This window comes from Enterobacter sp. BRE11, from assembly GCF_031844285.1.
Taxonomy (GTDB): domain Bacteria; phylum Pseudomonadota; class Gammaproteobacteria; order Enterobacterales; family Enterobacteriaceae; genus Pantoea.
This window is the reverse complement of record NZ_JAUZUX010000003.1, coordinates 1-57,529: the sequence shown is the minus strand read 5'-3', so window position 1 is coordinate 57,529 and position 57,529 is coordinate 1. Positions and strand designations below refer to the sequence as shown.

52 protein-coding genes and 1 pseudogene (1 of these 53 cut by a window edge) are annotated in these 57,529 nt (G+C 59.5%); 33 read left to right on the top strand and 20 right to left on the bottom strand.

Translation table 11 applies throughout. From position 1 onward, the window contains the following. The 4 genes from gluQRS to thpR form a co-directional block, all read right to left on the bottom strand. Window positions 1-816 carry the 5' portion of a tRNA glutamyl-Q(34) synthetase GluQRS gene (gene gluQRS / locus Q9R34_RS04100; RefSeq protein ID WP_485892494.1) on the bottom strand. It extends 114 nt beyond the left edge of the window, so the window shows 816 of its 930 coding nt (coding positions 1-816); its start codon is at window positions 814-816; its stop codon lies beyond the left edge, outside the window. A gap of 70 nt (window positions 817-886) precedes the next feature. Beyond that, window positions 887-1,342: an RNA polymerase-binding protein DksA gene (gene dksA, locus Q9R34_RS04095; RefSeq protein ID WP_033749555.1), complete on the bottom strand. Its 456-nt coding sequence runs from the start codon at window positions 1,340-1,342 to the stop codon at window positions 887-889. A gap of 286 nt (window positions 1,343-1,628) precedes the next feature. Beyond that, window positions 1,629-2,333, bottom strand: coding sequence for a DNA/RNA nuclease SfsA (gene sfsA / locus Q9R34_RS04090; protein WP_434126832.1), 705 nt, complete (start codon window positions 2,331-2,333; stop codon window positions 1,629-1,631). 12 nt (window positions 2,334-2,345) lie between these two features. Further along, a complete protein-coding gene (gene thpR, locus Q9R34_RS04085) occupies window positions 2,346-2,870 on the bottom strand; it encodes an RNA 2',3'-cyclic phosphodiesterase (protein WP_485892493.1) in 525 nt (174 codons plus the stop codon). Between the two features lie 36 nt (window positions 2,871-2,906). Here thpR and hrpB point away from each other — a divergent pair, with 36 nt between their 5' ends. From hrpB to fhuB, 6 genes and pseudogenes are all read left to right on the top strand, one after another. Next, complete coding sequence (gene hrpB, locus Q9R34_RS04080) at window positions 2,907-5,390, top strand: ATP-dependent helicase HrpB (protein ID WP_485892492.1); 2,484 nt, start codon at window positions 2,907-2,909, stop codon at window positions 5,388-5,390. A 97-nt stretch (window positions 5,391-5,487) separates the two neighbouring features. Further along, window positions 5,488-8,034 (top strand): bifunctional glycosyl transferase/transpeptidase, encoded by a 2,547-nt coding sequence (gene mrcB, locus Q9R34_RS04075; RefSeq protein WP_485892490.1) that lies wholly within the window; start codon window positions 5,488-5,490, stop codon window positions 8,032-8,034. Window positions 8,035-8,254: 220 nt separating this feature from the next. Then, window positions 8,255-8,458 (top strand): annotated as a pseudogene (locus Q9R34_RS04070) (hypothetical protein); the annotation flags it as partial. 41 nt (window positions 8,459-8,499) lie between these two features. Continuing rightward, the gene (gene fhuC, locus Q9R34_RS04065; RefSeq protein ID WP_485892489.1) at window positions 8,500-9,291 is read left to right on the top strand and encodes a Fe3+-hydroxamate ABC transporter ATP-binding protein FhuC; all 792 of its coding nucleotides are present in this window, start codon (window positions 8,500-8,502) and stop codon (window positions 9,289-9,291) included. Between the two features lie 10 nt (window positions 9,292-9,301). Next, window positions 9,302-10,177, top strand: coding sequence for a Fe(3+)-hydroxamate ABC transporter substrate-binding protein FhuD (fhuD, locus tag Q9R34_RS04060; protein ID WP_485892488.1), 876 nt, complete (start codon window positions 9,302-9,304; stop codon window positions 10,175-10,177). Continuing rightward, window positions 10,177-12,156, top strand: coding sequence for a Fe(3+)-hydroxamate ABC transporter permease FhuB (gene fhuB, locus Q9R34_RS04055; RefSeq protein WP_485892487.1), 1,980 nt, complete (start codon window positions 10,177-10,179; stop codon window positions 12,154-12,156). Before fhuD ends, fhuB begins: the two co-directional genes overlap by 1 nt. A gap of 189 nt (window positions 12,157-12,345) precedes the next feature. On the opposite strand, the gene hemL is transcribed toward fhuB, so the two are convergent. Then, complete coding sequence (hemL, locus tag Q9R34_RS04050) at window positions 12,346-13,626, bottom strand: glutamate-1-semialdehyde 2,1-aminomutase (RefSeq protein ID WP_434126820.1); 1,281 nt, start codon at window positions 13,624-13,626, stop codon at window positions 12,346-12,348. A 211-nt stretch (window positions 13,627-13,837) separates the two neighbouring features. Here hemL and erpA point away from each other — a divergent pair, with 211 nt between their 5' ends. Next, window positions 13,838-14,185, top strand: coding sequence for an iron-sulfur cluster insertion protein ErpA (gene erpA, locus Q9R34_RS04045; protein WP_485892485.1), 348 nt, complete (start codon window positions 13,838-13,840; stop codon window positions 14,183-14,185). 32 nt (window positions 14,186-14,217) lie between these two features. Here erpA and Q9R34_RS04040 read toward each other — a convergent pair whose 3' ends face one another. The 3 genes from Q9R34_RS04040 to mtnN form a co-directional block, all read right to left on the bottom strand. Then, window positions 14,218-14,469, bottom strand: coding sequence for a hypothetical protein (locus Q9R34_RS04040; RefSeq protein WP_434126818.1), 252 nt, complete (start codon window positions 14,467-14,469; stop codon window positions 14,218-14,220). Between the two features lie 123 nt (window positions 14,470-14,592). Then, on the bottom strand, window positions 14,593-15,387 hold the full coding sequence (gene btuF, locus Q9R34_RS04035) for a vitamin B12 ABC transporter substrate-binding protein BtuF (protein ID WP_434126816.1): 795 nt from the start codon (window positions 15,385-15,387) through the stop codon (window positions 14,593-14,595). After that, on the bottom strand, window positions 15,380-16,078 hold the full coding sequence (gene mtnN, locus Q9R34_RS04030; RefSeq protein WP_033749569.1) for a 5'-methylthioadenosine/S-adenosylhomocysteine nucleosidase: 699 nt from the start codon (window positions 16,076-16,078) through the stop codon (window positions 15,380-15,382). The genes btuF and mtnN overlap by 8 nt, the downstream gene beginning before the upstream one ends. Before the next feature lie 99 nt (window positions 16,079-16,177). Here mtnN and dgt point away from each other — a divergent pair, with 99 nt between their 5' ends. The 3 genes from dgt to Q9R34_RS04015 all read left to right on the top strand — a co-directional run bounded on the left by dgt (window position 16,178) and on the right by Q9R34_RS04015 (window position 20,561). Further along, complete coding sequence (dgt, locus tag Q9R34_RS04025) at window positions 16,178-17,668, top strand: dGTPase (protein ID WP_485892484.1); 1,491 nt, start codon at window positions 16,178-16,180, stop codon at window positions 17,666-17,668. 135 nt (window positions 17,669-17,803) lie between these two features. Beyond that, window positions 17,804-19,231, top strand: coding sequence for a serine endoprotease DegP (gene degP / locus Q9R34_RS04020; RefSeq protein ID WP_485892483.1), 1,428 nt, complete (start codon window positions 17,804-17,806; stop codon window positions 19,229-19,231). Between the two features lie 172 nt (window positions 19,232-19,403). After that, window positions 19,404-20,561, top strand: a complete 1,158-nt coding sequence (locus Q9R34_RS04015; protein WP_434126811.1) for a CdaR family transcriptional regulator — start codon at window positions 19,404-19,406, stop codon at window positions 20,559-20,561. Between the two features lie 55 nt (window positions 20,562-20,616). On the opposite strand, the gene Q9R34_RS04010 is transcribed toward Q9R34_RS04015, so the two are convergent. From Q9R34_RS04010 to map, 4 genes are all read right to left on the bottom strand, one after another. Continuing rightward, the gene (locus tag Q9R34_RS04010; RefSeq protein ID WP_371245125.1) at window positions 20,617-21,009 is read right to left on the bottom strand and encodes a DUF3461 family protein; all 393 of its coding nucleotides are present in this window, start codon (window positions 21,007-21,009) and stop codon (window positions 20,617-20,619) included. A 222-nt stretch (window positions 21,010-21,231) separates the two neighbouring features. After that, window positions 21,232-22,056, bottom strand: a complete 825-nt coding sequence (dapD, locus tag Q9R34_RS04005; RefSeq protein WP_033793560.1) for a 2,3,4,5-tetrahydropyridine-2,6-dicarboxylate N-succinyltransferase — start codon at window positions 22,054-22,056, stop codon at window positions 21,232-21,234. Window positions 22,057-22,131: 75 nt separating this feature from the next. Beyond that, window positions 22,132-24,786, bottom strand: coding sequence for a bifunctional uridylyltransferase/uridylyl-removing protein GlnD (gene glnD / locus Q9R34_RS04000; protein ID WP_434126808.1), 2,655 nt, complete (start codon window positions 24,784-24,786; stop codon window positions 22,132-22,134). Window positions 24,787-24,853: 67 nt separating this feature from the next. Next, complete coding sequence (map, locus tag Q9R34_RS03995) at window positions 24,854-25,648, bottom strand: type I methionyl aminopeptidase (protein WP_434126806.1); 795 nt, start codon at window positions 25,646-25,648, stop codon at window positions 24,854-24,856. 316 nt (window positions 25,649-25,964) lie between these two features. Here map and rpsB point away from each other — a divergent pair, with 316 nt between their 5' ends. From rpsB to Q9R34_RS03890, 21 genes are all read left to right on the top strand, one after another. After that, window positions 25,965-26,690 carry a 30S ribosomal protein S2 gene (gene rpsB, locus Q9R34_RS03990; RefSeq protein ID WP_143806260.1) on the top strand — a complete coding sequence of 242 codons (726 nt, stop codon included), beginning with the start codon at window positions 25,965-25,967 and terminating at the stop codon, window positions 26,688-26,690. A 180-nt stretch (window positions 26,691-26,870) separates the two neighbouring features. Next, window positions 26,871-27,722, top strand: coding sequence for a translation elongation factor Ts (gene tsf, locus Q9R34_RS03985; RefSeq protein WP_033749580.1), 852 nt, complete (start codon window positions 26,871-26,873; stop codon window positions 27,720-27,722). A 154-nt stretch (window positions 27,723-27,876) separates the two neighbouring features. Continuing rightward, window positions 27,877-28,602: a UMP kinase gene (pyrH, locus tag Q9R34_RS03980; protein WP_033793563.1), complete on the top strand. Its 726-nt coding sequence runs from the start codon at window positions 27,877-27,879 to the stop codon at window positions 28,600-28,602. A gap of 141 nt (window positions 28,603-28,743) precedes the next feature. Continuing rightward, window positions 28,744-29,301 carry a ribosome recycling factor gene (frr, locus tag Q9R34_RS03975; protein ID WP_033749583.1) on the top strand — a complete coding sequence of 186 codons (558 nt, stop codon included), beginning with the start codon at window positions 28,744-28,746 and terminating at the stop codon, window positions 29,299-29,301. A gap of 144 nt (window positions 29,302-29,445) precedes the next feature. After that, window positions 29,446-30,648: a 1-deoxy-D-xylulose-5-phosphate reductoisomerase gene (gene ispC, locus Q9R34_RS03970; protein ID WP_485892480.1), complete on the top strand. Its 1,203-nt coding sequence runs from the start codon at window positions 29,446-29,448 to the stop codon at window positions 30,646-30,648. A gap of 168 nt (window positions 30,649-30,816) precedes the next feature. After that, window positions 30,817-31,569 (top strand): (2E,6E)-farnesyl-diphosphate-specific ditrans,polycis-undecaprenyl-diphosphate synthase, encoded by a 753-nt coding sequence (ispU, locus tag Q9R34_RS03965; protein ID WP_033793566.1) that lies wholly within the window; start codon window positions 30,817-30,819, stop codon window positions 31,567-31,569. An 18-nt stretch (window positions 31,570-31,587) separates the two neighbouring features. Then, on the top strand, window positions 31,588-32,445 hold the full coding sequence (gene cdsA, locus Q9R34_RS03960; RefSeq protein ID WP_485892479.1) for a phosphatidate cytidylyltransferase: 858 nt from the start codon (window positions 31,588-31,590) through the stop codon (window positions 32,443-32,445). Window positions 32,446-32,457: 12 nt separating this feature from the next. Beyond that, window positions 32,458-33,807 (top strand): sigma E protease regulator RseP, encoded by a 1,350-nt coding sequence (rseP, locus tag Q9R34_RS03955; RefSeq protein WP_485892478.1) that lies wholly within the window; start codon window positions 32,458-32,460, stop codon window positions 33,805-33,807. A 51-nt stretch (window positions 33,808-33,858) separates the two neighbouring features. After that, a complete protein-coding gene (bamA, locus tag Q9R34_RS03950) occupies window positions 33,859-36,270 on the top strand; it encodes an outer membrane protein assembly factor BamA (protein WP_485892477.1) in 2,412 nt (803 codons plus the stop codon). A 113-nt stretch (window positions 36,271-36,383) separates the two neighbouring features. Further along, a complete protein-coding gene (skp, locus tag Q9R34_RS03945; RefSeq protein WP_434126799.1) occupies window positions 36,384-36,881 on the top strand; it encodes a molecular chaperone Skp in 498 nt (165 codons plus the stop codon). 3 nt (window positions 36,882-36,884) lie between these two features. Beyond that, the gene (lpxD, locus tag Q9R34_RS03940) at window positions 36,885-37,910 is read left to right on the top strand and encodes a UDP-3-O-(3-hydroxymyristoyl)glucosamine N-acyltransferase (RefSeq protein ID WP_434126797.1); all 1,026 of its coding nucleotides are present in this window, start codon (window positions 36,885-36,887) and stop codon (window positions 37,908-37,910) included. A 151-nt stretch (window positions 37,911-38,061) separates the two neighbouring features. Continuing rightward, complete coding sequence (fabZ, locus tag Q9R34_RS03935; protein ID WP_013507953.1) at window positions 38,062-38,517, top strand: 3-hydroxyacyl-ACP dehydratase FabZ; 456 nt, start codon at window positions 38,062-38,064, stop codon at window positions 38,515-38,517. Window positions 38,518-38,520: 3 nt separating this feature from the next. Continuing rightward, the gene (gene lpxA / locus Q9R34_RS03930; RefSeq protein ID WP_485892476.1) at window positions 38,521-39,309 is read left to right on the top strand and encodes an acyl-ACP--UDP-N-acetylglucosamine O-acyltransferase; all 789 of its coding nucleotides are present in this window, start codon (window positions 38,521-38,523) and stop codon (window positions 39,307-39,309) included. A gap of 3 nt (window positions 39,310-39,312) precedes the next feature. Next, complete coding sequence (lpxB, locus tag Q9R34_RS03925; RefSeq protein WP_434126794.1) at window positions 39,313-40,461, top strand: lipid-A-disaccharide synthase; 1,149 nt, start codon at window positions 39,313-39,315, stop codon at window positions 40,459-40,461. Next, window positions 40,454-41,080: a ribonuclease HII gene (gene rnhB / locus Q9R34_RS03920; RefSeq protein WP_485892475.1), complete on the top strand. Its 627-nt coding sequence runs from the start codon at window positions 40,454-40,456 to the stop codon at window positions 41,078-41,080. Before lpxB ends, rnhB begins: the two co-directional genes overlap by 8 nt. A 31-nt stretch (window positions 41,081-41,111) precedes the next feature. After that, window positions 41,112-44,594: a DNA polymerase III subunit alpha gene (dnaE, locus tag Q9R34_RS03915; protein ID WP_485892474.1), complete on the top strand. Its 3,483-nt coding sequence runs from the start codon at window positions 41,112-41,114 to the stop codon at window positions 44,592-44,594. A gap of 12 nt (window positions 44,595-44,606) precedes the next feature. Continuing rightward, on the top strand, window positions 44,607-45,563 hold the full coding sequence (gene accA / locus Q9R34_RS03910; RefSeq protein ID WP_485892473.1) for an acetyl-CoA carboxylase carboxyl transferase subunit alpha: 957 nt from the start codon (window positions 44,607-44,609) through the stop codon (window positions 45,561-45,563). A gap of 147 nt (window positions 45,564-45,710) precedes the next feature. After that, a complete protein-coding gene (locus Q9R34_RS03905; protein ID WP_485892472.1) occupies window positions 45,711-47,849 on the top strand; it encodes a lysine decarboxylase LdcC in 2,139 nt (712 codons plus the stop codon). Window positions 47,850-47,937: 88 nt separating this feature from the next. After that, a complete protein-coding gene (locus tag Q9R34_RS03900) occupies window positions 47,938-48,327 on the top strand; it encodes a VOC family protein (protein WP_485892471.1) in 390 nt (129 codons plus the stop codon). Between the two features lie 50 nt (window positions 48,328-48,377). Next, complete coding sequence (gene tilS, locus Q9R34_RS03895) at window positions 48,378-49,697, top strand: tRNA lysidine(34) synthetase TilS (protein ID WP_485892470.1); 1,320 nt, start codon at window positions 48,378-48,380, stop codon at window positions 49,695-49,697. Beyond that, window positions 49,694-50,002, top strand: a complete 309-nt coding sequence (locus tag Q9R34_RS03890; protein ID WP_434126787.1) for a c-type cytochrome — start codon at window positions 49,694-49,696, stop codon at window positions 50,000-50,002. The genes tilS and Q9R34_RS03890 overlap by 4 nt, the downstream gene beginning before the upstream one ends. A gap of 37 nt (window positions 50,003-50,039) precedes the next feature. On the opposite strand, the gene rof is transcribed toward Q9R34_RS03890, so the two are convergent. After that, the gene (rof, locus tag Q9R34_RS03885) at window positions 50,040-50,300 is read right to left on the bottom strand and encodes a Rho-binding antiterminator (protein WP_033749607.1); all 261 of its coding nucleotides are present in this window, start codon (window positions 50,298-50,300) and stop codon (window positions 50,040-50,042) included. Further along, window positions 50,287-50,487, bottom strand: a complete 201-nt coding sequence (locus Q9R34_RS03880) for a YaeP family protein (protein WP_434126864.1) — start codon at window positions 50,485-50,487, stop codon at window positions 50,287-50,289. The genes rof and Q9R34_RS03880 overlap by 14 nt, the downstream gene beginning before the upstream one ends. 208 nt (window positions 50,488-50,695) lie before the next feature. On the opposite strand from Q9R34_RS03880, the gene arfB reads away from it, so the two are divergent. After that, window positions 50,696-51,106 carry an alternative ribosome rescue aminoacyl-tRNA hydrolase ArfB gene (gene arfB / locus Q9R34_RS03875; RefSeq protein WP_485892468.1) on the top strand — a complete coding sequence of 137 codons (411 nt, stop codon included), beginning with the start codon at window positions 50,696-50,698 and terminating at the stop codon, window positions 51,104-51,106. A 34-nt stretch (window positions 51,107-51,140) separates the two neighbouring features. Here the strand turns inward: arfB and proS are convergent, their stop codons facing one another. From proS to metN, 6 genes are all read right to left on the bottom strand, one after another. Then, complete coding sequence (gene proS, locus Q9R34_RS03870; protein ID WP_485892466.1) at window positions 51,141-52,859, bottom strand: proline--tRNA ligase; 1,719 nt, start codon at window positions 52,857-52,859, stop codon at window positions 51,141-51,143. Window positions 52,860-52,928: 69 nt separating this feature from the next. Beyond that, a complete protein-coding gene (gene tsaA, locus Q9R34_RS03865; protein ID WP_485892465.1) occupies window positions 52,929-53,657 on the bottom strand; it encodes a tRNA (N6-threonylcarbamoyladenosine(37)-N6)-methyltransferase TrmO in 729 nt (242 codons plus the stop codon). Next, window positions 53,654-54,049: an Rcs stress response system protein RcsF gene (rcsF, locus tag Q9R34_RS03860; RefSeq protein ID WP_485892464.1), complete on the bottom strand. Its 396-nt coding sequence runs from the start codon at window positions 54,047-54,049 to the stop codon at window positions 53,654-53,656. The genes tsaA and rcsF overlap by 4 nt, the downstream gene beginning before the upstream one ends. Window positions 54,050-54,181: 132 nt before the next feature. Continuing rightward, on the bottom strand, window positions 54,182-54,997 hold the full coding sequence (locus tag Q9R34_RS03855) for a MetQ/NlpA family lipoprotein (protein WP_311783028.1): 816 nt from the start codon (window positions 54,995-54,997) through the stop codon (window positions 54,182-54,184). 37 nt (window positions 54,998-55,034) lie between these two features. Further along, entirely contained in the window at window positions 55,035-55,688 is a 654-nt protein-coding gene (locus Q9R34_RS03850; RefSeq protein WP_033749615.1) for a methionine ABC transporter permease MetI, read from the bottom strand. Then, entirely contained in the window at window positions 55,681-56,712 is a 1,032-nt protein-coding gene (gene metN, locus Q9R34_RS03845) for a methionine ABC transporter ATP-binding protein MetN (protein WP_434126781.1), read from the bottom strand. The genes Q9R34_RS03850 and metN overlap by 8 nt, the downstream gene beginning before the upstream one ends. Before the next feature lie 200 nt (window positions 56,713-56,912). Here metN and gmhB point away from each other — a divergent pair, with 200 nt between their 5' ends. Next, complete coding sequence (gene gmhB / locus Q9R34_RS03840) at window positions 56,913-57,473, top strand: D-glycero-beta-D-manno-heptose 1,7-bisphosphate 7-phosphatase (RefSeq protein WP_434126779.1); 561 nt, start codon at window positions 56,913-56,915, stop codon at window positions 57,471-57,473. Window positions 57,474-57,529: the final 56 nt, after the last annotated feature.

The following is a 57,529-nucleotide window of genomic DNA, read 5'->3' as shown; positions in this document are numbered from 1 at the left end:
TTCCAGCAGTTTCTCCTGGGTTTCATCCTGCCAGCCTGCCGAAACGGGCTGTCCAAGAAAGCGCAGCGCCTGTACCAGCAGCGGTCGCGGATCGCCCGCGGGCAGGGAGGGCGCATGATTTTGCTTCGACAGTTTATTGCCGTCAGGGCTAATCGCCAGCGGCAAATGCAGGTATTCAGGCACCGGCCAGCCGAACTGCTGATACAACGCGATTTGACGCACCGTTGGCGCGATCAAATCCGCACCGCGCACGATCTCCGTTACGCCCTGAAAATGGTCGTCGACCACGACCGCAAGGTTATAGGCGAACAGGCCGTCGCGCCGATGGATAATAAAATCTTCCTGCGCCAGGCGCGCATCCACCGCTAAATGTCCATGCAGCCGATCGTCGAAGCTAAAAACCGGCGCGTGCTGGCGCAGGCGCAGCGCGGCGTTTTCCGGCCCCAGATGGCGATCGCGGCAGTGGCCGTCATAGAATCCGCCGATCTGCTGGATGCGGCGACGCGTGCAGGTGCAGTAGTAGCTCTGGCGATGCGCCTGCAGCCAGGCCAGCGCCTCGCGATAGGCGTCATGACGCTGCGACTGCCACAAGACGTCACCGTCCCAGTGCAGGCCGTAGTGCTCCAGCTGATGCAAAATGCGCGTGGCGGCGCCGGGAACTTCGCGCGGCGGATCGATATCTTCGATGCGCACCAGCCAGCGGCCGTTTTGCGCGCGTGCGCTCAGATAGCTGCCAAGGGCAGCAATCAGCGAGCCGAAATGAAGGTCGCCGGAAGGCGAGGGGGCGAAACGCCCAATGCAGGGATGCGTAGACACTGGCTTTAAAAGTCACCGCACAGCGGCACAACAAGGTGCTTTTCCGCAGTGCGGTGAATCAGGCGAGGCGTTAGCCAGCCATCTGTTTTTCGCGGATTTCTGCCAGCGTCTTGCAGTCGATGCAAAGATCGGCGGTCGGACGCGCTTCCAGACGGCGAATACCGATCTCTACGCCGCAGGATTCGCAGTAGCCGAAGTCGTCATCTTCGACTTTCTTCAGCGTCTTCTCGATCTTCTTGATCAGCTTACGCTCGCGGTCGCGGTTACGCAGTTCAAGGCTGAATTCCTCTTCCTGCGCGGCACGGTCAACCGGATCCGGGAAGTTTGCCGCTTCGTCCTGCATATGCGAGACGGTGCGATCGACTTCATCACGCAGCTGATTGCGCCAGGCTTCCAGAATCTTGCGAAAATGTTGCAGCTGGGCTTCGTTCATATACTCTTCGCCCGGCTTCTCCTGGTATGGCTCCACCCCAGCGATGGCGAGAATACTCAGGGACGATGTTTTACGGTTTTGCCCTTCTTGCATGTTGTTTCTCCTGGATAACACGCACTATACCTTTTGTGGTTCAGCGCCAGCGATTAGGCGTCAGGCGGATGAGTGTAGTCAGTGGACTACATTTTGCCTGGCGGATTTCGCCGCACTGCCGCAAATGGGTACATCGATCCCCCTACGGGGAAAAACAGGCCGCTATAAATAACAGAAGCAGTCAAGGTTGGCAATTATTGATGATCGCACCTTGACAAGCCTGTGAGGAACAGCGTATTTAGCGCCTCGCGTTAACCATTCATACCACAACAATTTGCAAAAGATATTACAAGGTTACGGCAACCGGCTTTTTCAGAAACAGGCCTGCCGGTGATAAATCCGCGCGAAACGCCAAAATCTCTACGCCGTCCTGCTGCGCCTGGACCAGTTGGTCTGCGTAACGTGCGTCAATGTGACGCGCGGGGGAGACGTCCTCAATCCCCGAGTGCAGAACCGCAAACAGCAAAACAGCCCGGTGGCCGGCAGCCGCGACGGCGCTTAGCTCGCGCAGGTGCTTCTGGCCTCGGACCGTCACCGCATCCGGAAAATAGCCTTTTCCTTGATGTAAAAGGGTCACGGACTTGACTTCAATATAGCAGTTGCGTCTGCCGCCTGCCTGAAGCAGGAAATCGATTCGGCTCTTTTCCTCGCCATACCTGACTTCAGCCTGGCAGCGCTCATAGCCCGCCAGCTCCGGAATCGCAGCGGCGAGCAGCGCCTCTTTTACCAGCTGATTGGCGCGCAGGGTATTAACGCAGATCCAGTTGCCCTGCTGCGTTTCGGTCAGCTCCCAGCTGTGCGGATATTTGCGCGTCAGGCTGTCGGAGGTGGAGTACCACACCGTATCGCCCGGTGTGGCGCAGCCGGTCATTGCGCCGGTATTGGCGCAGTGAATCGTCAGGGTTTCGCCTTCCGGCGTCACCACGTCGGCGAGGAAACGCTTATAGCGGGCAATAAGCCGGGCGGACTTTAACGGTGGTGAAAACAGCATAGCGCTCCAGAGTCAGGTCAGCGGCCAGTTCGCCAGCGCCTGATAGCGCGTGCGGCCTCGCGCGTAGTGCGAGGAAAACAGCGAGAAATGGTCGACGCGAAAGCGCCAGTGAAAGTCGCGCGGCGGCAGCGCGATGCGCGAGGCGGCGTCGCGCAGCAGCGTGACGTGCGGATGAAACGGCTGGGCGCTCTGGGCGCAGCCGTGGCGCGCCGCCTGGGCGCGTAGCAGATCGGCCAGCTGAAGCAGGCCGCGCGGCGGCCGTCGGCAGCCGATCCATACCACGCCCGGACGCGGCCAGTGGCCGGCGTCGTCGAGATCGATATCGAAGGCGGGCTGCTGAATGCGCGCCGCCAGCTGTTGCAGCTTCTGCGCGGTCTCGCTTTTTACCTCGCCGAGAAAGGCGAGCGTCAGGTGCAGATTGGCCGCAACAATGGGGCGGCCAGCGTCGTCGGCAAAGCAATCGGCACGCCAGCGCACCAGCTGCTGCTGCAGCGCGTCAGGCAGGCCGATGCCAAAAAACAGGCGTTGCGTCTCCATGGCGGTCTCCGGCAATCCTCGCGGATGAGTGCTACAATGCGCGCCATCTTAACACAGGCTGAACGGGAGTTTGCCGTGAGTGATTTACCGGTCAGCGCCGTGCTGCCCGACCTGCTTCAGGCGCTCGACGCCGCGCCGCAAATTCTGCTGGCGGCCCCGACCGGCGCGGGCAAATCGACCTGGCTGCCGCTGCAGCTGCTGCGGCAGGCGAACCTGCCGGGCCGCATTATTATGCTGGAGCCGCGTCGGCTGGCGGCGCGCAACGTGGCGCAGCGCCTGGCGGAGCAGCTCGGCGAGCAGCCCGGCGCCACCGTCGGCTTCCGCATGCGCGGCGAGAACTGCATCGGGCCGACTACCCGGCTGGAGGTGGTGACGGAAGGCATCCTGACGCGCATGCTGCAGCGCGATCCCGAGCTGAGCGGCGTGTCGCTGGTGATCCTCGACGAATTCCACGAGCGCAGCCTGCAGGCGGATCTGGCGCTGGCGCTGCTGCTCGACGTGCAGCAGGGGCTGAGGGAGGATCTGAAAATCCTGCTGATGTCGGCGACGCTGGACAACGCGCGCCTCTCGGCGCTGCTGCCCGACGCGCCGCTGATTGTCTCCGAAGGGCGCAGCTATCCCGTGACGCGCCGCTTCGCCTCGCTCAGCGCCACGCTGCGCTTTGAAGAGGCGGTAGCGCGCGAAACGGCGCAGCTGCTGCGCGAAGAGAGCGGCTCGCTGCTGCTGTTTCTGCCTGGCGTGGCCGAAATTAAGCGCGTAGAGCGTGAGCTGGCGTCGCGCGTCGCGGACGACGTCGATTTGACGCCGCTTTATGGCGCGCTGCCGCTGGCGGCGCAGCGCCGCGCTATCCTGCCCGCGCCGCCTGGCCGCCGCAAAGTGGTGCTCGCCACCAATATTGCTGAAACCAGCCTGACTATCGAAGGGATCCGGCTGGTGGTGGACAGCGCGCTGGAGCGAGCCGCGCAGTTCGACGCGCGCAGTGGCGTCACGCGGCTGCTGACCCAGCGCGTCAGCCAGGCGTCGATGACGCAGCGCGCCGGCCGCGCCGGGCGTCTGATGCCCGGCATCTGCCTGCATCTGATCCCTGAAGAGCAGGCGTCGCGCGCCGCCGCGCAGAGCGAAGCGGAAATGATGCACAGCGATCTTGCCGCGCTGTGGATCGAATTGCTGCAGTGGGGCTGCCAGCAGCCGGATCAGCTGACCTGGCTCGATGCGCCGCCGGAAAAACACCTGCGCGCGGCGCGCGAGCTGCTGACCCGACTTGGCGCGCTGGACGAAAGCGGCAAGCTGAGCGCGGCGGGACGCCGCATGGCGCAGCTCGGCGGCGATCCGCGCCTCAGCGCCGTGCTTTGCGCCGCTGGCCAGGATCCCGACGCGGCCGCCAGCGCCGCGCTGCTGGTGGCGATTCTGGAGGATCCGCCGCGCAGCGGCTCGCCCGATCTGCGTGACGCGCTGCATCGCCCGCAGCCGCAGTGGCAGCGGCGCGCAAAGCAGTGGCAGACGCGGCTTGGCGTCAGCGGCGGTCGCGTCGATGAAGATCGCTTTCCCGCGCTGCTGGCGGCGGGCTTCAGCGACCGACTGGCGCGGCGGCGCGACAATGGCGGCCGCTATCAGCTCGCCAACGGGCTGGGCGCGATGCTCGATACGCAAGAGGGGCTGAACCGCTACGAATGGCTGATCGCACCCGCCTTGCTGCAGGGCAGCGCGGCGCCGGATGCGCGCATGCTGCTGGCGCTGCCGATCGATATTGATGCGCTGCGCCAGGCGCGGCCGGAGCTGGTCGAGGTGCGCGCCGAAGTCGAGTGGGACGAAGAGAAGGGCACGCTGCGCGCGCTGCGCCGCGAGCAGATTGGCGCGCTGGTGCTGAAGGCGCAGCCGATGGCGCGCCCGGAACCCGAGGTGCTGCACGCCGCAATATTGCGCTGGGTGGCGCAAAAAGGCCTGGGTGTGCTGGGCTGGAGCGAGGCGGCGCAGCAGCTGCGCGTGCGGCTGCAGTGCGCGGCGCAGTGGCTGCCGGAGGATCCGTGGCCCGCCGTGGACGACGAATCGCTGCTGGCGTCGCTCGACCGCTGGCTGCTGCCGGAGATGGGCGCGGTGCGCGATCTAAAATCGCTGCAGGCGGTCAACCTTGTTAGCGCGCTATTACATTTGCTCACATGGTCGCAACGCCAGCGGCTGGATAGTGCGCTGCCAACTCATTACACTGTGCCGACCGGCAGCCGGCTGCCCATTCGCTATCATGCCGATAAGCCGCCCGCGCTGGCGGTGCGCATTCAGGAGATGTTCGGCGAGGCGAGCAATCCCGCCGTGGCGGAAGGGCGCGTGCCGCTGGTGCTGGAGCTGTTGTCGCCTGCGCAGCGGCCGTTGCAGATTACCCGCGACCTGGCCGCCTTCTGGCGCGGCGCCTGGCCGGAGGTGCAGAAAGAGATGAAAGGGCGCTATCCCCGCCATCCCTGGCCCGACGATCCGGCCAGCGCGCTGCCCACCAGGCGCACCAAAAAATATTCCCCGCAGGGTTGAGCCCGCTGGATCGATTTCAGAGGGTTCCGCCATGCGGAAAAGGTAAAAGTCGCTAGAGTATCGGCGCAGCCAACGTAATGCCTGGAGAATGAAACCAATGTCTGGGAACGATCGCGAACCCATTGGGCGCAAAGGAAAACAACCCAAGCCGCCGCGTAACGCTACGCGCCGGGGTCGCCGCAGGGATGAAGACGATTTTGAAAATGATGATTTTGCCGATGAAGTTGAGGAGGAAGCGCCTGTGCCGCGTAAAAGTAAAGGAAAGCGTCCGCCGCGCGGGAAGCGCCGCTGGTTAGGCTGGCTGATCAAGCTGTTCCTCGTGTTTGTGGTAATTATGGCCGCCTGGGGCGTCTACCTCGACTCGGAGATTCGTGCCCGCATCGACGGCAAAGTGTGGCAGCTGCCCGCCACCGTCTACGGCCGCATGGTCAGCCTGGAGCCGGGCATGGCCTACAACAAGAAAGAGATGATTGCGCTGCTGGAAGGCACGCAGTATCGCGAGGTGTCGCGCATCACGCGTCCCGGCGAATTCTCGGTGAAAGGCAACACCATCGATCTGCTGCGCCGCCCGTTCGACTTCCCTGACAGCAAAGAGGGCCAGGTGCACGCGCAGATGGTGTTCGACGGCGATGAGCTGGGCGAGATTAAAAACCTCGACTCCGGCCGCGACTTTGGCTTCTTCCGCCTCGATCCGCGCCTGATCACCATGCTGCAGTCGCCCAACGGCGAGCAGCGCCTGTTTGTGCCGCGCGCCGGCTTCCCGGATCTGCTGGTCGATACGCTGATCGCTACCGAAGACCGTCATTTCTATGAGCATGACGGCATCAGCCCTTACTCAATTGGTCGCGCCTTCCTCGCCAATATCACGGCCGGGAAAGCGGTGCAGGGCGGCAGTACCCTGACGCAGCAGCTGGTAAAAAACCTGTTCCTGACCAACGAGCGTTCACTGTGGCGTAAAGCGCGCGAAGCCTATATGGCGGTGATTATGGACGCGCGCTACAGCAAGGATCGCATCCTGGAGCTCTACCTGAACGAGGTCTATCTCGGTCAGGCAGGCAACGACCAGATCCGCGGCTTCCCGCTGGCGAGCCTCTACTACTTCGGCCGTCCGGTCGACGAGCTGAGCCTCGATCAGCAGGCGATGCTGGTGGGCATGGTGAAAGGGGCCTCGCTCTATAACCCGTGGCGCAATCCGAAGCTGGCGCTGGAGCGACGCAATCTGGTGCTGCGCCTGCTGCAGCAGCAGAAGGTGATCGACCAGGAGCTCTACGACATGCTCTCGGCGCGCCCGCTCGGCGTACAGCCGAAAGGCGGCGTCATCACGCCGCAGCCCGCCTTTATGCAGATGGTGCGTAACGAGCTGCAGGCGAAGCTGGGCGACAAGGTCAAAGATCTCTCTGGCGTGAAGATCTTCACCACCCTCGATCCGGTCTCGCAGGACGCGGCGGAAAAAGCGGTGCTCGACGGCATTCCGGCGCTGAAAAAACAGCGCGGCCTGAAAGATCTGGAAACCGCGATGGTGGTGGTCGATCGCTTCAGCGGCGAAGTGCGCGCCATGGTCGGCGGCGCCGATCCGCAGTTCGCTGGCTACAACCGCGCGCTGCAGGCGCGTCGCTCTATCGGCTCGCTGGCGAAACCGGCGACCTATCTGACCGCGCTCAGCCAGCCCAACACCTACCGTCTCAACAGCTGGATCGCCGATGAGCCGATCGCGCTGAAGCAGCCGAACGGCACCGTCTGGAAACCGATGAACGACGATCGTCGCTTCAGCGGCAAGGTAATGCTGGTGGACGCGCTGACCAACTCCATGAACGTGCCGACGGTCAATCTCGGCATGACGCTGGGGCTGGACGCGGTTGTGGATACCTGGACCAAACTGGGCGTGCCGAAAGATCAGCTCAACCCGGTGCCGTCGATGCTGCTCGGCGCGCTTAACCTGACGCCGATCGAAGTGGCGCAGGCGTTCCAGTCGATCGCCAGCGGCGGCAACCGCGCCTCGCTGTCGGCGGTGCGCTCGGTGATTGCTGAAGACGGCACCGTGCTCTATCAGAGCTACCCGCAGGCGCAGCGCGTAGAGCCGGCGCAGGCCGCCTATCTGACGCTCTATACCATGCAGCAGGTCGCCGATCACGGTACGGCGCGCGCGCTGGGCGCGCGTTATCCGAAAGCGCATCTGGCAGGTAAAACCGGTACCACCAACGACCTGATCGACAGCTGGTTCGCCGGGGTCGACGGCAAAGAGGTCGCCATTACCTGGGTGGGGCGCGACAATAACCAGCCGAGCAAGCTGTACGGTGCCAGCGGTGCGATGCAGATCTACCGCCGCTACCTGGACAATCAGGCACCGATGCCGCTGGTGCTGACGCCGCCGGAAGATGTCTCGATGATGAACATCGATTCCGCAGGCAATTTCGTCTGCGGCAACGGCAGCAGCACCTGGCGCTCGCTGCCGGTATGGTCGCTCGATCCCGACGCTCTCTGCCAGCAGCAGCAACAGCTGTTCCAGCAGCAGCAGCAGTTGCAGGAGCAGCAGAACCAGCAGCAAAATCAGCAGCAGATGCAGCAGCAACCGCAGCAGCAGCCGGAGAAGAAAGAAGGCGACGGCGTCGCGGGCTGGATCAAAGATATGTTCGGCGGCAACTAAACCGTCGGTTAAAAAGGGCGCTACGGCGCCCTTTTTTTATGCCCGGCCAATAGTACGAGACTGGCCGCCAGACGGCGCTGCGCGCGGGATTATCCCTTGCAGAGAGTAAAGCGTTTCGCCTAGAATCCATTCGGCATAATAATCATTCTCGTTTTCATTCGCCTGCCTGCGACTTTATTCAAGAGACACGACCATGAATGCGCGAACGACTTTTCCTTGTTATCCGGACGGCGCAGTTTTAAATCAGAATCTCGACGTCGCCGGATACACCACGGTGGATGCGAGGCTGAAATATGACCCTGGCCGCTCCGGTCTGTCGGGCTCGTCGGTGGGCGTCAACGTGAAAAACCTGATTGACCGCGACGACGCCTGCTACTGGCGCACAGAGCGTCAAATTGTCGGCGCCGCCACTTTTCGTTTTTGATGCAACCGGGCGCCGCGGTGCCCGTTTAACCTGGGATGATCATGCAGCCTTCGCACGACACAGCCACTTTTTCGCTGGATAATGTCAGCTTTCACGTGCCTGGCCGCACGCTGCTGCATCCGCTCTCGTTAACCTTTCCGCCGGGCAACGTGACCGCGCTTATCGGCCATAACGGATCCGGAAAATCGACCTTGCTGAAAATGCTGGGACGGCACCAGAGCCCCAGTGAGGGGCGCGTGCTGCTTAACGCGACGCCGGTTGAGGCGTGGAACGGCAAAGCTTTCGCGCGCGAAGTCGCCTATTTGCCGCAGCAGCTGCCCGCCGCCGAAGGCATGACGGTGCGCGAGCTGGTGGCGATAGGTCGCTACCCCTGGCACGGCGCGCTGGGCCGCTTCAGCCACGACGATCGCGTGCGGGTCGAAGAGGCGATTGCGCAGGTCGGGCTGAAACCGCTGGCCGCGCGCCTGGTGGACAGCCTTTCCGGCGGCGAGCGTCAGCGCGCCTGGCTGGCGATGCTGGTGGCGCAAAACAGCCGCTGCCTGCTGCTGGACGAACCGACCTCGGCGCTGGATATCGCGCATCAGGTTGAGGTGCTGGCGCTGATCCAGCGGCTCAGCCGCGAGCGCGGCCTGACGGTGATCGCCGTGCTGCACGATATCAATATGGCGGCGCGCTACTGCGACCATCTGGTGGCGCTGCGCGGTGGCAAGATGATTGCCGAAGGCGCGCCGGACAGCATGATGCAGGCCGAGGTGCTGGGCGCGATTTACGGCATTCCCATGGGTATCCTGCCGCATCCGCAGGGCGGCGCGCCGGTCAGCTTTGTCTACTGAGGGCCTGAGCATGGAGATTACTCGTCGTCGCCTGCTGGCGGCGCTGGCGCTGACGCCGTGGCTGAATGCGCTGCCGCTGCGCGCTGCCCTGCCTGAACAGCCGCGTATTATCGCGCTGGAGTGGCTGCCGACCGAGCTGCTGCTGGCGCTCGGCGTCGCGCCACTGGCGGTCGCCGATACGCGCAACTACAACATCTGGGTCGGCGAGCCGCCGCTGCCGCCGCAGACCCTGGACGTCGGGCTGCGCACCGAACCTAATCTGGAGCTGATGACCCAGCTGCAGCCCTCGCTGATCCTCTGCTCGAACGGCTACGGCCCGCCGCCGGAAAAACTCAAGCGCATTGCGCCGATTATGGGCTTCGACCTCAACCGCGGCGACGGCAAACCGCTCTCCGCGGCGCGTGATTCGCTGCGCGCGCTGGCGACGTGTATCGGCCGCGAAGCCGAAGCCGAGGCGCATCTGCAGCTGCTGGATCGCGAGCTGGCCGCCGCGCGCCAGCGTCTGGCACCCTATGCCGCGCGCCCGGTGCTGCTGATGTCGCTGATGGATAGCCGGCATGCGCTGGCATTCGGCAAAAACAGTCTGTTTCTGGAGGTGATGGAGCAGCTGGGGCTGACCAATGCGTGGCAGGGAGAAACCAACTTCTGGGGCAGCGCAGTGATTGGCATCGAGCGGCTGGCGCATCTGCGCGACGTCGAGGCGATCTGCTTCGATCACGCCAACGACGCCGATATGGCACAGCTCAGCCGCAGCCCGCTGTGGCAGGCGCTGCCGTTTGTTCGTGCCGGACGCTTTCAGCGGGTTCCGGCGGTGTGGTACTACGGCGCGACCCTGTCGGCGCTGCACTTTGTTCGCGTGCTGGAACGCGCGCTGGAGACGCGCTGATGCGCCATCGTTTTTTCCCCGCCGCGCTGCTGAGCCTGCTCTTTCTGCTGGCGCTGCTGCTGAGCGTTATCAACCTGCGCGCGGCGCTGCCGTCGGCGCAGTGGGCGCAGGCGCTGCTGTCGCCGGATCTCAACAACATCGATCAGATGCTGTTTCACTACAGCCTGCTGCCGCGGCTCGGGCTGGCGCTGCTGGTCGGCGCCGGACTGGGGCTGGCGGGCCTGCTGTTTCAGCAGGCGCTGCGCAATCCGCTGGCGGAGCCGACCACGCTGGGCGTCTCGTCCGGCGCCCAGCTCGGCATTACCGTCGCCACGCTGTGGCAGCTGCCGGGCGGGACGGCCACGACGCAGCTGGCGGCGCTGATCGGCGCGCTGGCGGTTGGGGCGGTGGTGTTCGGCGTCGCCTGGGGCAAACGGCTGTCGCCGGTTACGCTGATCCTCTCTGGGCTGGTGCTGAGCCTCTACAGCGGGGCGGTGAACCAGATCTTCGCCATTTTCAATCACGACCAGCTGCAGACAATGTTTCTGTGGAGCACCGGCACGCTCAACCAGATGGGTTGGGAGAATGTCAGCCTGCTGTGGCCGCGTCTGCTGCTCGCCTTCGCGCTGGCGCTGGCGCTGCTGCGTCCGCTGACGCTGATGGGGCTGGATGACGGCGTGGCGAAAAACCTCGGCCTGGCGCTGGCGCTGTCGCGCGTCGGCACGCTGGCGCTGGCGATCCTGCTCAGCGCGCAGCTGGTGAGCGTGGCGGGCATTATCGGCTTTATCGGTCTCTTCGCGCCGCTGCTGGCGAAGCTGCTGGGGGCGCGTCGGCTGCTGAGCCGTATGCTGCTGGCGCCGCTGATTGGCGCGCTGCTGCTGTGGCTGGCGGATGCCTGCGTGCTGTGGCTCACCGCTCACTGGCGTGAAGTCTCTACCGGCACCCTGACCGCGCTGACGGGCGTGCCGCTGCTGCTCTGGCTGCTGCCGCGCCTGCGCACCGGCTCGGCGCCGCCCCCGCTCGATATGGGCGATAAAGTACCGCCGGAGCGGCATGCGGTGCGGCGCTGGTCGCTGCTCGGTCTGGCGCTGCTGGGGGGGCTGGCGTGGGTCGCGCTCGCCTTTGGCCGTGATGCGCACGGCTGGGTATGGTCAGGCGGCGAACTGTTCCATCAGCTGCTGCCATGGCGCGCGCCGCGTCTGCTGGCGGCGCTGGCGGTAGGGCTAATGCTCGGCGTCGCAGGCTGTTTGATTCAGCGTCTGACCGGCAATCCGATGGCCAGCCCGGAAGTGCTGGGCATCAGCTCCGGCGCAGCGTTCGGCGTGGTGGTGATGCTGTTTTTCGTGCCGGGCGACGCGCTGGCGTTTCTGCTGCCGGCGGGCGCGCTGGGCGCGGCGGGAACGCTGATGATTATTATGCTGGTGGCGAGCCGCGGCGGCTTTTCGCCGGAGCGAATGCTGCTGGCGGGCATGGCGCTGAACAGCGCGTTCGTCACGCTGCTGATGCTGCTGCTGGCGAGCGGCGATCCGCGTATGGGCGGCTTGCTGAGCTGGATTTCCGGCTCCACCTACACGATCAGCGCAAAGGCGGCGATGCAGAGCGCCTTGCTGGCGCTGGTTTTGACCGCGCTGGCGCCGCTCGCCAGCCGCTGGCTGACGCTGCTGCCGCTGGGCGCCGCCACGGCGCGTTCGGCGGGCATGGCGCTCAATGCCTCGCGTCTGGCGCTGATGCTGCTGGCGGCCGCGCTGACCGCCGCGGCGACGCTGACCATCGGGCCGCTGAGTTTTGTCGGCTTGATGGCGCCGCATATCGCGCGCATGCTCGGCTTCCGCCGCGCGCTGCCGCAGATGGCGATGGCGGGGCTGTTCGGCGCAGGGCTGATGCTGCTGGCCGACTGGTGCGGACGCATGCTGGCGTTTCCCGATCAGCTACCGGCGGGACTGATGGCGACCTTTATCGGCGCGCCTTATTTTATCTGGCTGCTAAGACGCTCGCGGTAAAAAAAGACCGGCAATATGCCGGTCTGACGTTGTTGACTGCGTGCTCACGCGGATGACAGGGTCTGATCGCAAAGTCGCTCAAGGCATCCCTGCTCGCTCGGCCCGCGACATCCCTGTCGCGGGACGCTTTGCTCTTCAGCCCCTGTCATCCGCTTTTTGACAGGCTAGCCGTCTGAGCGAATAACGCGTTTACAGCTTCGCAAAACAGCGACGCGCGGCGTCGACGGTGCGGTCAATGTCCTCGGCGCTGTGCGCCAGCGACATGAAGCCCGCTTCAAAGGCGGAAGGCGCAAGGTAAACGCCTTCTTCCAGCATCAGGTGGAAGAAGTGCTTAAAGCGCTCAACGTCGCACTTCGTCACGTCGGCGTAGCAGGTCACGCTGTCGGCGTCGGTGAAGAAAATGCCGAACATGCCGCCGACGTGATTCACCACCAGCGGGATATTTTCCGCCTTCGCCGCCGCCAGCAGACCCTGCGCCAGCTGCGTGGTGCGCTCGGTCAGGGTCTGATGAGTGCCCGGCTGGGCGATCTGCGTCAGGCAGGCGAAACCGGCCGCCATCGCAATCGGGTTGCCGGAAAGGGTGCCCGCCTGATAAACCGGCCCGGTCGGTGCCAGCGCATCCATCACTTCGCGGCGTCCGCCAAAGGCGCCCACCGGCATGCCGCCGCCGATAATCTTGCCGAGGCAGGTAAGATCTGGCCGCACGTTGTAATGCGCCTGCGCGCCGCCCAGCGCCACGCGGAAGCCGGTCATCACTTCGTCGATAATCAGCAGCGCGCCGAATTCGTCGCACAGCGCGCGCAGGCCCGGCAGGAAGTCCGGCTGCGGCGGAATACAGTTCATATTGCCCGCGACCGGCTCGACGATAATGCAGGCGATCTCTTCCGGATACTGCTCAAAGGCGGTACGTACCGAGTTGAGATCGTTATAGGTGCAGGTCAGAGTGTGGCGCGCGAAATCGGCCGGCACGCCGGGGGAGTTCGGCTGGCCCAGCGTCAGGGCGCCGGAACCCGCTTTCACCAGCAGGCAGTCGGCATGACCGTGATAGCAGCCTTCAAACTTCACGATCTTGTCGCGGCCGGTAAAGCCGCGCGCCAGGCGAATGGCGCTCATGGTCGCTTCGGTGCCGGAATTTACCATGCGCACCTTATCCATGCTCGGCACCAGCTCGCACACCAGCTGCGCCATCTTCACTTCCATTTCGGTGGGGGCGCCAAAGCTCAGGCCACGCGCGGCGGCTTCAATGACCGCGTTGCGGATCTCAACGTTGTTGTGGCCCAGCACCATCGGCCCCCATGAACCGACATAGTCGATATAGGCTTTGCCGTCGGCGTCATAGAGGTACGCGCCGTCGGCGCGCTCGATGAACAGCGGCGTGCCGCCTACGCCGTTAAACGCGCGCACCGGCGAGTTAACGCCGCCGGGGATCAGGCGTTGCGCTTCGGCAAACAGGTTTTCGGACTTACTCATTTATTCGGCTCCAGCGGTTCATAAAAAATCTCGCGCCATTCTACGGGAAGAAGACGGCAGGACGAAAGGCCGGAAAGGGCGCGCTATATTTACCTTAGCTGAAGGCTGGCGGCACAGAGTGCGAAGGGCAAAACTTGATTGCGCTATCGCGCTGGCGGATAATACGGCAATTGAGGTCGTTTTCTGGCCTGGACCTTTACCGGAGTATAAGATGAGTGATGATATTGCAGCACTGCCGTTACAGTTTACCGATGCGGCGGCCAGCAAGGTAAAGAACCTGATTGCCGACGAAGAGAATCCCGATCTGAAACTGCGCGTCTATATTACCGGCGGCGGTTGCAGCGGCTTTCAGTATGGTTTCACCTTTGACGACAAAATGAACGACGGCGACATGACCATTGAGAAACAGGGCGTGGCGCTGGTGGTGGATCCGATGAGCCTGCAGTACCTGGTCGGCGGCTCGGTTGACTACACCGAAGGTCTGGAAGGATCGCGTTTTATCGTGACTAACCCGAACGCCAAAACCACCTGCGGCTGCGGCTCCTCTTTCAGTATCTGATGTAAAAAGGCCGTCTTGCGACGGCCTTTTTCTTACCATTCCACGGTTACCAGCTTCGCCGTTTCCTTACGAACACTATCCTTCTTTAGCACGCTTTCCGTGACGCGCGGCTGCGCGTTGATGCGGCGACCGCAATCGATCTGCGGCATTGCCCGTTGCGGCTGGCTGTTAACTTCACAGCGCGAATAGATTATCAGCTGAACGCCTATCGATCCCGTGGTCGACGCTGTTGCAAAGGGCGCGACGGTCGCGAGCGCGAAGGCCAGCAGCAAGGCTCTGGTCATGTTTGATTCCTGGTGTGCAAAATGCGCAAGGCGCATAAAAGGACGCTGAGCTTACGTGGCGTCGGCGTCTCATTTATTGATTAACGGCAAAATTAGCGGGATCTTTAACCGCTTCCTGCTGATTTAATGTTCTGGATGCAGGGCGGCGCAAAGCTGTTTTGCCGCCAGCAGCATACGCGGGCCAGGGCGGCTGAGCCAGTCATCCTTAATGGCGATAACCGGCACGGTGAGCTGAGGCTGCCAGAAGCGTGCCACGCTCTGCGCCTGCGCGGCATCGCCGGCGACCACAATCGCCTGTGGGTGACGCATCAGCACCTGCTCGCGGCTGACCTGCGGCCAGCTGACGCGGCTGTCGGCGAAAATATTCTTTCCGGCGCACAGCGTAATGATGTCGTTTTGCAGGGTATCGCGCGCGGCGGTAAACAAGGGTTGCTGACCAAACTGCAGGAAAAGCGGCACGGCGGGCAGGGCGGCGTAGCGCGCGCGCAGGGCCTTTTCCTGCTGCTTCAGCTGCTGCGCGGCTTCCAGCGCCTGCTGCGGCTGCGGGCTCCAGCGCTGCAGCGACGCGACGGCGTCCGCCATCTCCTCCAGCGAACCGGGATCGAGCCACTCGACCTTAACGCCGAGCCGCTGCAGCTGATCGATCTGGCGCTGCGGATTGCCGCCGCGCCAGGCGAGCACCACATCTGGCTTCAGCGCCAGAATGCGCTCGACCTTCACGCCTTGCCAGTTGGCGACCTGCTCCAGCGCTTTCGCGGCGGGTGGATAGTCGGACCAGGCGCTGACCGCGACCGGCGTGATGCCGGCGGCAAACGCCATTTCGGTGAGGTGGGGAGCGAGCGAGATAACGCGTGGGGCGGCGGCGAACAGGCTGCTGCAAAACAGCAGCAGCCCGATCGGCCAGAGCGATTTAGCCACGCGCCAGGCGCGCCAGCAGCTTCTCCACCATCAGCGACGACTGCTGCGCCGCGACGCTGAGAAACTCTTCAAAGCTCAGATGCGACGCTTTGTCGGCAACGTCGGAGATGGCACGCACCACCACGAAAGGCACCTTGAACTGGTGGCAGACATGGCCGATGGCGGTCGCTTCCATCTCCACGGCGATCGCCTGCGGGAAGGTAGCGCGAATGCGCGCCAGCGGTTCGGCACCGTTGATAAAGGCGTCGCCGCTAACCACCAGACCGCGCACCGCGTTCAGGTTCAGCTCGCTGATGCAGGCTTCAGCGGCGGCAATCAGCTGCGCATCGGCGGTAAAGGCCGCCGGACAGCCCGCCATCTGGCCTGGCTCGTAGCCGAAGGCGGTAACGTCGGCGTCGTGATAGCGCACTTCGTCCGAGACCACGATATCGCCGACCGAGAGCGTCGGCGCCAGACCGCCGGCCGATCCGGTGTTGATCACCAGGTCTGGTTTGCACAGCTCAAGCAGCAGGGTGGTGCCCAGCGCCGCCGAGGTTTTACCGATACCCGATTTCAGCAAAGCGACCTCAACGCCGTTCAGCGTGCCGGTGTAAATTTCGCAGCCGGCCAGCGTCAGGGTCTGGCGGTTCTCGATTTTGTCACGCAGCAGGGTCACTTCCTGCTCCATCGCGCCAATAATGCCTGCTTTCATAAGAGAGTCTCGCTAATGTGGTGGAAGTGGTCGTAAAAAGTGAGGCATAGTCTAGCATGGCTGGCAGGGGATTGATTCACGAAGGTATAAGGGGAAACGATGGCGACAGTTAATTTCAGGAAGAAGATCAGTTTTACTCGCCCTTATAACACGCGCAAAGAGCCGGAAGGGGAATACTATATTACCCGCCACTTTGAGAGCGATCGCGGCCGTATTATCAATTCGGCGGCGATTCGCCGACTGCAGCAAAAAACCCAGGTTTTTCCGCTGGAGCGCAATGCCGCTGTGCGCTCGCGCCTCACCCATTCGCTGGAAGTGCAGCAGACGGGACGCTATATCGCTAAAGAGATCCTGCAAACCCTGAAAAGTCAGGGCGGTCTGGCGCAGTACGGGCTGGACGAGATGGAGGGCGCGTTCGAAAGTCTGGTGGAGATGGCCTGCCTGCTGCACGACGTCGGCAATCCGCCGTTTGGCCATTTCGGCGAGGCAGCCATTAACGACTGGTTTGAAGAGCACCTTCCGCTGGAGCTGGTGGACCCGCTGGTGGCTGGCGTTGAAGGCGACCAGCAGCGCGCCGATTTCAGTCAGCTCAACGCCATGATTCGCCAGGATCTGTGCCACTTTGAAGGTAATGCGCAGGCAATTCGCATGGTGCATACCCTTCTGCAGCTCAATCTCAGCTATTCGCAGGTTGCCTGCATCCTGAAATATACCGCGCCCGCCTGGTGGCAGGGCGAGAAGCCCGAGCCGTTCAGCGCGCTGATGAAAAAACCGGGTTTTTACCTCTCTGAACGCGACTATATCGCCGATCTGCGCGCAGCGACCCATATGGACGAGCATCATCGCTTTCCGCTGACCTATATTATGGAAGCGGCGGATGATATCTCTTACTGCATTGCCGACCTGGATGACGCTGTCGAAAAAGATATATTTAACATTGATGCGCTTTATGACTATTTATGTAAAAACTGGGGACCGATTAAAAATAATGACGCCTTCAGTCGAACGGTCGGCGAGGCATGGCGAGAAGCCTGTAACAAAAAGCGTCGCAGCAGAAGCGATCAGTTCTTTATGTCGTTGCGCGTTAACGTACAGAACGTACTGGTCAGCCATGCGGTAAAGCGTTTCGTCGATAATCTGCCCGCTATTTTCAACGGCGATTTTAATCATGCACTATTAGAGGACGACGGCGAAGAGGGAAGATTATTACAGATGTTTAAAACGGTGGCGCGCCGCCACGTATTTAATCATGCCGAAGTTGAACAGCTGGAATTACAAGGTTATCGCGTCATTAAGGGATTGTTAGAAATATATCAACCTTTGATGACGTTAACGTTCGAAGCCTTTACCACACTGATTAACGAGGACTTTCTGCGCCAGCATCCGATTGAAACGCGCCTGTTTCATAAACTTTCCGGAAAACACCGCAAAGCCTATCAGCAAAAAATGCGTACGCTGGTCGTCGAGCATAAATATCAGCGGCTATTATGGGAAAGATATTATCGCTTTCGTCTGATTCAGGATTATATTAGCGGGATGACCGATCTCTACGCGTGGGATGAGTATCGCCGACTCATGGCGGTAGAATAACTGGAGTTTTGTAAAGGGCGTGCATAAATTTTTACCTTTGCCGCAAACTTTTGCTGGAACTTCGCGCTAAAAGATTAATCTCATAACTGACCACAGCAACGGTCTGGCGTTTATTACTGGATGAGACTAACACGAATGAAAAAAAACACCCTAACGTTGAGCGCGCTGGCGCTCAGTCTTGGCCTGGCGTTAAGCCCTGCCGCGGTTTTCGCCGCTGAATCGGCCTCTTCTACCAGTCAGCAGCTGCCGAGCCTGGCGCCGATGCTGGAAAAAGTGATGCCGTCAGTGGTCAGCATTAGCGTTGAAGGCAGCACCACGGTAAAAACCCCGCGTCTGCCGCAGCAGTTCCAGCAGTTCTTCGGCGATGATTCGCCATTCTGCCAGGATGGTTCCCCTTTCCAGAGTTCGCCGATGTGTCAGGGCGGCACGGGCGGCGCGGGTCCCAACACGCAACAGGAAAAATTCCGCGCGCTTGGCTCCGGTGTAATCATCAACGCTGAAAAAGGCTATGTGGTGACCAACAACCACGTTGTCGATAATGCGACCAAAATTCAGGTGCAGCTCAGCGATGGCCGCCGCTATGACGGCAAAGTCATTGGTAAAGATCCGCGCTCCGATATCGCGCTGGTCCAGCTCATCGATGCGAAAAACCTGACGGCAATTAAAATTGCGGACTCCGACAACCTGCGCGTTGGCGATTATACCGTCGCCATCGGCAACCCCTACGGCCTGGGCGAAACCGTCACGTCAGGCATCGTTTCGGCGCTGGGACGCAGCGGGCTCAACGTCGAAAACTACGAAAACTTTATTCAGACCGATGCGGCGATTAACCGCGGCAACTCAGGCGGCGCGCTGGTGAACCTCAACGGCGAACTGATCGGCATCAATACAGCGATCCTCGCGCCGGACGGCGGCAATATCGGCATCGGCTTTGCCATCCCGAGTAATATGGTGAAAAACCTTACCGGACAGATGGTAGAGTTCGGTCAGGTGAAACGCGGCGAGCTGGGTATTCTGGGCGCTGAGCTGAACTCTGAGCTGGCGAAAGCGATGAAGGTTGACGCACAGCGCGGCGCCTTCGTCAGCCAGGTGCTGCCGAACTCCGCCGCAGCGAAAGCGGGCGTGAAGGCGGGCGACGTCGTGGTGTCGATGAACGGCAAGCCGCTGAGCAGCTTTGCCGCTCTGCGCGCCGAAGTCGGTTCGCTGCCGATCGGCACTAAACTGCAGCTTGGCCTGCTGCGCGACGGCAAACCCGTGAGCGTGACCGTCGAACTGCAGCAAAGTACGCAGGACAAGGTGCAGTCTGCCACCATCTACACCGGCATTGAGGGCGCCGACCTGAGCAACGACAGCGGCAGCGATAAAGGGGTGCGCGTAGACAATGTGAAGCCTGACAGCGCCGCAGCGCGTATCGGCCTGAAAAAAGGCGATATCATTCTTGGCGTTAACCAGCAGCGTGTCGCCAACCTGGGCGAGCTGCGTAAAATCCTCGATACCAAACCGTCAGTGCTGGCGCTTAACGTTAAGCGTGGTGACAGCAGCATCTATCTGCTGATGCAGTAACGCTTTTTATCTTATCAGGCGGACCTCGGTCCGCCTTTTTTATGGGCGCGGTTGAGAATGTGACCGGAGCCGCAAAACCTGTAAATCCCCGCCCGGCTCTATGCATTTGCACAATGCCTGGCCTCGCCGCCATGCGTATGCTGTAGCATCCACTCTCTGTCAGGATTTACAGATGGCAAACTATCATCTTGATGCACGCCTTGCGCAGGATATTGTGGCGCGCACCATGAAGATTATTGACAGCAATGTCAACGTGATGGATGCGCGTGGCCGTATCATCGGCAGCGGCGATCGCGAGCGTATTGGCGAATTGCACGAAGGCGCGCTGCTGGTGCTCTCTCAGGGGCGCGTAGTGGATATCGACGAGGCGGTGGCGAAGCATCTGCACGGCGTGCGGCCAGGCATCAATTTGCCGCTGCGCATCGATGGCGAGATCGTCGGCGTCATCGGTCTGACGGGCGATCCGGTCGCGCTGCGTCACTACGGTGAGCTGGTCTGCATGACGGCGGAGATGATGCTGGAGCAGACCCGGCTGCTGCATATGCTGGCGCAAGACAGTCGCCTGCGCGAGGAGCTGGTGCTGAACCTTATCCGTAGCGAAAGCCTGACGCCGCAGCTGACCGAATGGGCGCAGCGCCTCGGCATCGATCTCAATCAGCCGCGCGTGGTGGCGGTGGTAGAGGTAGACAGCGGTCAGCTCGGCGTCGACAGCGCGATGTCGGAGCTGCAGCAGCTGCAAACGCTGCTGACGACCCCGGAGCGCGATAACCTGATCGCCATTGTTTCCCTGACGGAGATGGTCGTGCTAAAGCCGGCGCTGAATGCACACGGGCGCTACGACCAGGAGGATCATCGCAAGCGCGTCGAACAGCTGCTGCAGCGTATGAAAGAGAGCGGCCAGGTGAGGATGCGCATCGCGCTCGGCAACTATTTTACCGGGCCTGGCAGCATAGCGCGCTCGTATCGTACCGCGCGCACTACCATGATGGTCGGCAAGCAGCGTATGCCGGAGTTGCGCAGCTATTTTTATCAGGATTTAGTCTTGCCGGTGCTGCTCGACAGCCTGCGCGGCGGCTGGCAGGCGAATGAGCTGGCGCGTCCGCTGGCGCGGCTGAAAAGCATGGATAATAACGGTCTGCTGCGGCGCACGCTGGTGGCCTGGTTTACCCATAACGTGCAGCCCAGCGCGACGGCGCGCGCCCTCTTTATTCACCGTAATACGCTGGAGTATCGGCTGAACCGCATTTCCGAGCTGACCGGGCTGAACCTTAGCCAGTTTGACGATCGTCTGCTGCTCTATGTGGCGCTGCAGCTGGACGAGCAGAGCTGAGATGACAAAAAGGCCAGCGTTGGCTGGCCTTCTGCAGCAAGCAACAGCAGGCGCATTACCGATTATTGCGCGTCAGCTTGTCCAGATCGCTCTCGATCTCGGCAATTTTATTGGTCACCACGCTCTCCAGATGGCGCAGATCCGCCAGAATCTTACGCTTCAGATCCACTTCCACCTGATCGCGCTGGCAGATCTGATCCAGTTCGTCGATCACATAGCGCAGATTCGGGCTGATCTCCTGAACTTCTTTGTAGCCCTGGTTGATATTGTCAGCGACCACGGTTTTGCGCTGGCGCGGATATTTAAACTTCACGCTCTTGGCGAAGAATTCGCCCTTGTCTTTGCGAAAGTAAATTTTAAGGATGTCGTTGTTGGCTTCCTGACGCAGGCTGTAGCGATCGATATCGTCCGGGTTATTAATGCCTAAGCTTTTAAGGTTGTCATACATAGCGATTTTTCCACCAAAAAGAGAGAAGCGCGCATCTGTGTTCATGGCACAAAAATAACTGTAGACAAAAAACGGATTGAACACTGCGCGACGGGAGATAACTGGCGCGGATTATGACCTGGGTGAAAAGTAAACGCACCTGTTAATTCGTTTCGCGAATCAGGTAGTCAGCGGGAGAAGTGTAAAGAAAAGATGACGGGCCAAAGGGCCCGTCAGAAAGGCTTAGTCGATAGTGCGCAGCAGCTCATTAATGCCGACTTTGCCGCGCGTTTTTGCGTCGACTTTCTTCACGATAACCGCGCAGTAGAGGCTGTAGCTGCCATCTTTAGAGGGCAGGTTGCCGGAAACCACCACGGAACCCGCCGGAACGCGACCGTAGTGCACTTCACCGGTTTCGCGATCGTAGATTTTGGTGCTCTGGCCGATGTAAACGCCCATTGAGATCACGGCGCCTTCTTCCACGATCACGCCTTCGACGATCTCGGAACGCGCGCCAATAAAGCAGTTATCTTCGATGATGGTCGGGTTTGCCTGCAGCGGTTCCAGCACCCCGCCGATGCCGACACCGCCGGAGAGGTGAACGTTTTTGCCAATCTGCGCGCAGGAGCCTACGGTCGCCCAGGTATCGACCATGCTGCCTTCGTCGACGTAAGCGCCGATATTGACGTAGGACGGCATCAGCACGGTATTGCGTGCAATATAGGCGCCCTGGCGAACCGCCGCGGGCGGCACAACGCGGAAGCCCGCTGCTTTAAAGCGCGCGTCGTCCCAGCCGGCGAACTTCATCGGCACCTTGTCGTAAAAGCGGGTTTCTGCGCCTTCCATCACCTGGTTTTCGTTAATGCGGAACGACAGCAGAACCGCCATCTTCAGCCACTGATGCGTTACCCACTGACCGTCGATCTTTTCTGCTACGCGCAGCGCGCCACTGTCCAGCTGAGCGATCACCTGGTTGATGGCTTCACGGGTCACCGGATCGACGCTCGCCGGAGTAATCTCAGCGCGACGCTCGAAGGCCGTTTCAATAACGCTCTGTAACTGTTGCATAATTTTTTCCTGATCTGTCTGGTGCATGCCGGACCACGTCCCGGCACAAAGAGTAAATAAGTAAATCGATTGCGGTCACACTTTATCGTTTGGATTAAGGGCTTCTGTCAACCGTTGTTGCAACGCTTTACGCATTTCCGCGTCAAGCGCGCGCCGTTCGCCGTTGGCCAGAATAAACAAATCCTCGACGCGTTCGCCAATGGTGCTGATGCGCGCGCCGTGCAGCGAGACGCCCATATCGGCGAAGACTTCGCCCACGCGCGCCAGCAGGCCGGGCTGATCGAGCGCCACCAGCTCCAGATAGCTGCGGCGATCGGTATGGGTCGGCAGAAAGTTGACTTCGGTATCGACGCTGAAGTGGCGCAGCTTCGCCGACGGACGGCGCGTACGCGGCGGATTCCAGCTGGTCTGCGCGATCGCCTGTTCCAGCGCCTGGCGAATCATCAGGTGGCGATCGGGCGCCAGCGGACTGCCGTCCGGCTCCAGAACGATAAAGGTGTCCATCGCCATGCCGTCGCGGCTGGTGAAAATCTGCGCGTCATGCACGCTGAGATTGCGACGGTCCAGCTCGCCCGCCACAGTGGCGAAGAGATAAGGGCGGTCGGGGCTCCAGATAAAAATCTCGGTGCCGCCGCGCGTCGCCTGCGGGCTGACCAGCACCAGCGGCTGGCGCAGATCGTGCTCCATTAAATGACGTGCATGCCACGCGAGCTGGTTGGGCGTGTGGCGCAGGAAATAGTCGGCGCGGCAGCGGTTCCAGATATGGTGCAGCCGCTCTTCGTCGATATTGTCCATGCGCAGTAGCGCGAGCGCCTGCAGCCGGTGATGACGCACGCGCTCGCGCAGATCCGGGCTGTTCTCCATGCCGCGCCTCAGCTGCTTCTCGGTGGCGAAAAAGAGCTCGCGCAGCAGACTCTGTTTCCAGCTGTTCCAGAGCGTTTCGTTGGTGGCGCAGATGTCGGCTACGGTCAGGCAGACCAGATAGCGCAGCCGGTTCTCATTCTGCATCACCTCAGCGAACTGCTGGATCACGGTGGGGTCCTGAATATCGCGGCGCTGCGCCGTCACCGACATCAGCAGATGGTGGCGCACCAGCCAGGCGACCAGCTGCGTCTCGCGCGAGTTGAGGCCGTGCAGCTCGGCAAACTCCAGCGCGTCCTGCGCGCCGAGAATCGAGTGATCGCCGTTGCGGCCTTTGGCGATGTCGTGCAGCAGCGCCGCCATCAGCAGCAGCTCCTGCTGCGGCAGACGCGGCCAGAGCTCGACGCAGAGCGGATGCATCGGACGCGTCGTCTCGCTGGCAAAGCTCTCCAGCTTCTGCAACACGCGGATGGTGTGCTCATCAACGGTGTAGGCGTGGAACAGGTCGAACTGCATCTGTCCAACAATATGCCCCCACAGCGGCGTGTAGGCCCAGAGCACGCTGTGGCGGTGCATCGGCAGCAGCGCGCGCTTGACCGCGCCCGGATGGCGCAGAATCGACATAAAGAGCTGGCGTGCTTCCGGGATCTGACACAGCGGCTGTTTGAGATGACGGCGCGCGTAGCGCAGCTGGCGCAGCGTGGTGGAGTAGATGCCGCGAATGTTTTCGTTACGCACCATCACGTAGAACATGCGCAGAATCGCCTGGGGTTCGCGCTCGAACAGCGTTTCGTCGCGCAGGTCGATCAGGTTGCCGCGCAGCTGAAAGGTGTCGTCCAGCGGACGCGGCTTTTCGGTGGTGGAGAGCGCCAGGATCGCTTCATCGAACAGCTGCAGCAGCATCTGGTTCAGCTCGCCGATGCGGCGCGTGACGCGGAAGAAATCCTTCATCATGCGTTCCACCGGCTCGTTGCCTTCGCCCTGATAGTTGAGGCGCTGCGCGACGTTAAGCTGACGGTCGAACAGCAGCCGGTTGTCGTAGCGCGTCAGCGTCAGATGCAGCGCGAAGCGGATGCGCCAGAGAAAGGCCTGACATTCGTTAAGCTCGTTGCGTTCCGCTTCGGTGAGGAAGCCGAATCCCACCATTTCATCCAGCGTGGTGGCGCCGAAGTGGCGGCGCGCCACCCACTGCAGCGTATGGATATCGCGCAGGCCGCCTGGGCTGCTTTTGATGTCAGGCTCAAGGTTATAGCTGGTGCCGTGGTAGCGCTGGTGACGCGCCTGCTGCTCTTCGATCTTGGCGGCGTAAAAGGTTGCCGACGGCCAGAAGCCTTCGCTGAAGATATTCTTTTGCATCTCCAGAAAGAGGGCGACATCGCCGGTCAGCATGCGCGACTCGATAAGGTTGGTGGCGACGGTCAGGTCGGCCAGCCCCTCCAGCAGACACTCCTCCAGCGTGCGCACGCTGTGGCCCACTTCGAGCTTGAGATCCCACAGCAGCGTCAGCAGCTCGCTGGTTTGCTGCGCGCTCGCGTCGTCGAGCGGATCGCGGCTGAGGATCAGGATATCGACGTCGGAAAGAGGATGCAGCTCGCCGCGGCCGTAGCCGCCGACCGCCACCAGCGCGATAGCGGGCAGGGCGTCAAAGCCGTAAAAGCGCCACAGGCGGCGCAGCAGGCGGTCGATAAACAGGGTGCGCGCGTCAATCAGCGTTTCTGCCGATTCGCCGGCGTCGAACGCCGTGGAGAGAAAGGCGTTAAAGGTTTCCAGCTTCTGCTTCAGGGTGTCGCGGGTCAGCGCCGCGTCATCCCAGTGCGCCGGGGAGTCTTTCAGGCCGTCAAGGACCTCATCCGTCAGGATAGCGCTCATACCGCATCTCTCTTCTTGAGCCATAAAAAAACCGGCGCAGGGCCGGCTTTTTATTAGTGGGGGACGATTACCCTTCGTTGACCAGCACCGCGTCGATGGTGTCGTCGCTACGCAGGGTCAGGATTTCGCAGCCGTTATCGGTCACCACAATAGTATGCTCGTACTGCGCGGACAAGCTGCGATCTTTGGTTTTTACCGTCCAGCCATCTTTCATGGTGCGGATGCGGTAGTCGCCGGCGTTGACCATCGGCTCGATGGTAAAGGTCATGCCCGCCTGCAGCACCACGCCGCCGTCGTCTGCGTCGTAATGCAGCACCTGCGGCTCTTCGTGAAAGCCTTTTCCGATGCCGTGGCCGCAGTATTCGCGCACCACAGAGAAGTCGTGCGATTCGACATATTTTTGAATGGCGCGGCCCAGCTCGCGCAGACGAATGCCCGGCTTCACCAAGCGCAGCGCCAGGTAGAGGCTCTGCTGGGTGATGTGACACAGACGCTCACCCTGAATGGTCGGCTTGCCGACGATAAACATCTTCGAGGTGTCGCCATGATACTCGTCTTTAATCACGGTCACGTCGATGTTGATGATGTCGCCATCTTTCAGCAGGCGATCGTCGCTGGGAATGCCGTGACACACCACTTCGTTGACCGAGATGCAGACCGATTTCGGGAAGCCGTGATAACCGAGGCAGGCGGAGACGGCGTGCTGCTTGTTAATGATGTAATCGTGGCAGATGCGGTCCAGTTCGCCGGTAGAGACGCCGGGTTTAACGTGCGGGGCGATCATCTCCAGCACCTCGGCAGCCAGTCGGCCGGCGACGCGCATTTTTTCGATTTCTTCAGGGGTTTTAATTGAAATTGCCATTAAATTAATCCGCAGTTGCCGAAAATTTCAGCAATAATGAACGATGTGCTGTCATGTTAGCAGCCGAAAACCAGGCCGCCAAACAGTTCGCGTCGCGCGGTCGCGCGCTGAACAAATTCTGGCTTCGGCAGCGTGGCTGTGGTATAAAGCGCGCCGACGATTCTCTGTCGGGCCGTGATGGTCGACGAGAAACGCGAAAAACTCACTTTGTGTACTAAAACACACATGTATCGACACATACGCCGGGGTGCTTCGAAAGAGGTCGGTCGTATGGGATACATGGAGGCCCAACCCCAAACTTAATCTAGAGGTAATCATGGCAACTGTTTCCATGCGCGACATGCTCAAGGCTGGTGTTCACTTCGGTCACCAGACCCGTTACTGGAACCCGAAAATGAAGCCGTTCATCTTCGGTGCGCGTAACAAAGTTCACATCATCAACCTTGAGCAGACTGTACCGATGTTCAACAACGCTCTGGCTGAGCTGAACAAAATCTCTGCCCGTAAAGGCAAGATCCTGTTCGTCGGTACCAAGCGCGCTGCCAGCGAAGCGGTTAAAGAGTCAGCTCTGAGCTGCGACCAGTTCTTTGTAAACCACCGCTGGCTGGGTGGTATGCTGACCAACTGGAAAACCGTTCGTCAGTCTATCAAACGTCTGAAAGATCTTGAGACTCAGTCTCAGGACGGCACCTTCGACAAACTGACCAAAAAAGAAGCGCTGATGCGCGGTCGCGAACTGGCCAAGCTGGAAAACAGCCTGGGCGGTATCAAAGACATGGGCGGTCTGCCGGACGCGCTGTTCGTTATCGACGCCGATCACGAGCACATCGCGATCAAAGAAGCGAACAACCTGGGTATCCCGGTATTCGCGATCGTTGATACCAACTCTGATCCAGACGGCGTTGACTTCGTTATCCCGGGTAACGACGATGCGATCCGTGCTGTTAGCCTGTACCTGACTGCCGTTGCCACTACCGTGCGCGAAGGCCGTTCACAGGACCTGGCTGAGCAGGCTGAAGAAGCGTCTTTAGAAAACGCTTAATAAGGTTCGCTCTGACACAGAGCCCTTAGACATCAGATGTAATCTGTTAAGGGGCCAGTCTTGGCCCCTTTATTTTATCTCCGTCTGTCACGCCTCCTTTCAGGCGGGCGGGACAGAGTAAATTTTCCGCAACAGGTGCCTTAGTGCGTAAGCACGGGGGTACGAACCGAGGATTCTGGAATGGCTGAAATTACCGCTGCACTGGTAAAAGAACTGCGCGAGCGTACTGGCGCGGGCATGATGGACTGCAAAAAAGCGCTGACCGAAGCGAATGGCGACATCGAGCTGGCGATTGAGAACATGCGTAAGTCTGGCGCGATCAAAGCGGCGAAAAAAGCAGGCAACGTGGCTGCTGACGGCGTGATCAAAACCAAAATCGACGGCAACTACGGTGTGATCCTGGAAGTTAACTGCCAGACTGACTTCGTTGCGAAAGACGCTGGTTTCCAGGCCTTCGCTGACAAAGTGCTGGACGCGGCGACCGCAGAACGCATCACCGACGTTGAAGCGCTGAAAGCGAAATTCGAAGAAGAGCGCGTTGCGCTGGTGGCGAAAATCGGCGAAAACATCAACATTCGTCGTATCGCGGTGCTGGAAGGCGAGCAGCTGGGTTCATACCTGCACGGCGCACGTATCGGCGTCCTGATCTCCGCGAAAGGCGCTGACGAAGAGCTGATCAAGCAGATCGCTATGCACGTTGCAGCCAGCAAGCCGGAATTCGTTAAGCCGGAAGACGTCTCTGCTGACGTGGTTGAGAAAGAGTACCAGGTTCAGCTGGACATCGCGATGCAGTCTGGCAAGCCGAAAGAGATCGCAGAGAAGATGGTTGAAGGCCGCATGAAGAAATTCACCGGCGAAGTCTCTCTGACCGGTCAGGCTTTCGTTATCGATCCGAGCAAAACCGTTGGCCAGGCGCTGAAAGAGCAGGGCGCTGACGTCATCAACTTCATCCGCTTCGAAGTGGGCGAAGGCATTGAGAAAGTCGAAAGCGACTTCGCTGCTGAAGTAGCAGCAATGTCCAAACAGTCTTAATGCTGTAAAAGGAACCGCCAGAAGGCGGTTCTTTTTTGTCTGCTACGCTAAGCAGACGCTTTTCAGTCTCATCCCAATAGTAATTTATGCGCGCTAAGCGGATGATCGATCAGATTTAACTTCTCCTTTTCAACTCTTCCAGGAAGAACCGACCATGGCGACCAACGCAAAACCTGTATATCAACGTATCCTGCTGAAACTGAGTGGCGAAGCACTGCAAGGTGCCGAAGGTTTTGGTATCGACGCGAGCGTGCTTGACCGCATGGCGCAAGAGGTGAAAGAACTGGTCGAGCTGGGCATTCAGGTAGGCGTGGTGATTGGCGGCGGCAACCTGTTCCGCGGCGCAGGACTGGCACAGGCGGGAATGAACCGTGTCGTAGGCGACCATATGGGCATGCTGGCGACCGTAATGAACGGCCTGGCGATGCGCGATGCGCTGCACCGTGCCTATGTAAACGCGCGCCTGATGTCCGCTATTCCTCTCAACGGCGTGTGCGACAACTACAGCTGGGCCGAAGCGATCAGCCTGCTGCGCAACAACCGCGTGGTGATTTTCTCCGCCGGTACCGGCAACCCGTTCTTCACCACCGACTCGGCGGCCTGCCTGCGCGGCATCGAGATCGAAGCTGACGTGGTGCTGAAGGCGACCAAAGTCGATGGCGTTTACTCCGCCGATCCGGTGAAAAACCCGGATGCAACGCTTTACGATCAGCTCTCCTACGCCGAAGTGCTGGAAAAAGAGCTGAAAGTAATGGATCTGGCGGCCTTTACGCTGGCGCGTGACCACCAGCTGCCGATCCGCGTATTTAATATGAACAAACCTGGCGCGCTGCGTCGCGTTGTCATGGGCGAAAAAGAAGGCACCCTGATTACGCATTAATACCCGACGCAAGATAAAATAAGGTATATTCTGTCGGCGCGGTGAACGTCACCGCGCACCATTCAGGATTATCGCTCAACAGCGATACCGCTTCCGGCGCCGCCGGAATGGCCAGGTCAAACCGAATCCAAGGGTTTCAACGTGATTAACGACATCAAAAAAGATGCTGAAACGCGCATGGACAAATGCGTCGAAGCGTTTAAAAACACCATCAGCAAAGTGCGTACCGGTCGCGCTTCACCTTCACTGCTCGACGGTATCGTGGTCGAATACTACGGTACGCCGACCCCGCTGCGTCAGCTCGCTTCTGTCACCGTAGAAGACTCACGCACGCTGAAAATCAACGTGTTCGACCGCTCCATGGGCCCGGCAGTGGAAAAAGCCATCATGGCTTCTGACCTCGGCCTGAACCCGAACTCAGCCGGTAGCGACATCCGCGTTCCGCTGCCTGCGCTGACCGAAGAGCGTCGTAAAGATCTCATCAAGATCGTGCGCGGCGAAGCCGAGCAGGGCCGCGTCTCCGTGCGTAACGTCCGCCGCGACGCCAACGACAAAATCAAAGCCTTGCTGAAAGATAAAGAGATCAGCGAAGACGATGAGCGTCGTACTCAGGAAGAGATCCAGAAAATGACCGATGCGCGCATCAAGAACGTCGATGCGGCGCTGGCCGAGAAAGAGAAGGAGCTGATGGAGTTCTAATCCCATCGGTTGCTCTCTATACCCAGGCTCCTGGGTATAAAACGCCGTTCAGGGCTGTGTTCATTGCGAATGCGCTCTGGCGGCGTTTTACATTATGTCTTCCGCGCTTGCGGAGTTATTCGACGTCTTCACAGGGATAGCTTAATGAAGCGATTAACCTTGCTGGGTTCTACCGGCTCGATCGGCGCCAGCACGCTGGCGGTGGTACGCGCCAATCCTGAGCGCTATCAAATCACCGCGCTGGTGGCCGGAAAAAACGTTGCGCTGATGGCGGAGCAGTGTCAGGCCTTTCAGCCGCGCTATGCCGCAATGGCGGATGAAGTCTCGGCGCAGGCGCTGCGTGAACGACTGAAAGCACTCAACGTCTCCACTGAAGTGCTCTCCGGCGTTCGGGCTGCGTGCGAGCTGGCGGCGCTTGACGAAGTCGACCAGGTGATGGCGGCGATCGTCGGCGCCTCCGGTCTGCTGCCAACGCTGGCGGCGATCCGCGCCGGGAAAAGCGTGCTGCTCGCCAATAAAGAGTCGCTTGTCACCTGCGGCCGTTTGTTTATGGAGGCGGTACGCCATCATCAGGCGCAGCTGCTGCCCGTCGACAGCGAGCACAACGCCATTTTTCAGAGTTTGCCCGCTTCCATCCAGCATCAGTTAGGATACGCTGACCTGCGAGAAAATGGCATTGAGTCCATTATCCTTACGGGATCGGGTGGTCCTTTTCGTGACACGCCGCTGGCTGACCTCGCGACCATGTCGCCAGAGCAGGCCTGCGCGCATCCGAACTGGTCGATGGGACGTAAAATCTCCGTCGACTCGGCCACCATGATGAATAAAGGTCTCGAATACATTGAAGCCCGCTGGTTATTTAACGCCAGCGCAGCGCAAATGGAGGTGATCCTGCATCCGCAGTCGATGATCCACTCCATGGTGCGCTACTGCGACGGCAGCGTGCTGGCTCAGCTCGGTTCACCGGATATGCGCACCCCCATTGCACACTGCATGGCCTGGCCCGCGCGTATTTCGGCAGGCGTTACGCCGCTGGATTTCACCCGCATGGCCGCGCTGACCTTCGCTGAACCCGACTTTGCCCGCTACCCTTGCCTGAAGCTGGCGATAGATGCCTGCGAGGCAGGGCAGGCGGCGACCACCACGCTGAACGCGGCCAATGAGGTTGCGGTGGCGGCCTTTCTGGATAACCAGATCCGCTTTACCGACATCGCGGCGATCAACAGCGAAGCGCTGGCGGCGCAGACGTTTGCCGAGCCAGACTCGGTGGACGCCGTGCTGGATATCGACCGCGCCGCGCGCGCCAGAGCCACAGAGATGCTGCCGCGTTTCGCGACCTCGCGTTAACGCGCGCCGCTATTTGTTCGCCTGTAGCGAAAATGGTATAGTCGCTCGCTCGCGTTTCCGGGTATGGCATCGCATCTGATGCGCCTCGCCCCTTTTGGGCGGGAGAAGACCGGGCGCAATGTATTCAGAAACCACAGCATTTCTGACAACAGGAATTAATTACGCGTTATGTCGTCCAATAATCACAACAAAACCGATGACCAACAGGGAACAGGCCCGCGTCACGTGGCTATCATTATGGATGGCAATGGTCGTTGGGCTAAAAATCAGGGAAAACTGCGTATTTCCGGCCATAAAGCGGGCGTTAAAGCGGTGCGCCGCTCCGTCAGCTTTGCCGTCAGCAATAATCTCGAAGCGCTGACGCTCTATGCCTTCAGCAGTGAAAACTGGAGCCGACCGCCCCAGGAAGTCACGGCGCTGATGGAGCTCTTTGTCTGGGCGCTCGACAGTGAAGTGAAGAGCCTGCACAAGCACAACGTGCGTCTGCGCATCATCGGCGATGTGAGCCGTTTCAGTAACCGTATTCAGGAGCGTATTCGTCGCGCCGAGGAACTGACTCAGCAAAATAGTGGACTGACTCTCAATATTGCCGCGAACTATGGCGGACGTTGGGATATTATCCAGGGAGTGAAAAAACTCGCTGAGCAGGTTCAGGAAGGTTTGCTGCGTCCTGACCAGATCACCGAGGAAAACCTGTCTGCTCATCTCTGCATGCAGGGGCTGGCTCCAGTGGATTTAGTGATAAGGACCGGGGGAGAGCATCGGATTAGCAACTTCCTGCTGTGGCAGATCGCCTATGCTGAGTTTTATTTTACCGATGTTCTCTGGCCTGATTTTGATGAACACGTTTTTGAAGGTGCACTGAATGCATTCTCTCTGCGGGAGCGTCGTTTTGGCGGCGCTGCACCAGGCGGCGCCTGAGCAAACAGGGGGTAACCTTTGCTGAAGTCTCGTCTGATTACCGCGCTTATTCTCATTCCGCTGGTGATTGCTGCGCTTTTCTGGTTACCGCCCGTTGGTTTTGCGATTACGACAATTATCATCTGCATGCTCGGTGCCTGGGAATGGGGCCAGCTTGCGGGCATGGCGTCGCGCCAACAGCGCATCTGGCTCTCCCTGCTGTGCGGGCTGCTGCTGGCGGGGATGCTCTTTACACTTCCTCCCTATCAGCGTGACGTGCATCTGTCGCAGGTCGCCACATCGCTCTGGGCGTCGCTGGCGTGGTGGATTGTCGCGCTGTTTCTGGTTCTCTTCTATCCCGCATCGGCCTCTCTGTGGCGGCATTCGCGCCCCCTGCGTCTGGTGTTCGGCCTTCTCACCCTGATCCCCTTTTTCTGGGGCATGATGGCGCTGCGACAGTACCACTACGAGAGCGATCACTACGCCGGCTCATGGTGGCTGCTGTTCGTGATGTTCCTGGTGTGGGGCGCGGATTCCGGCGCCTACATGATCGGCAGGTTGTTCGGCAAACATAAGCTGGCGCCAAAGGTCTCGCCCGGTAAAACCTGGGAAGGCTTTTTCGGCGGTCTGGTCTCTTCCGCGCTGATCGCCTGGCTGTTCGCCAGCTTCGCGCCGCTGACCGTTTCCACCGGTACGCTGATCGTCTGTGCCGTGCTGGCAACGCTCGCTTCGGTGCTGGGCGATTTAACGGAAAGCATGTTCAAACGTGAAGCGGGCATAAAAGACAGTGGCAGCCTGATCCCGGGTCACGGCGGCATACTCGATCGCATCGACAGCCTCACTGCGGCGGTGCCGGTTTTCGCCTGTTTGCTGCTGCTGGTGTTCCGCACTCTCTGAGGACAGGCGTAGATGTTGAGTATATTGTGGAGTTTTGTCGCTTTTATCATCGCCCTCGGCGTGCTGATCACCGTTCACGAGTTCGGCCATTTTTGGGTAGCGCGCCGCTGCGGCGTGCGCGTTGAACGCTTCTCGATCGGCTTTGGCAAGGCGCTATGGCAGCGTCGCGATAAGCAGGGCACCGAATATGTGATTGCGCTGATCCCGCTCGGGGGCTATGTCAAAATGCTCGACGAGCGCGTGGAAAGCGTACCCGCCGAACTGCGTCATCAGGCTTTCAATCATAAAGCCGTCTGGCAGCGCGCCTCGATTATCGCCGCTGGCCCCGTCGCCAATTTCATCTTCGCCATATTCGCTTACTGGGTCGTATTTATTCACGGCGTGCCGGGCGTGCGTCCGGTGGTTGGCGAAATTGTGAACGGATCGGTGGCGGCGCAGGCGCAAATTGTCAGCGGAATGGAACTTAAAGCAGTCGACGGTATCGAAACGCCTGACTGGGATGCCGTGCGAATGGCGCTGATCGGCAAAATTGGTGACGCGCAAACGGTGTTAACCGTCTCACGCTTCGGCGAAGAGGCGACGCAGCAAAAAGCGGTCGATCTGCGCAACTGGCAGTTCGAGCCAGACAAAGAGGATCCGGTTGTGGCGCTGGGCATTCGTCCGCGCGGTCCGCAAATCGAAACCACGCTGGCGGAGGTGCAGGCCGACTCGCCTGCGAGCGTTGCTGGTTTGCAAGCGGGCGACAGGATCGTTAAAGTCGATGGTCAGCCGTTAACGCAGTGGCAGAGTTTTGTCATGCAGGTGCGGGATAATCCTGGCAAAGAGATGGTCCTGGACGTCAATCGCAACGGCGAAACGGTGCAGCTGCACCTGACGCTGGAAGCCAGGCCAGGCACGAAGGCAGAGGGTTTCGCCGGGGTTATCCCGCGCGTTGTCCCGCTGCCGGACGCCTACAAAACGGTAAGGCAGTATGGCGCGTTTGATGCTATCGGTGAGGCCAGTGCGAAAACCTGGCAACTGATGAAGCTGACGGTCTCCATGCTGGGCAAGTTAATTACTGGCGATGTAAAGCTGAACAACCTGAGCGGGCCGATTTCGATTGCGCAGGGCGCAGGATTGTCAGCGGAATACGGGATGATTTACTACCTGATGTTTCTGGCGTTGATTAGCGTCAACCTTGGAATCATCAATCTCTTCCCGCTGCCGGTGTTAGATGGTGGGCATTTGCTCTTCCTGGCGATCGAAAAGATCAAAGGTGGACCAGTGTCCGAGCGAGTTCAGGACTTCAGTTATCGCATTGGCTCAATCCTGCTGGTGTTGTTAATGGGGCTTGCACTTTTCAATGATTTCTCACGTCTGTAATCGCTGGAACGCAGACAGACGAGGGATGTGTTAGGAAAACGCATAATAACGATGGCGATGAAAAAGTTGCTCATAGCGTCGCTGCTGTTTAGCAGCGCCACCGTTTACGGTGCAGACGATTTCGTGGTGAAGGATATTCATTTCGAAGGGCTGCAGCGAGTCGCCGTCGGCGCGGCTCTGCTGAGCATGCCGGTACGAGTTGGCGATACGGTTAATGACGAAGATGTCAAAAATACCATTCGTTCACTCTTCGCTACCGGTAACTTTGAGGATGTTCAGGTCCTGCGCGACGGAACTACGCTGATTGTCCAGGTGAAAGAACGTCCTACCATTGCCAGCATTACCTTTACCGGCAACAAAGCGGTGAAAGAGGAGCAGCTCAAGCAGAACCTTGAGGCCTCTGGCGTACGCGTAGGCGAAGCCCTTGACCGCACCACCCTCTCTTCAATTGAGAAGGGACTGGAGGATTTCTACTACAGCGTCGGTAAATACACCGCCAACGTGAAGGCCGTAGTGACGCCGCTGCCACGCAACCGCGTCGACCTGAAACTGGTCTTCACCGAGGGCGTCTCTGCAAAGATTCAGCAGATTAACATCGTCGGCAACAAGGCGTTTAGCTCTGACGAGCTGATCTCCCGTTTCCAGCTGCGCGACGAAGTGCCCTGGTGGAACGTGGTCGGCGATCGCAAATATCAGAAGCAAAAACTGGCGGGCGACCTTGAGACGCTGCGCAGCTTCTATCTCGATCGCGGCTATGCGCGCTTTAACATCGATTCGACGCAGGTCAGCCTGACACCGGATAAAAAAGGCATCTACATCACGGTAAACATCACCGAGGGCGATCAGTACAAAATCGCTGGCGTGATTGTTAACGGCAGCATGGCGGGCCACTCGGCAGAAATTGAACACCTGACGCAGATTCCATCGGGCGAGCTCTATAACGGCACCAAAGTCACCCAGATGGAAGATGACATCAAGAAGCTGCTGGGCCGCTACGGTTACGCCTATCCGCGCGTGATGACGCAGCCGGAAATCAACGACGCTGATAAAACGGTGAAGCTGCATATCAGCGTTGATGCCGGCAACCGTTACTACGTGCGTAAAGTGCGCTTCGAAGGCAATGACACGTCGAAAGATGCGGTGCTGCGTCGCGAAATGCGCCAGATGGAAGGCGCATGGCTGGGCAGCGACCTGGTGGAGCAGGGCAAAGAGCGTCTGAACCGTACCGGCTACTTTGAAACCGTTGATGTCGACACTCAGCGCGTGCCGGGCGTGCCCGATCAGGTAGACGTGGTCTACAAGGTCAAAGAGCGCAACACCGGTACCTTTAACTTCGGCGTCGGCTACGGCACCGAAAGCGGGGTCAGCTTCCAGGTCGGCGTCACCCAGGACAACTGGCTGGGCACCGGCAATACGGTGAGCATCAGCGGTACTAAAAATGACTATCAGACCTATGCCGAATTCTCACTGACCGATCCCTACTTTACGGTCGACGGCGTGAGCCTGGGCGGGCGCGTCTTCTATAACGACTTTAAAGCGGACGATGCCGACCTGTCCGACTACACCAACAAAAGTTACGGCGTAGACGGCACGCTGGGCTTCCCGGTCAACGAAAACAACACGCTGCGTGTGGGTCTGGGCTATGTGCACAACGACCTTTCCAACATGCAGCCGCAGGTGGCGATGTGGCGCTATCTCGATTCGGTCGGCAAGCCGCAGGAGCTGAACGACAAAGGCGATTTCTCGGCGGATGACTTCACCTTCAACTACGGCTGGACGTACAACACCCTGGATCGTGGCTTCTTCCCGACCGCAGGTAACCGTACCAACCTGAACGGCAAGGTCACCATTCCGGGATCGGACAACAGCTTCTACAAAGCGACGCTGGATACCCAGCAGTACGTACCGCTTAACCGCGATCGCACCTGGGTGCTGTTAGGCCGTGGTCGCGTCGGTTACGGCGATGGTCTTGGCGGCAAAGAGATGCCGTTCTATGAGAACTTCTATGCGGGTGGCTCGAGCACGGTGCGCGGTTTCCGTTCCAACACCATTGGTCCGAAAGCGGCTTACCTGAATGACCGTTCGTCAACCTGTACGCTCAGCGATCCGAATGGCATCTGTAAGTCGGACGACGCGGTTGGCGGCAACGCGATGGCGGTGGCCAGCCTGGAGCTGATTACGCCGACGCCGTTCCTGAGCGAGAAATATGCCAACTCGGTACGCACCTCGCTGTTTGTGGATGCGGGTACCGTCTGGGATACCAAATGGGAGAATACGGCTGAAACCCGCGCCGCCGGCATCCCGGACTATAGCGATCCAAACAATATCCGCGTTTCAAGCGGTATTGCGCTGCAGTGGATGTCCCCGCTGGGGCCGCTGGTCTTCTCTTATGCCCAGCCGGTTAAAAAAGTGGAAGGGGACAAATCAGAACAGTTCCAGTTTAACATTGGTAAAACCTGGTAAGGTTCTGAGCAAGGAAGCATAAGCTGAAGTCTTGCTACCGAATCGCGGTTTTTAGAGCGGTTCGGAGCAAACACTGTGTCGCTGACACAAACGTTGATGGTAAGGAGTTTATAGTGAAAAAGTTGTTGTGTGCCGCAGGACTGGGTCTTGCTTTAGCTGTATCCGCAGGCGCTCAGGCTGCTGACAAAATCGCAGTGGTAAACGTGTCCAGCATTTTCCAACAGTTACCGCAGCGTGCGACCGTTGCTAAACAGCTGGAAAACGAATTCAAAGGCCGCGCAACCGAGCTGCAGAGCCAGGAACGCGATCTGCAGACCAAGATGCAGCGCCTGCAGCGCGACGGATCAACCATGAAGGCCAGCGAACGCAGCCGCATGGAAAAAGACGTCATGTCGCAGCGCGAAGCTTTCTCTTCGAAAGCCCAGGCGTTCGAGCAGGATAACCGCCGCCGTCAGATGGAAGAGCGTAACAAACTGCTGAGCCGCATTCAGGATGCCGTGAAGAAAGTCGCGAACGACGAAGGTTATGACGTGGTGATCGACGCCAACGCGGTGGCTTACGCGGCAAACGCGAAAGACATTACTGCTGACGTGCTGAAACAGGTTAAATAATCGATGTCATCAATTCGACTGGCTGATTTAGCCCAGCAGTTGGATGCAGAATTGCACGGAGATGGCGACCTCGCCATCTCCGGCATTGCTTCTATGCAATCCGCCCAGGCCGGCCAAATCACATTTCTCAGCAACAGCCGCTACCGCGAGCAGCTCGCCCAGTGTCAGGCTTCGGCCGTGGTGCTGACGGAAGCGGATCTGGAGTGGTGCCACTCGGCCGCGCTGGTAGTGAAGAACCCCTATCTGACCTATGCGCGCATGGCTCAGCTGCTGGACACTACACCGCAGCCTGCGCAGAATATCGCGCCCAGCGCGGTAATCGATCCCAGCGCGAAACTGGGGCAGAATGTCTCTGTCGGCGCCAACGCGGTGATTGAATCGGATGTGGTGCTCGGCGACAACGTTGTTATCGGTGCGGGCTGTTTCGTCGGTAAAAAGACGCGCATCGGCAATAACAGCCGCCTCTGGGCCAACGTCACCGTCTACCATGAAATTGAAATTGGTCAGGATTGTCTGATTCAGTCCGGCACCGTAATCGGCGCGGACGGTTTCGGCTACGCCAACGATCGCGGCAATTGGGTGAAAATCCCGCAGCTTGGCGCTGTAATTATCGGCGATCGCGTAGAGATCGGCGCCTGTACCACGATCGATCGTGGCGCTCTGGATAACACTCTGATCGGCAATGGTGTTATCATAGACAACCAGTGTCAGATCGCACACAACGTGGTTATTGGCGACAATACCGCCGTTGCGGGTGGTGTGATCATGGCGGGTAGTTTGAAAATTGGCCGTTACTGTATGATTGGCGGTGCCAGCGTCATTAACGGGCATATGGAAATCTGTGACAAAGTGACCGTTACCGGTATGGGCATGGTTATGCGTCCTATCACAGAGCCTGGAGTCTACTCCTCAGGCATTCCGCTACAACCCAATAAAACCTGGCGCAAAACTGCAGCGCTGGTGATGAACATCGATGACATGAGCAAGCGCTTAAAAGCCATCGAGCGGAAGGTCGGCAAAGACGACTAAACGCCATCCCACATGCGACCGGCTTGCTAATAAAAACGGTTAAGCAGGCAAGCCAGGCGCCATTGAACCGATTTCGGCCTGCGGAGGATCATCTTGATCTGTGCAGGCCGTGTTATTGATGTCATCAGATTTTTAGGACAGGAAGAGTATTTTGACTACTGAAACTCATACTCTGAAAATTGAAGAAATTTTAGAGCTGCTGCCGCACCGCTACCCGTTTCTGCTGGTTGATCGCGTGCTGGAGTTTGAAGAGCACAAGTATCTGCGTGCGGTAAAGAACGTCTCTGTTAACGAACCGTTTTTCCAGGGGCATTTCCCTGGTAAACCGATTTTCCCTGGCGTTCTGATTCTGGAAGCGATGGCGCAGGCTACCGGTATCCTGGCGTTTAAAAGCGTGGGTAAACTGGAGCCGGGCGAGCTCTACTATTTCGCCGGCATCGACGAAGCCCGTTTCAAGCGTCCGGTCGTACCGGGCGATCAAATGATCATGGAAGTGACTTTCGAGAAAACCCGCCGCGGTTTAACGCGTTTTAAAGGCGTTGCTACCGTTGACGGCAAGATCGTCTGTGAAGCGACCATGATGTGTGCCCGTAGCCGGGAGGCATAATCTGTGATTGATCCAAGCGCCACCATCCATGCCAGTTCCGTTATCGAAGAAGGGGCCATTATCGGCCCCAACGTCCACATCGGCCCGTTCTGCTTTATTGGCGCACATGTGGAAATCGGTGAAGGCACCGTCCTGAAGTCGCATGTGGTCATCAATGGCCACACGCGTATCGGGAAAGATAACCAGATCTATCAGTTCGCCTCTATTGGCGAAGTGAACCAGGATCTGAAATATGCCGGCGAGCCGACGCGCGTTGAAGTAGGCGACCGCAACCGCATCCGCGAAAGCGTGACTATTCATCGCGGCACCGCGCAGGGCGGCGGCGTCACCACTATCGGCAGCGATAACCTGCTGATGGTGAATGCGCACATCGCGCACGACTGCGTGATCGGCAACCGCTGCATTTTCGCCAACAACGCCACGCTGGGCGGTCACGTCACCGTGGACGACTTTGCGATTATCGGCGGCATGACGGCGGTGCATCAGTGGTGCACCATCGGCGCGCATGTGATGGTCGGCGGGTGTTCAGGCGTCGCGCAGGATGTACCGCCGTACGTTATCGCGCAGGGCAACCACGCGACGCCGTTCGGTATCAATATCGAAGGTCTTAAGCGCCGCGGCTTTAGCAAAGAGGCGCTGCACGCTATTCGCAACGCCTATAAAGTGCTCTACCGCAGCAACAAAACGCTGGAAGAAGCCAAGCCGGAAATTGAAGCGCTGGCAAAGCAGCATAGCGAAGTACAGCCTTTCTACGACTTCTTTGCTCGTTCTACGCGTGGGTTGATTCGTTAATTCATGTCAGTGCGTCCCCTTACGATAGCCCTGGTCGCCGGAGAAACGTCCGGCGATATTCTTGGCGCCGGCCTGATCCGCGCGCTCAAAGCGCGTCACCCCGATGCCCGTTTCGTCGGCGTGGCCGGCCCGCGCATGCAGGCCGAAGGCTGCGAAACCTGGTATGAGATGGAAGAGCTGGCGGTGATGGGCATCGTGGAAGTGCTCGGCCGTCTGCCGCGCCTGATGAAAATCGGCCGCGACCTGACGCAGCGCTTTACCGAACTCAGGCCGGACGTCTTTGTCGGCATCGATGCGCCCGATTTTAATATCCGGCTGGAAGGGCGACTGAAGCGCAACGGCATTCGCACCATTCACTACGTCAGCCCCTCGGTCTGGGCATGGCGACAAAAGCGCGTCTTTAAAATCGGCCGCAATACCAATCTGGTGCTCGCCTTCCTGCCGTTTGAAAAAGCCTTTTACGATCGCTTCAACGTGCCGTGTCGCTTTATCGGCCACACCATGGCGGATGCGATGCCGCTGCAGCCGGACAAGTCTGCTGCACGCCGCACGCTAGGCATTAGCGACGAGGCGCTCTGCCTCGCGCTGCTGCCCGGCAGCCGACATGCGGAAGTCGAGATGCTCAGCGCCGATTTTCTGCGCGCGGCCCAGCTGCTGCGCGTACGCTATCCAGCGCTGGAAATTGTTGTGCCGCTGGTCAACGCGAAACGTCGCGCGCAGTTCGAACAGATCAAAGCCGACGTCGCGCCTGAATTGCCGATGCATCTGCTGGACGGTCAGGGACGCGAGGCGATGATTGCGAGCGACGCCGCGATTCTGGCATCCGGCACCGCCGCGCTGGAGTGTATGCTGGCAAAATGCCCGATGGTCGTCGGCTATCGTATGAAGCCCTCAACCTTCTGGCTGGCGAAGCGGCTGGTGAAAACGCCTTACGTCTCGCTGCCCAATCTGCTGGCGGGGCGCGAGCTGGTGAAAGAGCTGCTGCAGGAGGAGTGCGAGCCGCACGCGCTGGCGGCGGCGCTCGAGCCGCTGCTGCACGCCGGTGCGCAACGCGATGCGCTGCTTGCGACCTTCACCGAACTGCATCAGCAGATCCGCTGGAACGCAGACGAACAGGCAGCGGACGCCGTACTGGAGATCGCCAATGGCTGATTTTATCTATCCCGATGCCCGCCTGATTGCGGGCGTTGACGAAGTGGGCCGCGGCCCGCTGGTCGGCGCGGTCGTCACGGCGGCGGTTATCCTCGATCCCGCCAACCCGATTCAGGGTCTGGCGGATTCGAAGAAACTGTCGGAAAAGCGCCGTCTCGCCCTGTTCGACGAGATCAAAGAAAAAGCGCTGGCGTGGAGTCTGGGCCGCGCCGAGCCGGAGGAGATCGACCGGCTCAATATTCTGCACGCCACCATGCTGGCGATGCAGCGCGCGGTCGCTGGCCTGGCGATCGCCCCCGATTTTGTGCTGGTGGATGGCAACCGCTGCCCGGTGCTGCCGATGCCGTCGCAGGCGGTGATAAAAGGCGATAGCCTGGTCGCGGAGATCAGCGCGGCGTCGATTATCGCCAAGGTGTCGCGCGATAGCGAAATGGCGGAGCTGGATCGCCTGTTTCCCCAGTATGGCTTTGCGCAGCACAAAGGCTATCCTACCGCGCTGCATATGGAAAAGCTGACGCAGCACGGCGCCACGCCGCACCATCGCCGCAGCTTTGCGCCGGTGCGCAACGCCCTGATTGACGCTGACGTTCTGGCCGCTGGCCAGCCAGCTACGCTTTAATAGCCTGACGCTGTTTTAACCGGAAACCGATATGGCTGAACCCCGTTTTATACATCTGCGTGTCCACAGTGACTACTCTATGGTCGATGGCCTGGCGAAAACCGGGCCGCTGGTCAAAAAGGCGGCTGCGCTCGGCATGCCGGCCCTCGCTGTCACGGACTTTATGAACCTGTGCGGGCTGGTGCGTTTCTACGGCAGCGCACACGGCGCGGGGATCAAACCGATTATCGGTGCCGACTTCAAAGTCGCGAGCGAACTGATGGGCGACGAGCTGACTCAGCTGACGGTGCTGGCCGCCAATAATACCGGCTATCAGAACCTGACCCTGCTCATCTCGCGCGCCTACCAGCGCGGCTACGGCATCGCCGGGCCAGTTATCGACCGTGACTGGCTGGCGGAGCTGGGCGAAGGATTAATACTGCTCTCCGGCGGACGCTGCGGCGACGTGGGCCGCAGCCTGCTGCGCGGCAACAGCGCGCTGGTGGCGCAGTGCCTCGACTTCTATCAGACCCACTTTCCCAATCGCTACTACCTCGAACTGACGCGCACCGGACGCGCTGACGAGGAGAGCTATCTGCACGCCGCGGTTGAGCTTGCCATCGCCGAAGGCGTGCCGGTAGTCGCCACCAATGAGGTCTGCTTCCTCAATGAAGAGGATTTCGACGCCCATGAAATCCGCGTAGCGATCCACGACGGCTATACGCTGGACGATCCCAAACGCCCGCGCAACTACAGCCCTCAGCAATATATGCGCAGCGAAGAGGAGATGTGCGAGCTGTTCTCGGACATCCCGGAAGCGCTGGAAAACAGCGTAGAGATTGCTAAGCGCTGCAACGTCACGGTACGCCTTGGCGAGTACTTCCTGCCGCAGTTCCCGACCGGCGATATGTCCACCGAAGATTTTCTGGTGATGAAGTCGCGGGAAGGGCTGGAAGAGCGCCTTGAGTTTCTCTTTCCCGATGCGGCCGTGCGCGCGGAGAAGCGGCCGGAATATGACGAGCGTCTGGAGATTGAGCTCAACGTTATCAACCAGATGGGCTTCCCTGGCTACTTCCTGATCGTGATGGAGTTTATCCAGTGGTCGAAAGATAACGGCATTCCGGTCGGTCCGGGACGCGGCTCCGGCGCCGGTTCTCTGGTCGCCTACGCGCTGAAGATCACCGACCTCGATCCGCTGGAGTTTGACCTGCTGTTCGAACGCTTTCTTAACCCGGAACGCGTCTCGATGCCTGACTTCGACGTCGACTTCTGTATGGAGAAGCGCGACCAGGTGATCGATCACGTCGCCGAGATGTACGGGCGCGAAGCGGTATCACAGATCATCACCTTTGGCACCATGGCGGCGAAAGCGGTTATCCGCGACGTCGGCCGCGTGCTGGGGCATCCGTATGGCTTCGTCGATCGCATCTCCAAGCTGATCCCGCCCGATCCGGGCATGACGCTGGAAAAAGCGTTCGCCGTCGAGCCGCAGCTGCCGGAAATATACGACGCGGACGAAGAGGTCAAAGCGCTGATTGATATGGCGCGCAAGCTGGAAGGCGTCACGCGTAACGCCGGCAAGCACGCCGGCGGCGTGGTCATCGCGCCGACGAAGATCACCGACTTCGCGCCGCTCTACTGCGACGAAAACGGCAACCATCCGGTCACGCAGTTTGATAAGAACGACGTTGAATACGCTGGCCTGGTGAAGTTTGACTTCCTGGGTCTGCGCACGCTCACCATCATCGACTGGGCGCTGAAGATGATCAATCCGCGCCGGGAGAAGCAGGGCCTGCCGCCGATCGATATCGCTGCTATCCCGCTGGAGGATAAAAAAAGCTTCGACATGCTGCAGCGCGCGGAAACCACGGCGGTGTTCCAGCTTGAATCGCGCGGCATGAAAGATCTGATCAAACGTCTGAAGCCGGACTGCTTTGAAGATATGATCGCGCTGGTGGCGCTGTTCCGTCCTGGTCCGCTGCAGTCGGGCATGGTAGATAACTTTATCGACCGTAAGCACGGGCGCGAGGCAATCTCCTATCCCGATATTCAGTGGCAGCATGAAAGCCTGAAGCCGGTGCTCGAACCCACCTACGGCATTATCCTCTATCAGGAGCAGGTAATGCAGATCGCCCAGGTGCTCTCCGGCTATACCCTGGGCGGCGCGGATATGCTGCGCCGCGCAATGGGTAAAAAGAAACCGGAAGAGATGGCCAAGCAGCGCTCGGTATTTAAAGAGGGCGCAGAGCGCATGGGCATCGACGGCGAGCTGTCGATGAAGATCTTCGACCTGGTGGAGAAATTCGCCGGCTACGGCTTTAACAAATCGCACTCCGCCGCCTATGCGCTGGTTTCCTACCAGACGCTGTGGCTGAAGGCGCACTATCCGGCCGAGTTTATGGCGGCGGTGTTGACCGCCGATATGGATAACACCGAGAAGGTGGTCGGGCTGGTGGACGAGTGCTGGCGCATGGGCCTGAAGGTGCTGCCGCCCGATATCAACTCCGGCCTCTATCAGTTCCACGTCAACGACGACGGCGAGATCGTCTATGGCATCGGCGCGATTAAAGGCGTCGGCGAAGGCCCGATCGAAGCGATCCTTGAAGCGCGCAACCAGGATGGCTATTTCCGCGAGCTGTTCGATCTCTGCGCGCGCACCGACACCAAAAAAATTAACCGTCGCGTGATGGAGAAGCTGATTATGTCCGGCGCCTTCGATCGCCTCGGTCCGCACCGTGCGGCGCTGATGAGTTCGCTCGGCGACGCGCTGAAGGCGGCGGATCAGCACGCCAAAGCGGAGGCGATCGGCCAGGCCGACATGTTCGGCGTACTGGCGGAAGAGCCGGAGCAGGTAGAGAAATCCTACGCCAGCGTGGCGCCCTGGCCGGAACAGGTGCAGCTCGACGGCGAGCGGGAAACGCTCGGCCTCTATCTCACCGGCCATCCGATCAATCAGTATCTGAAAGAGATTGAACGCTATGTAGGCGGCATGCGCCTCAAGGACATGCATCCTACCGAGCGTGGTAAAATTACCGTCGCCGCCGGTCTGGTGGTGGCGGCCCGCGTGATGGTGACCAAGCGCGGCAATCGAATTGGTATCTGTACTCTGGACGATCGTTCCGGTCGTCTTGAGGTGATGTTATTTACCGATGCGTTAGATAAATACCAGCAGTTGCTGGAGAAAGACCGTATCCTGATCGTCAGCGGACAGGTCAGCTTTGATGACTTCAGCGGCGGCCTTAAAATGACCGCCCGTGAAGTCATGGACATTGACGAAGCGCGCGAAAAATACGCGCGCGGACTTGCTATCTCGCTGACGGACAGGCAAATTGATGACCAGCTATTAAACCGGCTCCGCCAGTCTCTCGAGCCCCATCGCTCGGGGACGATTCCGGTGAATCTCTACTATCAGAGAGCCGACGCGCGAGCGAAGCTACGCTTTGGTGCAGCGTGGCGTATTTCGCCCAGCGATCGCCTGCTCAACGAACTGCGTTCGTTGATAGGGTCGGAGCAGGTTGAACTGGAGTTTGACTAAAACAGGAACATTATGAGTCTTAATTACCTGGATTTTGAACAGCCTATCGCGGAACTTGAAGCGAAAATTGATTCGCTTACGTCGATTGGTCGTCAGGATGATAAACACATTAATCTGGACGAAGAGGTGCAGCGCCTGCGCGAAAAGAGCGTTGAGCTGACCCGTAAAATCTTCGCCGATTTGGGCGCATGGCAGGTCGCGCAGCTGGCGCGTCATCCGCTGCGTCCTTATACGCTTGACTACGTTCGCAACGCTTTTGACGACTTTGACGAGCTGGCAGGCGATCGCGCCTACGCCGACGACAAAGCGGTTGTCGGCGGTATTGCCCGTCTCGACGGCCGCCCGGTCATGATCATTGGTCATCAAAAAGGTCGCGAAACCAAAGAGAAAATTCGCCGCAACTTCGGTATGCCAGCGCCGGAAGGCTACCGCAAAGCGCTGCGCCTGATGGAAATGGCCGAGCGCTTCAAAATGCCGCTGATCACCTTTATCGACACGCCGGGCGCCTATCCGGGCGTGGGCGCGGAAGAGCGCGGTCAGTCTGAGGCCATTGCCCGCAACCTGCGCGAAATGTCCGGCCTGAAAATTCCGGTTATCTGCACCGTGATTGGCGAAGGCGGCTCAGGCGGCGCGCTGGCGATCGGCGTGGGCGACAAAGTCAATATGCTGCAGTACAGCACCTATTCAGTGATCTCGCCGGAAGGTTGCGCCTCGATTCTGTGGAAAAGCGCGGATAAAGCCCCGCTGGCGGCAGAGGCGATGGGCATCACGGCTAACCGTCTGAAAGAGCTGAAGCTGATTGACTCAATTATCCCTGAACCGCTGGGCGGCGCGCATCGTCAGCCGGTGGATATGGCGCTGTCGCTGAAAAACCAGCTGCTGGCCGATCTGGCCGATCTCGACACCCTGAGCACCGAAGAGCTGCTCGATCGTCGCTATCAGCGTCTGATGAGCTACGGCTACGCTTAAGGGCGTAGCGCGGTGAAAAAGCGGACTTCGGTCCGCTTTTTTTATACCTTTGATTTACCGATCGACAGCAGAGAGGAGCATTCCGACAGCACCTGACCGCCATCCTTCGCTATGCTTAGCCCTGCCACACTAAAAGGGAGGTGCGCATTGAATATTCTGGCGATCATGGGTTCACACGGCATGTTCTACAAAGACGAGCCGCTGCGTGAACTGAATACCGCGCTGACGCAGCAGGGGTTTCAGCTGATTTATCCGACGAACATCGACGATCTGCTAAAGCTGATAGAGCACAACCCGCGCATCTGCGGCGTGATCTTTGACTGGGACGCGCACAACAGTCCGGCGCTCTGTGCCGATATCAATCAGCTCAATGAATACCTGCCGCTCTACGCCTTTATCAACACCCATTCGCAGATGGATGTCAGCATCAACGAGATGCGCATGGCGCTGCACTTCTTTGAATATGCGCTGAGCGCCGCGGACGATATCGCGCTGCATATTCGCCAGTACACCGACGACTATATCGACCAGATAACCCCGCCGCTGACCAAAGCGCTCTTCACCTACGTGAAAGAGGGTAAGTACACCTTCTGCACGCCCGGCCATATGGGCGGCACCGCTTTTCAAAAAAGCCCGGTCGGCAGCCTCTTTTACGATTTTTTCGGCGCCAATACCCTGAAGGCGGATATCTCTATCTCCGTGACCGAGCTCGGTTCGCTGCTCGATCATACCGGCCCGCACCTGGAGGCCGAGGAGTATGTTGCTAGGACTTTTGGCGCCGAGCAGAGCTACATGGTGACTAACGGTACCTCGACCTCGAATAAAATCGTCGGCATGTATGCGGCGCCGAGCGGCAGCACGGTATTGATTGACCGCAACTGCCATAAGTCGCTGACGCATCTGCTGATGATGAGCGATATTGTGCCTATCTGGCTCAAGCCGACGCGCAACGCGCTGGGCATTCTCGGCGGCATCCCTAAGCGGGAGTTCACCCGCGCCAGCATTGAGGAGAAGGTGGCGAATACCGCCCGCGCCAGCTGGCCAGTGCACGCCGTGATCACCAACTCCACCTACGATGGCCTACTTTATAACACGCAGTACATCAAGGAGACACTGGAGGTGCCGTCGATCCATTTCGATTCCGCCTGGGTGCCCTATACCAACTTCCATCCTGTCTATGCCGGCAAAAGCGGCATGAGCGGCGAGCGTACGCCTGGCAAAGTGATCTATGAGACCCAGTCGACCCACAAGCTGCTGGCGGCCTTCTCGCAGGCGTCGCTGATCCATATTAAAGGCGATTACGACGAGCACACCTTCAACGAAGCCTACATGATGCACACCACCACATCGCCCAACTATGCGATTGTGTCGTCGATTGAAACGGCGGCGGCAATGCTGCGCGGCAATCCCGGCAAGCGGCTGATCAATCGTTCGGTCGAGCGCGCGCTGCATTTTCGCCGGGAGATCCAGCGCCTGCGGGAGGAGTCCGACAGCTGGTTCTTCGATATCTGGCAGCCGGAGCATATCGACGAGGCTGAATGCTGGCCGATCCAGCCGGGCGAAGAGGGATGGCACGGCTTTACCCAGGCGGACGCCGACCATATGTATCTCGATCCCATCAAGGTCACGATTCTGACGCCCGGCATGAGCGAGCTGGGCGAGATGGCGGAAGAGGGGATTCCAGCCGCGCTGGTGGCGAAATTCCTCGACCAGCGCGGCATTGTGGTAGAAAAAACCGGGCCCTATAACCTGCTGTTTCTGTTCAGCATCGGCATCGACAAGACCCGGGCGATGAGCGTGCTGCGCGGCCTGACCGAGTTCAAACGCGCCTACGATCTCAACCTACGGGTGAAAAATATGCTGCCGGATCTTTATGCTGAAGATCCCGACTTCTACCGCCATATGCGCATCCAGACGCTGGCGCAAGGTATCCACCAGCTGATCCGTCAGCACGATCTGCCGCGCCTGATGCTCAAGGCATTCGACGTGCTGCCGGAAATGAAGATGACGCCGCATCAGGCTTTCCAGCAGCAGGTGCAGGGCAAAGTAGAGACGGTGGATCTGAAGCAGCTGGTGGGACGCGTCTCCGCCAATATGATCCTGCCCTATCCGCCGGGCGTGCCGCTGGTGATGCCAGGGGAGATGATCACCGAAGAGAGCCGCGCGGTGCTCGACTTTCTGCTGATGCTCTGCACTATCGGGCGCCACTATCCCGGCTTTGAAACCGATATTCACGGCGCAACGCTGACAGAAGAGGGCGATTATCGCGTTCGGGTGCTGAAATAACGGAAAAAGGCAGCGGCTTCAGACAATTGCGCATTGCAAGCCGCCGCCGCACGTCTCAGGATAAACAAAACAGTCAAGGAGTCTTTTCATGTTGCAGTTATCTTCTGTTCACCATATCGCCATCATCGCCACCGAGTATGCGCGCAGTAAGGCCTTTTATTGCGATGTGCTCGGCTTCAGCCTGATGGGCGAGGTTTACCGCGAAGCGCGCGATTCATGGAAAGGTGACCTGGCGCTGAACGGCCAGTACACCATTGAGCTTTTCTCCTTTCCTTCACCGCCGGCGCGCGTCAGTCATCCTGAAGCCTGCGGCCTGCGTCACCTGGCCTTTACCGTGCCGGACGTGAGTGCGGCGGTCGCGACGCTGGCGGAAAAAGGCGTGGTGTGCGAACCGATCCGCATCGACGATCTGACCGGCAAGCAGTGCACCTTCTTTGCCGATCCAGATGGTTTGCCGCTGGAGCTCTATCAGGCGTAAAATAGCGCGCGCAAGGGCCGCACCCGGCGGCCCTGATTCTGGAACGCGTCATGCCTTTGTCTCATCTCGCTTCGCTGTTGCCTGACGATGCCGCGCTGGCGGTGGCGTTTAGCGGCGGTCTCGACTCTACCGTGCTGCTGCATCAGCTGGTTAGCTGGCAACAGACGCATCCACAAGCGCGCCTGCGCGCGCTGCATGTCCACCACGGATTAAGCCCCAACGCCGACAGCTGGGCCGCGCACTGCGTGGCGATCTGTGAAGCCTGGCAGCTGCGTTGCGAAGTGCTGCGCGTGCAGGTCGACGCGCGCGAGCAGGGCGTCGAGGGCGCAGCGCGCACGGCGCGCTATCAGGCGCTGACGACGGCGATGCAGCCTGACGAGTGGCTGCTGACCGCACAACATCTCGACGACCAGTGCGAGACGCTGCTGCTGGCGCTGAAGCGCGGCAGCGGACCGGCCGGGCTGGCGGCGATGCCGGTGCGGCATCAGCGCCACGGCCGTGTGCTGCTGCGTCCGCTGCTCGGGCAGTCGCGTCAGCAGCTTGAAGCCTACGCGCAGCAGCATCAGCTGCGCTGGGTCGACGATGAAAGCAATCTGGACGCGCGCTACGATCGCAATTTCCTGCGCCAGCATCTGCTGCCGACGCTGCAGGCGCGCTGGCCGCACTTCGCCGCCGCGTGCGCGCGCAGCGCGGCGCTGTGCGGCGAGCAGGAGCAGCTGCTGGACGAACTGCTGGCGGAGCAGCTGGCCGGTCTGATGCATCCAGACGGCAGCCTGCATTTCCCGCCGCTTTTACAGATGAGCGAGACGCGCGCGAACGCGCTGCTGCGACGCTGGATCGGCTGTCAGGGCGCGCCGATGGTGTCGCGCGCCGCGCTGACGCGTCTGCGCGAGGAAGTGATGCTGAGCCGCGAAGACGCGCAGCCGCGTTTGCGCTTTGGCGAGGCGGAGGTGCGTCGCTATCGCGAGCGGCTCTACTGGGTGCCGCGCTGCGCGTCGCTAAAGGATCGGCTGCTGCTCTGGTCCGATCGGCGCGCGCCGCTGGTGCTGCCGCAGCGGCTCGGCGTGCTGCATGCCCACCGTGCGCCCTCGGCGCTGCGCCAGCCCGAGGCGGACGAAGAGGTGAGCGTACGTTTTCATGCGCAGGGCTATTTTCATCTGGCGGGCCGGGCCGGCGGCCGCGAAATCAAAAAGCTGTGGCAGGAGCTGGCGATCCCGCCGTGGCAGCGCGACCGTACTCCGCTGATCTACTACAATCAGACGCTTGTCTGCGCGCCCGGTCTGTTTGTCACCCGGGAAGGCGCCGCCGTCGACGACAGCGGCTGGCAGGCGATCTGGCAACATAATGAGCGTGCTGGAGAGCAACTATGAAAAAATTACTGGCCGCCTTGCTGCTGGCCGCGGCGCTGCCGACGCTGGCCGACGGCGACATCAACGCGGGGGCGCAGAAGTCGGCCGCCTGCGCCGCCTGCCATGGCGCGCAGGGAAAAAGCAGCATGCCGCTCTATCCCAACCTGGCGGGACAGAACGCCGCTTACCTCAACCATGCGCTGCAGGCCTATAAAAAGGGCGAGCGCAGCGGCGGGCAGGCGGAAGTCATGAAGGCCTTTGTGGCTGGATTAAGCGATGAGGATATGGCGGATTTGTCGGCTTACTATGGGTCGCTGAAACCTTAGGAAAGAGGGCGGGAGTATCCCGCCCGAGGCGCTGTCGCTACTCTTCGCTGACGACAACGGTGCCCAGCTCAGGATGGCTGAAGCTGGCGATGTGATCGAGGCGCAACTCGCGCGTTTCGCCGGAGAGATCGATAGAAAGGTATTCAACGTTTTTACGTGAAACCATATCCGTCGCTTTCGCCTTCAGCGCTTCCCCGTTTTTAAGGGTCAGCTCAAGCGTCCAGCGTTTCGTGCAGGCGAGTTCCAGGTTGTCGTAATCATCGCAGTTGATGGGTCTATAAGCTTCATTCGTCAACATAGTCGCTCACCAGTAAGTTTGCAGCGGCATAGGCTGCCTGTTCCCTGACAGAAGAGTTTAGCGCAGAATTTGCGGCAATATCATCAAGTGCCTTTAAAACGCATCCGAGTGCATCGGGCACATATCCCAGTTCGCCGCTGCCGATCTCGGCATACTTCTGACGAACCAATTCACAATATTTTTGCACTTTCACCTCCTCAGCAGAGCAAGAATACTCTGGTTGCCTGAGGAACTATATCACAGGCATTTCCTGGATTTCAGCCAGAGCAAAGCAGGATCGCCGCGTCGAAAGCGGCTAAAGTGACAGAATCCGCTGGCTACGCGCCATAAACAGCAAGCACAAAAGGTTAAGTTGATGAACAGGTTAAACGAGGCGACATTGTCTCAGGTGACAGATGATTAAAGTTTCACGCACGGTCGAGCTGCCCGACGGCGAGGTTGAGTTAAGCGCCATTCGCGCCCAGGGGGCCGGTGGGCAGCATGTGAATAAAACTAGCACCGCGATTCATCTGCGTTTCGATATCGCCGCCTCCTCGCTGCCGCCGTTTTACAAGCAGCGCATGCTGGCGGCGAAACACCATCTGATTACGCCGGAAGGCATGGTAATTATCAAAGCGCAGGAGTATCGCAGTCAGGAGATGAACCGCGAGGCGGCGGTGCAGCGACTGATCAATTTGATTCAGGAGCTGACGCGGGTAGAGAAGGTGCGGCGCGCTACGCGACCGACGCGCGCGTCGAAAGAGCGGCGGCTGGAAGGCAAAGCGCGACGCAGTTCGACCAAATCGATGCGGGGAAAAGTGCTGTAATAAAACGCCCCCGAGAACGGGGGCGGGAAGGGTCTTACTTGTTAAGCGCTTTCAGCAGGAAGTCGACGATTTCGCTCTGCTTGATCATCTCTTTCTCGCCGGCGCGGCGCGCTTTGTACTCAATCTCTTCGTTATCGAGATTGCGGTCGCCGATGACGATAGTGTGCGGCACGCCAATCAGCTCCATATCGGCGAACATCACGCCCGGGCGCTCTTTACGGTCGTCGAGGATCACTTCGACGCCTTTGGCGCGCAGGGTGTGGTAAAGCTCTTCCGCCAGCTCTTTCACGCGGAAAGATTTGTGCATGTTCATCGGCAGAATCGCAACGTCGAACGGCGCCAGTGCCGCAGGCCAGATAATGCCGCGCTCGTCGTGGTTCTGCTCGATGGCCGCCGCGACGACGCGCGTAATGCCGATACCGTAGCAGCCCATGGTCAACACCTGATTGCGACCATCTTCGCCCTGAACCGCCGCTTTCATCGCTTCCGAGTATTTGGTGCCGAGCTGGAAAATATGGCCGACTTCGATGCCGCGTTTGATCTGCAGCGTGCCTTTACCGTCCGGGCTCGCATCGCCTTCTACTACGTTGCGGATATCGGCCACGATCGCCTGCGGCAGATCGCGCTCCCAGTTAATCCCGACATAGTGCTTGCCATCGACGTTGGCGCCGGCGCAGAAGTCGCTCATCTTGTCGACGCTGCGATCGGCGATAATCGGCATCGCCAGACCCACCGGGCCAAGCGAGCCGGGACCTGCGCCTACGGCGGCACGAATCTCTTCTTCGGTGGCGAACGTCAGCGGCGAGGCGACGATGTCGAGCTTCTCCGCTTTAATCTCGTTCAGCTCGTGATCGCCGCGCACCAGCAGCGCAACCAGCGTATGGCCGCTCTCTTCGCTGGCTTTCACCATCAGCGTCTTCACGGTTTTTTCAATCGGCAGCTGGAACTGCTCTACCAGCTCGGCGATGGTTTTCGCGTTCGGCGTGTCGATCTGCGCCAGCGCCTGTGTCGGCTGCGGGCGATCGCCCGCTGGCGCCACCGCTTCGGCCATTTCGATATTGGCGGCGTAGTCCGATTCGGTAGAGAAGATCACATCATCTTCGCCGCTCTGCGCCAGCACCTGGAATTCGTGCGACGCGCTGCCGCCGATCGAGCCGGTGTCCGCCTGAACCGCGCGGAAGTCGAGGCCCATACGACTAAAGCTGTTGCAGTAGGCGCGGTACATTGCGTCGTAGGTTTCCTGCAACGACTCCTGCGAAATATGGAAGGAGTAGGCGTCTTTCATGATGAACTCGCGCGAGCGCATCACGCCAAAGCGCGGACGCACTTCATCGCGGAATTTGGTCTGGATCTGATAGAGGTTCAGCGGCAGCTGCTTATAGGAGCTGAGCTCGTTACGAATCAGATCGGTAATCACTTCTTCATGCGTCGGACCGAGCACGAACGGGCGCTCGTGGCGATCGGCGACGCGCAGCAGTTCCGGGCCGTACTGTTCCCAGCGACCGCTCTCCTGCCACAAATCAGCAGGCTGAACCACCGGCATAGAGATCTCAATCGCGCCCGCGTTGTTCATCTCTTCGCGCACGATGTTTTCGACTTTTTTCAGCACGCGTAAACCGGTCGGCAGCCAGGTATAGAGACCTGAAGCCAGTTTGCGGATCATCCCGGCGCGCAGCATCAGCTGGTGGCTGATCACTTCCGCATCGGAGGGCGTCTCCTTAAGGGTGGAGAGCAAATATTGAGTAGTACGCATTGATTAAGGTTCCAGTTGAACGGAGAGTCACTGACAAAAGTTTTGTTGGCGGCTAGTGTACCAGCGAGATCACGGGCTCAAAAGCGCGTTTTCGCGCGGCTCGATGCCGGTTACCTCGGTACCGCTTTCATCGACGCGCCAGCGCACATTGAAATCGAGCAGCCAGACGGCATATTCGCGCAACTGCGCTTCGCCTTTGCGGTAGGCGGGACGCGGATCCTGGGCCAGCACGTCGCGGATAAAACGCGCCAGGTAGGGATAGCGCTGCTGCTGCTGCGCCAGCTGCTGTTCCGCCTGCGGCGAGAAGCGCACCGGCATATCGGCCGCGGGCGCTTCCTGCGCGAAACCGGCCTTTGCCTGCGGCAGCGCCTCGGCGAAGGGGAGGTAAGGCTTGATATCCACGACCGGCGTGCCGTCCACCAGATCCAGGCTGCCGAGTTGCAGGATCACCTGATTCTTCTCGCAGCGTATGGCTTTCAGCTCAACCAGCGACATGCCGACAGGGTTCGGGCGAAAGGTCGAGCGCGTCGCGAACACGCCCATGCGGGTATTGCCGCCCAGGCGCGGCGGGCGCACCGTGGGCCGCCAGCCGCCTGCCATGGTCTGATGAAACACGAACAGCACCCAGAGATGGCTGAAACTCTCCAGGCCGCGTACCGCCTCCGGCTGGTTATAGGGCGCCATCAGATGCAGCTCGCCGTGGCCATCCTGCACCAGGCCAGGCTGGCGCGGAACGGCGAATTTCTCTTTCCACGGCGAACGGATCACGCCGATCTGCTCGAAGGCGAAAGCGCTCATTGATTCACTTTCAGCGCAGAGCCCTGACAGATCGCCTGACGGTAGCAGCCCGGCGTGCTGCTGACGATTTCACACTTATGCAGCAGAACGGCATTGGCTTTCAGGTAAGAGGCTTTAATCTGCAGACGCTTGCGCGCGGTGGCGATATTCGGCGGTGAATCCTGGCGGCTGTTCTGGCAGTCATCGCCAGCGACTTCGCCCAGATCGCGAAACGGCTTGCTGACCAAATCGGCGGCGTCGGTATAGACTTTGACCGGCGCAGGACGCGGCGCGGGCTTGCGCGCGGGCTCGCGGGAGGGCTGCGAATGAGCGGGTGCGCTGCTTATCGGGTGATATTCGTGAACGCACCCGGTCAGCATCAATGCTAACAAGCAGAGCGGAAATAAACGCATGGCAACATCCTCAAGGTTGTAAAAAGTGGCGTTATTGAAACAAGGACCCGGCGAAATAACAAGTCGCGCCGGATGCGGCGCAAAAGAAAGGGCGGCTATGCGCCGCCCTGGTCAGAAGTGTCAGGAAAGGGATTACCAGCCTTTCACTGCGCCGCCGTTAAAGATCTTGTTCGCGGCCTCTGCAACTTCGTCAGACTGATAGGCCTGAACGAATTTTTTCACGTTTTCAGCATCTTTGTTATCTTCGCGGCTAACGATCAGGTTCACGTACGGCGAATCTTTATCTTCAACGAAGATGCCGTCTTTAGCTGGCGTCAGGCCAATCTGGCTGGCGTAGGTGGTGTTGATTACCGCCAGCGCGATCTGCTGATCGTCCAGCGAACGCGGCAGCTGAGGCGCTTCCAGCTCGACGATCTTCAGGTTTTTCGGATTCTCGACGATGTCCAGCGAGGTCGGCAACAGGCCGACGCCATCCTTCAGCTTGATCAGGCCCACTTTCTGCAGCAGCAGCAGGGAGCGACCGAGGTTGGTCGGATCGTTAGGGATAGCGACCTGCGCGCCGTTCTGCAGCTCATCCAGCGATTTGATTTTTTTCGAATAGCCGGCGATGGGATAAACGAAGGAGTTGCCGACCGGCACCAGTTTGTAGCCGCGATCTTTGATTTGCTGATCCAGATAAGGTTTGTGCTGGAAGGCGTTGACGTCGATATCGCCTTTGCTCAGCGCTTCGTTCGGCAGCACGTAGTCGTTAAAGGTCACCAGCTCGACGTCGAGACCATATTTATCCTTCGCGACTTTCTGCGCCGCTTCGGCGACCTGCTGCTCTGCGCCAACAATCACGCCCACTTTGATGTGGTTCGGATCTTTGGCTTTTTGATCGCATCCTGCCAGCGCAATCGCGCCAATCAGTGCACCCACAGCGGCAATCTTTTTGAATGTAAAAGTCATATCTCTTCCTTAATGGAGACGTAATGATATTGCTGACTTATTTATGGGACACGGCACGCACGATGCGGTCGCCACAAAACTGAATTAAATACACCAGAACGACCAGTAACACGAGCACCGTATTCATCACTGTCGCGTTATAGCCGATATAGCCGTACTGATAGCCAATCTGTCCCAGCCCGCCCGCGCCGACGGCACCGCCCATGGCGGAGTAGCCGACCAGCGTAATCAGCGTGATGGTTGCGGCGTTCACCAGGCCCGGCAGCGCCTCCGGCAACAGCACCTTGCGCACGATTTGCAGCGGCGTAGCACCCATGGCGCGTGACGCTTCGATCAGTCCGGTCGGCAGCTCAAGCAGCGCGTTCTCGACCATACGTGCGATAAAAGGCGCAGCGCCGACGGTCAGCGGCACGATAGCCGCCTGCAGGCCGATAGAGGTGCCGACGATGGCGCGAGTAAAGGGAATCATCCAGACCAGCAGGATAATAAAGGGAATAGAGCGGAAAATGTTCACCAGCGCAGAGAGGATGCGATAGAGCGTCCGGTTTTCCCGAATCTGTCCTGGACGGGTGACGTAGAGCAGCACGCCGACCGGCAGACCCAGTACAAAGCCAAAGAAGCCGGAGACAAAGGTCATCATCAGCGTTTCCCAGACGCCGCGCGCCAGTAAAGCCATCATCGCCTCAGACATAACCCAGTACCTCTACTTTCACATGATTTTCCTGCAGCCACGCGATAGCGGCGTTGGCGTCGCTCTCAGCGCCGTCCATCTCGGCCAGCATAATGCCGAACTTCACGCCGCCGGCGTAATCCATCTGCGCGCTGATAATGTTGTTATTGACGTTGAAGCGGCGTGCGGCTTCAGAGAGCAGCGGTGCATCGACCGATTTGCCGGTAAACTCAAGACGCAGCAGCGGCACGCGCTCGGCAGCAGGCTGCGACACCATGCGCTGCTGATAATCCTCCGGGATATCGAGGTGCAGCGTCGACTGAATAAACTGCTGCGCCAGCGGCGTTTTCGGATGAGAGAAGACTTCGCTAACGCTGTCTTTTTCGATCAGCTCGCCCTGGCTGATGACTGCGACCTGATCGCAGATACGCTTCACCACATCCATCTCGTGCGTAATCAGCAGAATAGTCAGGCCCAGGCGACGGTTGATATCTTTCAGCAGCTCGAGGATAGCGCGGGTGGTAGCGGGATCGAGCGCGCTGGTGGCTTCATCGCACAGCAGCACTTTGGGATTGCTGGCCAGCGCGCGGGCGATGGCGACGCGCTGTTTCTGTCCGCCGGAGAGGTTGGCGGGCCAGGCGTCATGCTTATCGGCCAGGCCGACCAGCTCCAGCAGTTCCGTCACGCGCTGTTTAATCGCTTCGCGCGAGAGGCTACCCAGCTCAAGCGGCAGCGCCACGTTGCCGAAGACGGTACGTGAGTTCATCAAGTTAAAGTGCTGGAAGATCATGCCGATTTGACGGCGCGCCTGAGTCAGCTGACGTTCGCTCAGGGCGGTTAGCTCCTGGCCGTCGACCAGTACGCGCCCTGACGTTGGGCGCTCCAGCAGGTTAACGCAGCGGATAAGGGTACTTTTACCGGCGCCGGACGAGCCGATAACGCCATAGATCTCTCCTGCAGGCACATGCAGGCTAACATCCGAGAGCGCCTGAATGGTGCGTGAACCTTGCTGGAACACTTTGGTAATATTTTCGAGTTTAATCATTAGGTTATTTATTATCGTCTTGCGTTGTCCGTGGTGTGGAACCTTTCGCGCTGAATGCCGGAGCGAAAGCTGAACGGATGGTAAGGCATCCAGACGTCTAAATCAATCAAAGTCATCTCATCTGCCATTCTCTCTTTTATTGCAATCATGCAATACTAGGCGGCAATTTTAGTAGCATCTTTAGTAGCAGGAGTTTCTCAGTGGCGAATAAAGTCCCGGCTGTATTTCTCGATCGTGATGGCACCCTGAACGTGGATCACGGCTATGTTCATGAAATCGACAACTTCCAGTTTATCGACGGCGCCATCGAGGCGCTGCAGGAGTTGAAGAAGATGGGATTCGCGCTGGTGCTGATCACCAATCAGTCCGGCATCGCCCGCGGTATGTTCAGCGAAGAGCAGTTCATGCAGCTAACGGAGTGGATGGACTGGTCGCTGGCGGACCGCGATGTCGATCTCGACGGCATCTATTTCTGTCCGCATCTGCCGGACGCGCCGGTGGAAGCCTATCGTCAGGCATGCGACTGCCGCAAGCCGCACCCTGGCATGCTGCTCTCAGCACAGAAGCATCTCAATATCGACATGGCGGCTTCCTATATGGTGGGTGACAAAACGGAAGATGTGCTGGCGGGCAAAGCGGCGGGCGTGGGCACAAATGTGCTGGTGCGCAGCGGCAAAACCGTCACGGCGGAAGGGGAAGCGGCCGCAGACTGGGTGCTGAATAGCATCGCCGAGCTGCCTCAGGCGATTAAAAAGCGCTAAAAACGCGCGTTTTGCGCAATAATCAGACGAACGACACAAAACTTTAAAAAAGGCGC

Excerpts from the sequence above, each read along its gene's own strand:
- ispU (WP_033793566.1), top strand. The coding sequence starts at position 30,817 with ATGTCGTCCAATAATCACAACAAAACCGATGACCAACAGGGAACAGGC.
- sfsA (WP_434126832.1), bottom strand. The coding sequence starts at position 2,333 with ATGCTGTTTTCACCACCGTTAAAGTCCGCCCGGCTTATTGCCCGCTAT.
- Q9R34_RS03900 (WP_485892471.1), top strand. The coding sequence starts at position 47,938 with ATGTTGCAGTTATCTTCTGTTCACCATATCGCCATCATCGCCACCGAG.
- proS (WP_485892466.1), bottom strand. The coding sequence starts at position 52,859 with ATGCGTACTACTCAATATTTGCTCTCCACCCTTAAGGAGACGCCCTCC.
- Q9R34_RS04040 (WP_434126818.1), bottom strand. The coding sequence starts at position 14,469 with ATGACCAGAGCCTTGCTGCTGGCCTTCGCGCTCGCGACCGTCGCGCCC.
- rpsB (WP_143806260.1), top strand. The coding sequence starts at position 25,965 with ATGGCAACTGTTTCCATGCGCGACATGCTCAAGGCTGGTGTTCACTTC.
- tsf (WP_033749580.1), top strand. The coding sequence starts at position 26,871 with ATGGCTGAAATTACCGCTGCACTGGTAAAAGAACTGCGCGAGCGTACT.
- dnaE (WP_485892474.1), top strand. The coding sequence starts at position 41,112 with ATGGCTGAACCCCGTTTTATACATCTGCGTGTCCACAGTGACTACTCT.
- Q9R34_RS03855 (WP_311783028.1), bottom strand. The coding sequence starts at position 54,997 with ATGACTTTTACATTCAAAAAGATTGCCGCTGTGGGTGCACTGATTGGC.
- rnhB (WP_485892475.1), top strand. The coding sequence starts at position 40,454 with ATGGCTGATTTTATCTATCCCGATGCCCGCCTGATTGCGGGCGTTGAC.
- fhuB (WP_485892487.1), top strand. The coding sequence starts at position 10,177 with ATGCGCCATCGTTTTTTCCCCGCCGCGCTGCTGAGCCTGCTCTTTCTG.
- fhuD (WP_485892488.1), top strand. The coding sequence starts at position 9,302 with ATGGAGATTACTCGTCGTCGCCTGCTGGCGGCGCTGGCGCTGACGCCG.
- arfB (WP_485892468.1), top strand. The coding sequence starts at position 50,696 with ATGATTAAAGTTTCACGCACGGTCGAGCTGCCCGACGGCGAGGTTGAG.
- Q9R34_RS03850 (WP_033749615.1), bottom strand. The coding sequence starts at position 55,688 with ATGTCTGAGGCGATGATGGCTTTACTGGCGCGCGGCGTCTGGGAAACG.
- fhuC (WP_485892489.1), top strand. The coding sequence starts at position 8,500 with ATGCAGCCTTCGCACGACACAGCCACTTTTTCGCTGGATAATGTCAGC.
- rseP (WP_485892478.1), top strand. The coding sequence starts at position 32,458 with ATGTTGAGTATATTGTGGAGTTTTGTCGCTTTTATCATCGCCCTCGGC.
- lpxD (WP_434126797.1), top strand. The coding sequence starts at position 36,885 with ATGTCATCAATTCGACTGGCTGATTTAGCCCAGCAGTTGGATGCAGAA.
- accA (WP_485892473.1), top strand. The coding sequence starts at position 44,607 with ATGAGTCTTAATTACCTGGATTTTGAACAGCCTATCGCGGAACTTGAA.
- dapD (WP_033793560.1), bottom strand. The coding sequence starts at position 22,056 with ATGCAACAGTTACAGAGCGTTATTGAAACGGCCTTCGAGCGTCGCGCT.
- mtnN (WP_033749569.1), bottom strand. The coding sequence starts at position 16,078 with ATGAAAGCAGGCATTATTGGCGCGATGGAGCAGGAAGTGACCCTGCTG.
- map (WP_434126806.1), bottom strand. The coding sequence starts at position 25,648 with ATGGCAATTTCAATTAAAACCCCTGAAGAAATCGAAAAAATGCGCGTC.
- bamA (WP_485892477.1), top strand. The coding sequence starts at position 33,859 with ATGGCGATGAAAAAGTTGCTCATAGCGTCGCTGCTGTTTAGCAGCGCC.
- Q9R34_RS04015 (WP_434126811.1), top strand. The coding sequence starts at position 19,404 with ATGGCAAACTATCATCTTGATGCACGCCTTGCGCAGGATATTGTGGCG.
- pyrH (WP_033793563.1), top strand. The coding sequence starts at position 27,877 with ATGGCGACCAACGCAAAACCTGTATATCAACGTATCCTGCTGAAACTG.
- dgt (WP_485892484.1), top strand. The coding sequence starts at position 16,178 with ATGGCGACAGTTAATTTCAGGAAGAAGATCAGTTTTACTCGCCCTTAT.
- tilS (WP_485892470.1), top strand. The coding sequence starts at position 48,378 with ATGCCTTTGTCTCATCTCGCTTCGCTGTTGCCTGACGATGCCGCGCTG.
- lpxB (WP_434126794.1), top strand. The coding sequence starts at position 39,313 with ATGTCAGTGCGTCCCCTTACGATAGCCCTGGTCGCCGGAGAAACGTCC.
- metN (WP_434126781.1), bottom strand. The coding sequence starts at position 56,712 with ATGATTAAACTCGAAAATATTACCAAAGTGTTCCAGCAAGGTTCACGC.
- erpA (WP_485892485.1), top strand. The coding sequence starts at position 13,838 with ATGAGTGATGATATTGCAGCACTGCCGTTACAGTTTACCGATGCGGCG.
- Q9R34_RS03890 (WP_434126787.1), top strand. The coding sequence starts at position 49,694 with ATGAAAAAATTACTGGCCGCCTTGCTGCTGGCCGCGGCGCTGCCGACG.
- Q9R34_RS04010 (WP_371245125.1), bottom strand. The coding sequence starts at position 21,009 with ATGTATGACAACCTTAAAAGCTTAGGCATTAATAACCCGGACGATATC.
- degP (WP_485892483.1), top strand. The coding sequence starts at position 17,804 with ATGAAAAAAAACACCCTAACGTTGAGCGCGCTGGCGCTCAGTCTTGGC.
- hrpB (WP_485892492.1), top strand. The coding sequence starts at position 2,907 with ATGCGCGCCATCTTAACACAGGCTGAACGGGAGTTTGCCGTGAGTGAT.
- rof (WP_033749607.1), bottom strand. The coding sequence starts at position 50,300 with ATGTTGACGAATGAAGCTTATAGACCCATCAACTGCGATGATTACGAC.
- mrcB (WP_485892490.1), top strand. The coding sequence starts at position 5,488 with ATGTCTGGGAACGATCGCGAACCCATTGGGCGCAAAGGAAAACAACCC.
- hemL (WP_434126820.1), bottom strand. The coding sequence starts at position 13,626 with ATGAGTAAGTCCGAAAACCTGTTTGCCGAAGCGCAACGCCTGATCCCC.
- tsaA (WP_485892465.1), bottom strand. The coding sequence starts at position 53,657 with ATGAGCGCTTTCGCCTTCGAGCAGATCGGCGTGATCCGTTCGCCGTGG.
- glnD (WP_434126808.1), bottom strand. The coding sequence starts at position 24,786 with ATGAGCGCTATCCTGACGGATGAGGTCCTTGACGGCCTGAAAGACTCC.
- dksA (WP_033749555.1), bottom strand. The coding sequence starts at position 1,342 with ATGCAAGAAGGGCAAAACCGTAAAACATCGTCCCTGAGTATTCTCGCC.
- ispC (WP_485892480.1), top strand. The coding sequence starts at position 29,446 with ATGAAGCGATTAACCTTGCTGGGTTCTACCGGCTCGATCGGCGCCAGC.
- thpR (WP_485892493.1), bottom strand. The coding sequence starts at position 2,870 with ATGGAGACGCAACGCCTGTTTTTTGGCATCGGCCTGCCTGACGCGCTG.
- rcsF (WP_485892464.1), bottom strand. The coding sequence starts at position 54,049 with ATGCGTTTATTTCCGCTCTGCTTGTTAGCATTGATGCTGACCGGGTGC.